This window comes from Janthinobacterium sp. TB1-E2 (genome assembly GCF_036885605.1).
Taxonomy (GTDB): Bacteria; Pseudomonadota; Gammaproteobacteria; order Burkholderiales; family Burkholderiaceae_D; genus Janthinobacterium; species Janthinobacterium aestuarii.
Genome location: NZ_CP142523.1, coordinates 802,641 through 860,311, shown reverse-complemented (window position 1 = coordinate 860,311; position 57,671 = coordinate 802,641). Strand labels below are relative to the sequence as shown.

At 63.0% G+C, this 57,671-nt stretch carries 48 protein-coding genes, 1 tRNA gene and 1 pseudogene (2 of these 50 cut by a window edge); 11 read left to right on the top strand and 39 right to left on the bottom strand.

Annotated features, from left to right (window positions below; translation table 11 throughout):
- On the bottom strand, positions 1 to 327 hold the 5' end (the start) of the coding sequence (locus OPV09_RS03850; RefSeq protein ID WP_034753309.1) for an MOSC domain-containing protein. Its footprint begins 525 nt before the window's first position; only the first 327 of its 852 coding nucleotides appear in the window; it begins with the start codon at positions 325 to 327; its stop codon lies beyond the left edge, outside the window.
- Between the two features lie 122 nt (positions 328 to 449).
- Entirely contained in the window at positions 450 to 1,544 is a 1,095-nt protein-coding gene (locus OPV09_RS03845) for a type II asparaginase (RefSeq protein ID WP_034753307.1), read from the bottom strand.
- 133 nt (positions 1,545 to 1,677) lie between these two features.
- On the opposite strand from OPV09_RS03845, the gene OPV09_RS03840 reads away from it, so the two are divergent.
- Together OPV09_RS03840 and OPV09_RS03835 are read left to right on the top strand one after the other, a co-directional pair.
- Positions 1,678 to 2,070, top strand: a complete 393-nt coding sequence (locus OPV09_RS03840; RefSeq protein ID WP_152546479.1) for a hypothetical protein — start codon at positions 1,678 to 1,680, stop codon at positions 2,068 to 2,070.
- The gene (locus tag OPV09_RS03835; protein WP_338680602.1) at positions 2,067 to 2,903 is read left to right on the top strand and encodes a MipA/OmpV family protein; all 837 of its coding nucleotides are present in this window, start codon (positions 2,067 to 2,069) and stop codon (positions 2,901 to 2,903) included. The genes OPV09_RS03840 and OPV09_RS03835 overlap by 4 nt, the downstream gene beginning before the upstream one ends.
- 12 nt (positions 2,904 to 2,915) lie before the next feature.
- Here the strand turns inward: OPV09_RS03835 and OPV09_RS03830 are convergent, their stop codons facing one another.
- The 12 genes from OPV09_RS03830 to OPV09_RS03775 form a co-directional block, all read right to left on the bottom strand.
- Entirely contained in the window at positions 2,916 to 5,369 is a 2,454-nt protein-coding gene (locus tag OPV09_RS03830; RefSeq protein WP_338680601.1) for a TonB-dependent receptor, read from the bottom strand.
- Between the two features lie 99 nt (positions 5,370 to 5,468).
- The gene (locus OPV09_RS03825) at positions 5,469 to 6,452 is read right to left on the bottom strand and encodes a siderophore ABC transporter substrate-binding protein (protein ID WP_338680600.1); all 984 of its coding nucleotides are present in this window, start codon (positions 6,450 to 6,452) and stop codon (positions 5,469 to 5,471) included.
- Position 6,453: 1 nt separating this feature from the next.
- A complete protein-coding gene (locus tag OPV09_RS03820) occupies positions 6,454 to 7,224 on the bottom strand; it encodes an ABC transporter ATP-binding protein (protein ID WP_338680599.1) in 771 nt (256 codons plus the stop codon).
- A complete protein-coding gene (locus OPV09_RS03815; protein ID WP_338680598.1) occupies positions 7,221 to 8,171 on the bottom strand; it encodes an iron chelate uptake ABC transporter family permease subunit in 951 nt (316 codons plus the stop codon). The genes OPV09_RS03820 and OPV09_RS03815 overlap by 4 nt, the downstream gene beginning before the upstream one ends.
- On the bottom strand, positions 8,168 to 9,124 hold the full coding sequence (locus tag OPV09_RS03810; RefSeq protein WP_338680597.1) for an ABC transporter permease: 957 nt from the start codon (positions 9,122 to 9,124) through the stop codon (positions 8,168 to 8,170). The genes OPV09_RS03815 and OPV09_RS03810 overlap by 4 nt, the downstream gene beginning before the upstream one ends.
- Positions 9,121 to 10,899 (bottom strand): ABC transporter ATP-binding protein, encoded by a 1,779-nt coding sequence (locus OPV09_RS03805; RefSeq protein WP_338680596.1) that lies wholly within the window; start codon positions 10,897 to 10,899, stop codon positions 9,121 to 9,123. The genes OPV09_RS03810 and OPV09_RS03805 overlap by 4 nt, the downstream gene beginning before the upstream one ends.
- A complete protein-coding gene (locus OPV09_RS03800) occupies positions 10,893 to 12,659 on the bottom strand; it encodes an ABC transporter ATP-binding protein (protein WP_338680595.1) in 1,767 nt (588 codons plus the stop codon). The genes OPV09_RS03805 and OPV09_RS03800 overlap by 7 nt, the downstream gene beginning before the upstream one ends.
- A gap of 103 nt (positions 12,660 to 12,762) precedes the next feature.
- Positions 12,763 to 13,731, bottom strand: coding sequence for a FecR domain-containing protein (locus tag OPV09_RS03795; RefSeq protein ID WP_338680594.1), 969 nt, complete (start codon positions 13,729 to 13,731; stop codon positions 12,763 to 12,765).
- 3 nt (positions 13,732 to 13,734) lie between these two features.
- Positions 13,735 to 14,253: a sigma-70 family RNA polymerase sigma factor gene (locus tag OPV09_RS03790; protein WP_319992161.1), complete on the bottom strand. Its 519-nt coding sequence runs from the start codon at positions 14,251 to 14,253 to the stop codon at positions 13,735 to 13,737.
- A 195-nt stretch (positions 14,254 to 14,448) separates the two neighbouring features.
- Positions 14,449 to 15,540 carry a redox-regulated ATPase YchF gene (gene ychF, locus OPV09_RS03785; RefSeq protein WP_034753282.1) on the bottom strand — a complete coding sequence of 364 codons (1,092 nt, stop codon included), beginning with the start codon at positions 15,538 to 15,540 and terminating at the stop codon, positions 14,449 to 14,451.
- Positions 15,541 to 15,694: 154 nt separating this feature from the next.
- A complete protein-coding gene (locus OPV09_RS03780) occupies positions 15,695 to 15,928 on the bottom strand; it encodes a helix-turn-helix domain-containing protein (RefSeq protein ID WP_034753279.1) in 234 nt (77 codons plus the stop codon).
- Positions 15,928 to 16,503 (bottom strand): hypothetical protein, encoded by a 576-nt coding sequence (locus tag OPV09_RS03775; RefSeq protein WP_338680591.1) that lies wholly within the window; start codon positions 16,501 to 16,503, stop codon positions 15,928 to 15,930. The genes OPV09_RS03780 and OPV09_RS03775 overlap by 1 nt, the downstream gene beginning before the upstream one ends.
- Positions 16,504 to 16,626: 123 nt before the next feature.
- Here OPV09_RS03775 and OPV09_RS03770 point away from each other — a divergent pair, with 123 nt between their 5' ends.
- Positions 16,627 to 17,724: a serine hydrolase domain-containing protein gene (locus OPV09_RS03770; protein WP_338680589.1), complete on the top strand. Its 1,098-nt coding sequence runs from the start codon at positions 16,627 to 16,629 to the stop codon at positions 17,722 to 17,724.
- On the opposite strand, the gene pth is transcribed toward OPV09_RS03770, so the two are convergent.
- The 7 genes from pth to OPV09_RS03735 all read right to left on the bottom strand — a co-directional run bounded on the left by pth (position 17,725) and on the right by OPV09_RS03735 (position 23,821).
- Positions 17,725 to 18,309, bottom strand: a complete 585-nt coding sequence (gene pth, locus OPV09_RS03765; RefSeq protein WP_034753275.1) for an aminoacyl-tRNA hydrolase — start codon at positions 18,307 to 18,309, stop codon at positions 17,725 to 17,727.
- 115 nt (positions 18,310 to 18,424) lie between these two features.
- On the bottom strand, positions 18,425 to 19,033 hold the full coding sequence (locus OPV09_RS03760) for a 50S ribosomal protein L25/general stress protein Ctc (RefSeq protein WP_035824067.1): 609 nt from the start codon (positions 19,031 to 19,033) through the stop codon (positions 18,425 to 18,427).
- Positions 19,034 to 19,199: 166 nt separating this feature from the next.
- Entirely contained in the window at positions 19,200 to 20,150 is a 951-nt protein-coding gene (locus OPV09_RS03755; protein WP_034753270.1) for a ribose-phosphate pyrophosphokinase, read from the bottom strand.
- A 149-nt stretch (positions 20,151 to 20,299) separates the two neighbouring features.
- A tRNA-Gln gene (locus OPV09_RS03750) sits at positions 20,300 to 20,376 on the bottom strand.
- Positions 20,377 to 20,454: 78 nt separating this feature from the next.
- Positions 20,455 to 21,339 (bottom strand): 4-(cytidine 5'-diphospho)-2-C-methyl-D-erythritol kinase, encoded by an 885-nt coding sequence (ispE, locus tag OPV09_RS03745; protein ID WP_338680588.1) that lies wholly within the window; start codon positions 21,337 to 21,339, stop codon positions 20,455 to 20,457.
- The gene (locus OPV09_RS03740; RefSeq protein ID WP_338680587.1) at positions 21,336 to 21,971 is read right to left on the bottom strand and encodes an outer membrane lipoprotein LolB; all 636 of its coding nucleotides are present in this window, start codon (positions 21,969 to 21,971) and stop codon (positions 21,336 to 21,338) included. Before OPV09_RS03740 ends, ispE begins: the two co-directional genes overlap by 4 nt.
- 59 nt (positions 21,972 to 22,030) lie before the next feature.
- Positions 22,031 to 23,821, bottom strand: a complete 1,791-nt coding sequence (locus OPV09_RS03735; RefSeq protein ID WP_338680586.1) for a tetratricopeptide repeat protein — start codon at positions 23,819 to 23,821, stop codon at positions 22,031 to 22,033.
- A 168-nt stretch (positions 23,822 to 23,989) separates the two neighbouring features.
- Here OPV09_RS03735 and mutM point away from each other — a divergent pair, with 168 nt between their 5' ends.
- From mutM to OPV09_RS03710, 5 genes are read left to right on the top strand one after another with little or no spacing between them, the layout of a single operon-like run.
- The gene (gene mutM, locus OPV09_RS03730) at positions 23,990 to 24,826 is read left to right on the top strand and encodes a bifunctional DNA-formamidopyrimidine glycosylase/DNA-(apurinic or apyrimidinic site) lyase (RefSeq protein ID WP_219330174.1); all 837 of its coding nucleotides are present in this window, start codon (positions 23,990 to 23,992) and stop codon (positions 24,824 to 24,826) included.
- Positions 24,827 to 24,847: 21 nt separating this feature from the next.
- Positions 24,848 to 26,749: a dynamin family protein gene (locus tag OPV09_RS03725; RefSeq protein ID WP_338680584.1), complete on the top strand. Its 1,902-nt coding sequence runs from the start codon at positions 24,848 to 24,850 to the stop codon at positions 26,747 to 26,749.
- A gap of 23 nt (positions 26,750 to 26,772) precedes the next feature.
- Positions 26,773 to 27,936: an A/G-specific adenine glycosylase gene (gene mutY / locus OPV09_RS03720; protein ID WP_425324021.1), complete on the top strand. Its 1,164-nt coding sequence runs from the start codon at positions 26,773 to 26,775 to the stop codon at positions 27,934 to 27,936.
- Positions 27,936 to 29,738 carry a sensor histidine kinase gene (locus OPV09_RS03715; RefSeq protein WP_338680583.1) on the top strand — a complete coding sequence of 601 codons (1,803 nt, stop codon included), beginning with the start codon at positions 27,936 to 27,938 and terminating at the stop codon, positions 29,736 to 29,738. Before mutY ends, OPV09_RS03715 begins: the two co-directional genes overlap by 1 nt.
- Positions 29,735 to 30,349, top strand: coding sequence for a response regulator transcription factor (locus OPV09_RS03710; protein ID WP_338680582.1), 615 nt, complete (start codon positions 29,735 to 29,737; stop codon positions 30,347 to 30,349). The genes OPV09_RS03715 and OPV09_RS03710 overlap by 4 nt, the downstream gene beginning before the upstream one ends.
- Before the next feature lie 69 nt (positions 30,350 to 30,418).
- Here OPV09_RS03710 and OPV09_RS03705 read toward each other — a convergent pair whose 3' ends face one another.
- The 10 genes and pseudogenes from OPV09_RS03705 to pilM all read right to left on the bottom strand — a co-directional run bounded on the left by OPV09_RS03705 (position 30,419) and on the right by pilM (position 44,402).
- On the bottom strand, positions 30,419 to 33,625 hold the full coding sequence (locus OPV09_RS03705; RefSeq protein WP_338680581.1) for a molybdopterin dinucleotide binding domain-containing protein: 3,207 nt from the start codon (positions 33,623 to 33,625) through the stop codon (positions 30,419 to 30,421).
- 10 nt (positions 33,626 to 33,635) lie between these two features.
- The gene (gene nrfD, locus OPV09_RS03700) at positions 33,636 to 34,742 is read right to left on the bottom strand and encodes an NrfD/PsrC family molybdoenzyme membrane anchor subunit (protein ID WP_338680580.1); all 1,107 of its coding nucleotides are present in this window, start codon (positions 34,740 to 34,742) and stop codon (positions 33,636 to 33,638) included.
- Between the two features lie 3 nt (positions 34,743 to 34,745).
- Positions 34,746 to 35,456: a sulfate reduction electron transfer complex DsrMKJOP subunit DsrO gene (gene dsrO / locus OPV09_RS03695; protein WP_051991383.1), complete on the bottom strand. Its 711-nt coding sequence runs from the start codon at positions 35,454 to 35,456 to the stop codon at positions 34,746 to 34,748.
- A 204-nt stretch (positions 35,457 to 35,660) separates the two neighbouring features.
- On the bottom strand, positions 35,661 to 36,797 hold the full coding sequence (locus OPV09_RS03690; protein WP_070305297.1) for a deoxyguanosinetriphosphate triphosphohydrolase: 1,137 nt from the start codon (positions 36,795 to 36,797) through the stop codon (positions 35,661 to 35,663).
- A gap of 1 nt (position 36,798) precedes the next feature.
- Entirely contained in the window at positions 36,799 to 38,418 is a 1,620-nt protein-coding gene (gene aroKB / locus OPV09_RS03685; protein WP_166446223.1) for a bifunctional shikimate kinase/3-dehydroquinate synthase AroKB, read from the bottom strand.
- Positions 38,419 to 38,457: 39 nt separating this feature from the next.
- Positions 38,458 to 40,692 (bottom strand): Ig-like domain-containing protein, encoded by a 2,235-nt coding sequence (locus OPV09_RS03680; RefSeq protein WP_338680577.1) that lies wholly within the window; start codon positions 40,690 to 40,692, stop codon positions 38,458 to 38,460.
- Between the two features lie 55 nt (positions 40,693 to 40,747).
- A pseudogene (locus tag OPV09_RS03675) lies at positions 40,748 to 42,073 on the bottom strand (type IV pilus secretin PilQ); the annotation flags it as partial.
- Between the two features lie 92 nt (positions 42,074 to 42,165).
- On the bottom strand, positions 42,166 to 43,197 hold the full coding sequence (locus OPV09_RS03670; protein ID WP_338680576.1) for a pilus assembly protein PilP: 1,032 nt from the start codon (positions 43,195 to 43,197) through the stop codon (positions 42,166 to 42,168).
- A gap of 15 nt (positions 43,198 to 43,212) precedes the next feature.
- Positions 43,213 to 43,773, bottom strand: coding sequence for a PilN domain-containing protein (locus OPV09_RS03665; RefSeq protein WP_319992145.1), 561 nt, complete (start codon positions 43,771 to 43,773; stop codon positions 43,213 to 43,215).
- On the bottom strand, positions 43,770 to 44,402 hold the full coding sequence (gene pilM / locus OPV09_RS03660) for a pilus assembly protein PilM (RefSeq protein ID WP_338680575.1): 633 nt from the start codon (positions 44,400 to 44,402) through the stop codon (positions 43,770 to 43,772). The genes OPV09_RS03665 and pilM overlap by 4 nt, the downstream gene beginning before the upstream one ends.
- A gap of 303 nt (positions 44,403 to 44,705) precedes the next feature.
- On the opposite strand from pilM, the gene OPV09_RS03655 reads away from it, so the two are divergent.
- Positions 44,706 to 47,051: a penicillin-binding protein 1A gene (locus tag OPV09_RS03655; RefSeq protein ID WP_034753639.1), complete on the top strand. Its 2,346-nt coding sequence runs from the start codon at positions 44,706 to 44,708 to the stop codon at positions 47,049 to 47,051.
- Positions 47,052 to 47,117: 66 nt separating this feature from the next.
- Here OPV09_RS03655 and cyaY read toward each other — a convergent pair whose 3' ends face one another.
- Complete coding sequence (gene cyaY / locus OPV09_RS03650) at positions 47,118 to 47,447, bottom strand: iron donor protein CyaY (RefSeq protein WP_034753246.1); 330 nt, start codon at positions 47,445 to 47,447, stop codon at positions 47,118 to 47,120.
- Between the two features lie 40 nt (positions 47,448 to 47,487).
- On the opposite strand from cyaY, the gene lptM reads away from it, so the two are divergent.
- On the top strand, positions 47,488 to 47,670 hold the full coding sequence (gene lptM / locus OPV09_RS03645; protein WP_338680574.1) for an LPS translocon maturation chaperone LptM: 183 nt from the start codon (positions 47,488 to 47,490) through the stop codon (positions 47,668 to 47,670).
- Here the strand turns inward: lptM and OPV09_RS03640 are convergent.
- From OPV09_RS03640 to OPV09_RS03620, 5 genes are all read right to left on the bottom strand, one after another.
- Entirely contained in the window at positions 47,667 to 48,320 is a 654-nt protein-coding gene (locus OPV09_RS03640) for a protein-methionine-sulfoxide reductase heme-binding subunit MsrQ (RefSeq protein ID WP_338680573.1), read from the bottom strand. The genes lptM and OPV09_RS03640 overlap by 4 nt on opposite strands.
- 9 nt (positions 48,321 to 48,329) lie before the next feature.
- Positions 48,330 to 49,307 carry a protein-methionine-sulfoxide reductase catalytic subunit MsrP gene (gene msrP / locus OPV09_RS03635; protein WP_034753241.1) on the bottom strand — a complete coding sequence of 326 codons (978 nt, stop codon included), beginning with the start codon at positions 49,305 to 49,307 and terminating at the stop codon, positions 48,330 to 48,332.
- 72 nt (positions 49,308 to 49,379) lie between these two features.
- The gene (gene ccsB / locus OPV09_RS03630; RefSeq protein ID WP_034753239.1) at positions 49,380 to 50,531 is read right to left on the bottom strand and encodes a c-type cytochrome biogenesis protein CcsB; all 1,152 of its coding nucleotides are present in this window, start codon (positions 50,529 to 50,531) and stop codon (positions 49,380 to 49,382) included.
- A 64-nt stretch (positions 50,532 to 50,595) separates the two neighbouring features.
- Complete coding sequence (locus OPV09_RS03625) at positions 50,596 to 52,692, bottom strand: cytochrome c biogenesis protein ResB (protein WP_338680571.1); 2,097 nt, start codon at positions 52,690 to 52,692, stop codon at positions 50,596 to 50,598.
- A 185-nt stretch (positions 52,693 to 52,877) separates the two neighbouring features.
- Positions 52,878 to 53,549 carry a c-type cytochrome gene (locus OPV09_RS03620; RefSeq protein WP_338680570.1) on the bottom strand — a complete coding sequence of 224 codons (672 nt, stop codon included), beginning with the start codon at positions 53,547 to 53,549 and terminating at the stop codon, positions 52,878 to 52,880.
- A 186-nt stretch (positions 53,550 to 53,735) separates the two neighbouring features.
- On the opposite strand from OPV09_RS03620, the gene yihA reads away from it, so the two are divergent.
- Complete coding sequence (gene yihA / locus OPV09_RS03615) at positions 53,736 to 54,479, top strand: ribosome biogenesis GTP-binding protein YihA/YsxC (protein WP_034753234.1); 744 nt, start codon at positions 53,736 to 53,738, stop codon at positions 54,477 to 54,479.
- A gap of 76 nt (positions 54,480 to 54,555) precedes the next feature.
- Here yihA and OPV09_RS03610 read toward each other — a convergent pair whose 3' ends face one another.
- Together OPV09_RS03610 and OPV09_RS03605 are read right to left on the bottom strand one after the other, a co-directional pair.
- Positions 54,556 to 55,452 (bottom strand): hypothetical protein, encoded by an 897-nt coding sequence (locus OPV09_RS03610; RefSeq protein ID WP_338680569.1) that lies wholly within the window; start codon positions 55,450 to 55,452, stop codon positions 54,556 to 54,558.
- A 259-nt stretch (positions 55,453 to 55,711) separates the two neighbouring features.
- On the bottom strand, positions 55,712 to 57,671 hold the 3' portion of the coding sequence (locus tag OPV09_RS03605) for an efflux RND transporter permease subunit (RefSeq protein WP_034753227.1). The gene runs 1,151 nt beyond the window's last position; 1,960 of the gene's 3,111 nt are visible here — the last part of the coding sequence; its start codon lies beyond the right edge, outside the window; it ends in the stop codon at positions 55,712 to 55,714.

Sequence of the window (57,671 nt, the reverse complement as noted above, 5' to 3'; positions counted from 1 at the left end):
GCAATCGTAGGCGCGCACGCAATCGTCCCACACTTGCACGTCGAGCATGGGCGAGTGTTGCGGATGCGGCAATCCCAGCTCGATTTCCAGGCGCAGCATGCCCGGCGCGCGCAATTCCAGGGTGGTGGCCTTGATGGACGGCACGATCAGCGCCATGCGCGGATGTTCGCGCTGGGTCAGGAAGCGGCCCTGCTCATCGACCACCATCCATTCCCGGTCGAACACGTGCTCGCTCATCAGCCCTGAACGCGTCAGGACCGCCTCGCGCAAATGGATGCCGGCGCACGATTTGATGGGATACAGAATGATGTCGGACAGGATGGCCATGAACCGGAGACAGTGTTGCAGCTTCTGTCAGGAAATTATTCAGAAGCGAAGTATGGCAGCAAAGCGGGCAAGCGTAAATCAGCCACACTGAGCCAATAAGGCTGAGTGTGGCGTAGCAGTGATTAATACGTGTAGAAAATACGCTGGATTTCTTGCGTGCTGTTCGTTTTGGTCAGGGCCAGCATCAGCAGGATGCGGGCTTTTTGCGGGTTCAGGGTGTCGGAGACGACACTGTCGAGTTCATCGTCGTTGGCTTCGCCATTGCGCGCCACGATGCCCTGGCCGACTCTGCTCGAACGCACGATCAGCACGCCCTTCTGGCGCGCTTCCACCAGGGCCGGCTTCATTTGCGCGGCCACACTGCCATCGCCCACGCCAGCGTGGATGATGCCCTTGGCGCCAGCGGCGATGAAGGCGTCCATGCCGACACGGTTCATGTTGGCGTAGCCGTAGACGATGTCCACTTGCGGCAAGGCATCGAGCTTGCTGATGTCAAATTCCGATTCCAAGGTGTGCTTGCGCGTCGACTGGCGGTAGAAGAAAGGCTTGCTGCCCTGGATGTAGCCAAGCATGCCCAGTTCCGGCGACTTGAAGGTATCGGTCGTCGAGGTGTTGGTTTTGCTCACTTCGCGCGCGGCGTTGATCTGGTCGTTCAAGGCCACCAGGACGCCCTTGCCCACGGCTTCCTTGCTACCGGCCAGCAACACGGCGTTGTACAGGTTGATCGGGCCGTCAGCCGAGATGGCCGTCGACGGACGCATGGCGCCCACGACCACGACCGGCTTGTGGCTTTTCACGGTCAGGTTCAGGAAATACGCGGTTTCCTCGATGGTGTCGGTGCCGTGCGTGACGACCACGCCATCGACATCGTTCGAGGCCAGCAGCACATTGATGCGCTTGGCCAGGGTCAGCCAGTGGCTGTTGCCCATGCTTTCACTGGCGATCTGGAATACTTGCTCGCCTTTTACGTTTGCCACTTTCTTCAGTTCCGGCACGGCCGCGATCAGGCGTTCGACGCCCACGGTGGCCGAGGTGTAGCCGACGGTGGTGGTGCTGTCGGCGCCGCTGCCGGCGATGGTGCCGCCCGTTGCCAGGATCACCACGTTCGGCAATTTGACGGCCGCCTGCTGCGCACGCGCAGGCGAGGCCGCGACAAAGCCCATCAGCAAGGTAGCCAGCATCAGCTGTGCACAAGAATGAAATTTACGTGAAAACATGGTGCTCCTGTTCGGTGATGTGTCAAAGATAACAAAGTCGTGTGCAAATTATATGTCATCAGTGCTACAAAAAAGCCCAGATTCACGCGTTCAGCGCAAACGTGCGCCCCTTCCCATGCGCTACAGTGGCGCCATGTCCACACTCATGTCCTTCCGCACTTGCCTCGTCCTGCCGTTCGTCCTGATGGCCCTGGGCGCCTGCGCCACGCAAATCGAACTGCGCACGGCGGCGCAGCAGGAGCAGTTCGCGCGGGAAGCGGCCAGCCAGGGCGACTGGGCGCAAGCGATGCGCAACTACGCGGACGCCGCTGGCAATGCCGAACTGGGCCATGGCGATTTCGCTTGGCAGGCGCGGCTGCACCACGAAGCCGGGCGCGCCGCCAGCGCCGCCTGCCGCGACGACGCGGCCGCCTTTCATTTCAGCCGCGCCATCGCGCTGGCAAAGAAAAGCGGTCAATCGAGCGCCCTCAGCGACAAGGCGCTGGAATCGCTACAGGCCGGCAAACCTTGCGGATTTCCTCGATGAACACCGCCCGCACCTTGCTGGCCGCCTGCGCCTTCTTCGCCGCCATGGCGCCGGCGCAAGCCGCCGAAGCACCGCTGCCCTTATGGGAAGCGGGCGTATTTGGCGGCTCGGCCGTCACGCCCGCCTATCCGGGCGCCAGCGAACGCTCGACGCGCAGCCTGGCCCTGCCCTATCTGATTTATCGCGGGAAAGTGTTGCGCGTCGACCGCTCGGGCGTGGGCGCGCGCCTGCTCGATACGGACCGCCTCGACTTCGATATCGGTTTTGCCCTGTCCTTGCCTGCCCGCTCCAGCGACGTGCCGGCCCGGCGCGGCATGCCCGACCTGGGCACCTTGGTGGAATTTGGCCCGCGTCTGAAAATCAAGCTGGCCGAGCCGACGCAGCACAGCCGCCTGGGCCTGGAACTGCCGTTGCGCGCCGTCATCGAAGCGCGCGGCGGCCTGCGCCGCCAGGGCGCCACGTTCGAGCCGCGCCTCGTGTATGCGCTGCAAGGCGAGCAGCAGGCATGGCATGTCGACGCCAGCCTGGGCGCCGTGCTGGGCAATGCCGCCATCAACGATTATTTTTATGGCGTCAACCCCGCGTTTGCCACGGCGCAGCGCCCTGCGTATGCGGCAAAAAGCGGGCTGATGCTCACGCGGCTGGGCCTCGGCGGTTCGTACCGGCTGCACCGGGACTGGCGCGCCTTTGCTTTTTTACGCTACGACAACTACTCAGGCGCCGCCAACCGCGCCAGCCCCCTGCTGCGCCAGAACAGCGGCACCTCGGCCGGCATCGGGCTGATGTGGACGTGGCGGCGCTCGGACAGCCTGGCGCGGGGCGCGGACGAATAGCAACAAGACAGATTAAAACTCCGTTGTGGCCGACAGCATGACCGTGCGCGGCGCGCCCAGGCCCAGGCTGGTCCATTGCGGCAGCGCCCAGTACGCCTTGTTGCCGACGTTCGTCACGCTGGCGCGTACGGTCAACGGCCGGCCCGCCGCCTTCGTCGCATAGCGGGCGCCCAGATCAAACACGGTACGGCCCGGCACGGACATCGAATTGTCGGCATTGATGTATTGCTTCGATGCCGCCGTCGCATTCGCCGTCAGGGTCACGCCGGGGATGGCGGGTGTATCCCATTCGACACCGAGCTTGGCTTGCAGTTTGGGCACGCCCGCTGCCTGCTTGCCCTGGTTGGCGCCGCCCGGCGTCTTGCTCAAGACCGGGTCGACATACGCCACGCCGCCCATCAGGCGCACGTCGCGCAGGGGCGAACCGAAGAAGCCCCAGTCGATGCCGCGGTTGCGCTGTTCGCCGCCAAAGGAAAAGATATTGCTGACGGGATCGACATAGCTGCTGGGCCGCTTGATTTCATACACGCTGACCGTATGCGCGAACTCGCCCAGGTCGACCTTGAAGCCAAGCTCCGCCTGCTTCGACTTGTACGGCGCAAAGACCTCGCCCGAGTTGGCCGCCGTCAACGGCGCCGTGGCGCCCTGGCTCAAGCCTTCAATGTAATTGCCATACAGGGAAATCGTCTGGCTCGCCTTGACCAGCAGGGTGACGGCCGGCGTGGTGGCGCCTTCGTCATAGCGCGAGGTGCGCGCGCCCGTCTTGATGTTGAAGTTATCGCTGAGCACTTCCTGGCGGCGCAAGCCCACCGTCAGCTGCACCTTGTCTTGCGCAAAAGAAAGCGTGTCGACCAGGCCGATACTGGCCAGGCGGAGTTCCGCCTTGGAAATTTGCGGCGCCTCGAAGCGCGTCGCCGGACCCCAGACGGGGTTATAGATGTTCGTGATCCAGTCTTTTTCCAGGGTATTTCTGCGTCCGTACTGCTTGTCCGTGTGGTGATAATACGTGGCGTTGACGGCCCATTGATGGCCGATATCGCCCGTGCGCAGCTTGCCCCGCAAGCCTGCTTCCGCCGACTGCTTTTCCACATCAAAACCCAGGTCGGCAAGATTGGTGCGGTAGTCGCCAGCCGTGTTGAACACCTGGATCAGGTACGCGCCCGTCGACTGGTAGTCGGCCCGGCTGGCGCCCACGGCGGCATACGCCATCACTTGCTCGTTCAGGTCCAGCTCGCCGCGCAACATGGCGCCCTTGTCCTTGGTATCGTAGAACGCCCAGCTGGGATTCAACAAGGTTTCCGCTTTCGGCGGGCGCGGCACGGGCAAGCCGGGGGCCAGGTTGACGCCCCGGTTCAAGCCATCGGCGCGGTCCTCGCTGTGGTACAGGTCGGCGGACAGGCGCGCACCGTTGCCACGCCAGTCCAGGCCCACGGAGACGAGCTTGGTCTTCTTTTTCTGATGGTCGATGGCGCCCTCGCCATCGCGGTAGACGCCGTTGACGCGGATGCCGAATTGTTTATGCTCGCCGAACCGCTGTCCCAGGTCCACATGTCCGCCCCATTGCGCGTCCGACATGTACGATGCCGTCATGCGCGCCAGCGGCGTATCGCCCGCACGCTTGGGCACGAGGTTGATGCTGCCGCCTACCGAGCCGCCCGGTGGCATGCCATTGAGCAATGCTGACGGTCCCTTCAGCACCTCGATGCGCTCGAACATTTCAGGCGAGGTGCGGTAGTAGGGCGAGATGCCGTACAGGCCGCCAAACGCGACGTCGCCGATATTCGAGCTGAAGCCCCGTATCGAATAATTCTCGCCAATGATGCCCGTCATGCCGCTGCTGAAGACGGTGGGGTCGGTGGCGGAAATCACATCGGTGATGTCGCGCGCCTGCCGGTCTTCGATGAATTTATCCGTATAGCTGATGGTGTTGAACGGGGTTTCCATGAAATCCTTGTCGCCCAGGAATCCCACGCGGCCGCCGGACGCTACTTGCCCACCGGCATAGGCATCCGTCACCATGTTGCCCTTGCCCCACACCGTCACGGCCGGCATGGTGGCGGCTGCCTCGGCGGCGGCGCTGTGCGCCGCTTCGCGGCGTACCGTATAGCTGCCATTGCCCTCGCGCACGGCTTGCAAGCCGTGGCCGCGCAGCAATTCGTAAAAACCCTCGGGCACGCTGTAGCTGCCGGACAGGCCGGCGCTGTTCTTGCCTTGCAGCAGGCTAGCCTCGACCGTCAATTCCACGCCCGCCTCGGCGGCGAAAATGTTGAGCGCCGAGCCCAGCGCACCGGCCGGCACGCTGAATGCTTGCCGGGCCGGGCCCGCCCCCGCTTGCGCAAAGGCCGGCGGGGCCGCCACGCCCAGCGCCCCCACGGTCAAGCCCGTGATGAGCGCCAGTTGCACGGCGGTGGCGATGCGGCTCAGATTCAAGGCGGGAAGGTGGCGCGTTGCCATGCGGTGTGTCATACAGTAAATCCTTTCAGATGGGATGATTGCTTGTTCTCACCCTATCTCCCGAACGAAAAGGCAAAACCCTCAATCTAAATACGAATCATTACGAAAATATCATTGATAACCTTTGAGCACATCGTCGATCACCCGTTTCAGCGACGTCACGCTGGCCGCCGTGATGTACCAAGCATCCGCATCGACGAAGACGACGCGGCCGTTCTTCCAGGCCTTGGTCTGGCGCAGCAGCGGATTGGCCATCTGTTCGGCCGTCATGACGGGACGGTGTTCCATCACGGCCGTACGGTCGACAACATAGATGATGTCGGGGTTGGCTTGCTGAATGAATTCGCTGGAAATGGGCTGGCCATGCAGGCCCGCTTCGATGGCCGAACTGGCGGGTTTCACGCCCAGCGCATCAAAGACAAAACCGTAGCGCGACTGCACGCCGAATGAGCTGAAGGCACCATTGTTATGCAGCACGATCAGCGCTTTCTCGGGACGGTCCAGGGTCACCTTGCGCGCGTCCGCCACCTTGGCGTCGAGTTCGGCGGCTTTCAGGTTGGCGACGTCTTCCTTGCCGAAGATACGCCCCAGCGTCAGCAAGTGCTGCTTGACCACCTCGATATGCTTGCTCTCGCTGTTCTGGTAGTCCACGTCGAAATGCAAGGTGGGCGCGATCTGGCTCAGTTCCTTGTAATGGTTGGCCTGGATCGACGTCATCAGCACCAGATCGGGCTGGAGCGCGTGGATATGCTCGAGATTGGGCTGCACGATGGCGCCCAGGTCGCGGATGGCCTGGTCATCCTTGTAGCGCGTGAGGAAATGCGGCACGTAATCCTTCACCATGCCGGCCACGGGCACGCCCAGCTGGTCGAGGAAATCGACTTCGTTCATGTCGAGCACGGCCACGCGCTGCGGACGATGTTGGATCACCGTCGTGCCCAGCTTGTGCACGATGGTGACGGGAGTAAATGCCTGCTCCGACGCGGAAGCGGCAGGCGCCCGCGGCGCCGTGGCCACCTTGTCGGTGCAGCCTTGCAGGGCGGCCATGGCGGCGAGCAGCACGGCGATTGCCAGACGGGGGGTGTTGCAGATCATCTCAAGCTCCTGTGGGTGTAAAGTAATTGCAGACGCAGCCGCGCTCATTGCGCACGATGTGAAAATCGATGCCGTACAGTGACCGCAAGCGTGCCTCGGTGACGACCTCGTCGGCAGGACCGGAAAAGCGCACGGCGCCCCCCTGCATGGCAACGATGTGGTCGGAATAATTGGCGGCGAAATTGATGTCGTGGATCACCAGGATCACGGTGCGGCCCTGCTCGTCGCACAGGCGGCGCAACGCGCGCATGATCTGCACGGCGTGTTGCATGTCGAGATTGTTGAGCGGCTCGTCGAGCAGCAAAATATCGGTCTGCTGGGCGATCGTCATGGCCAGGAAGGCCATCTGGCGCTGGCCGCCGCTCAGCTCATCGACGTAGGCCAGACGCAGATTGTCCAGCGACAAAAAGGCGATGGCCGCGTCGATCGCTTGCCGATCCTGCCGCGTCAAGTTACCCCGGCTGTAGGGAAAGCGGCCAAAGGCGACCAGCTCTTCCACCGTCAGGCGCAAATGAAAATCGGGAGACTGGCGCAGGGTGGCCACCAGTCTCGCATAGTCCTGGATCTTGATCGCCGCGATGCTGCGCCCGTCTATCGCAATCTCGCCGCCATTCGCTTGCTGCAAGCGCGCGATGAGCATCAGCAAGGTGGTCTTGCCGGCGCCATTCGGGCCGATCAAGGACGTCACTTTTCCCTTGGGAAACTGCACGCTGACGTTGTCCAGCACACGCCTGGCGCCGTAGTTTTTTTCGATCTGGTTGATGTGGATCATGCGGTGCCCCGGGTGCGGACCATGAGCGCGAGGAAATACGCGCCACATACAAGGTTGACGAGGATGCCAACCGTGGTCCGGTAGTTGAAAACGTGCTCGACCAGCAGCTGGGCGGCCAGGAAGATGGCGATGGCAATGGCGCAGCCCAGCGGCAAGGTGGCGCGGTGACGCCCCGTGCGGGCCAGGGCATACGTGGTGTTCGCCACAAAGATACCCATGAAGGCCGTGGGGCCCAGCAGACTGGTCGACACGGCCACCAGCACGGCGATCAGCGCCAGCTGCAGCCGCACCATGCGCCGGTAATCGATGCCGAGCGAGATCGCCTGTTCGCGCCCCAGCGCCAGCACGTCGAGCGCCGGCAAAGTTTTCACGACAGCCACGCAGGCGGCGCCCGCCAGCAGGGCCGAGTACAGCAATTGCACCGGCTGCGCCTTGTTGAACGAAGCCTGGCTGAAGCCTTGCAAGATGGCAAATTCACCGGGGCTGATGCGCAGCTGGATGAACTGGGTCAACGTGCCGATCACCATCGTCAGCACAAAACCCAGCAGCAGCAGAAAATACACGTTGTTCTTGCCATCACGAAACAGCCAAGAGTGGATGGCCCAGGAATACGCGAGCATCAGCGCAATCGACACGACAAAATTGCCGTTCTGTCCCAGCAGCACCACGCTGTGCATGCCCATCGCGAGGATCAGCAGCGATTGCAGCAGCAAGTACACGGCTTCATAACCCATGACGGCCGGCGTCAGTATCCGGTTGCCGGCAATGGTCTGGAACACAATCGACGACACGGCTACACAGACGCCGCCGATGGCGATGGCGGCCAGCCGCGACAGGCGTTTGGGAATGACGTAATCGAAGTCGAGATTGGCGCCGAGGAAGAGGAAAGCGAGCGCCAAAGCAAACACGGCCAGCCACAGCGTCCGCTGGTTCAAACTGCGCCTCATCGCCGCCCCCGGATGATCAGGATGAGGAACAGCAGGCCGCCCACGCCACCGGCCGTCAGGCCGATCGGCACCTCGAATGGGTAGATCAGCAATCGCCCGGCGATGTCGCAGGCCAGCAGCAGCGACGCGCCGCACAGCGCGACGATGGGCAGGGTGCGCTCCAGCTTGTCGCCGTAGCGCAAGGCTACCAAGTTGGGGATGGCCAGCCCGACAAACGGGATCGCCCCCACCGTGATCACCGTGGCCGCCACCGTGACGGCCACCAGCATCAGGCCCAGCGCCACCGTGCCCGCATAATTCAGGCCCAGGCTGGTAGCCATGCCCTCGCCCATGCCCAGCACGGTAAAACGCTGCGCGTACACATACGTGAAAGCAACGATGGGCAGGATCAGATAAATGATTTCATAGTTGCCCTGCACGATGCGCGAAAAATCGCCGAGCAGCCAGCCCTGCATGCTTTGCAGGATATTGTTGCGGTAGGCATAAAACTCGGCCACGGCGCTGAGCACGCCGCCATACACGAGGCCGATCACGGGGAGGAGTATCGTGTTCTTGAAGCGGATGCGGCGGATCAGGGCCACGTACAGTACGCTGGCGGCAAGGCAGAAGGCCAGCGCGAACGCCATCTTGCCGGCCGTGCCCGCTGCCGGCGCCACGGTCAGCGCAACGAGGATGCCCAGCTTGGCCGCGTCGAGGCCACCCGACGTGGCCGGCTCGACGAATTTGTTGCGCACGATGTGCTGCAGGATGACGCCGCACACGGACAGGCCCACGCCCGTCAGCACCAGCGCCGCCAGGCGCGGCAGACGGCTGGCCGTCAGGGTCAGCCAAGCATCGGCAGACAGCGCGCCGGACGATGACAACAGTTGTGCCCACTCCATCTGCCTGGCGCCAACCAGCAAGGAGGCGCAGCACAGCAGCACGAAAAGGAAAAGCAGACGCGCGTGTGTCAAATGCCGGACTCCGTTCCAGGCTGGCGCGCAGGCGCGGCGATGCGCCAGCCCTTGGCCGCCTGGCGCTGGGCCAGGAAGTGTGCATACAGGCCGCCCTGCGCGCGCAAGATGGCTGGCGCGCCTTGCTCGCCCAGGGTGCCGCCATCGAGCACGACAATCTGGTCGGCCATGGCCACCGTCGACAATTGGTGCGCGATGACGATCACCGTGCGCTTGCCGCGCAGCCGCGCCAGCGCTTCGGCGATGGCGGCCTGGTTTTCCGCGTCGAGCGCGGCCGTCGCCTCGTCGACCAGCAGAATCGGTGCATCCTTGACCAGCGCGCGCGCGATGCCGATGCGCTGGCGTTCGCCGCCGGACAGGCGCGCGCCGCCCTCGCCCACCGGCGTCGCAAGCCCCTGCGGCAGGCGGGCGATGATCTCGGCCACGCCTGCCTGGCGCGCCGCTTCCAGCACCTCGGCATCGGTAGCCTCCGGATTGCCGATGCGGATGTTGTCGCCGATGCTGCCCTGGAACAGATAACTGTCCTGGAAGATCTGGCTGATCTGGCCGGCCAATTGCTCGCTGGACATGTCGCGTACATCGACACCGCCCACCAGCACCGCGCCTGCACTGGCGTCAAAGAAGCGCGCAATCAGGCGTACCAGGGTCGTCTTGCCTGAACCGGAGGCGCCGATCAGTGCCGTCATGCTGCCCGGCGCAATCTGCAGATTGAGGTCCGTCAAGACGTCGGGCTGATCCGGCGCATAGCGGAAGTGCACGCCACACAATTCGACCGAAGCATCGCGCGGCGCTTGCGGCTTGTGTGCTTCCGGCAAGGGCTGTACGGCGAAAATATCGCGCGCAGCGTCCAGCGGGCCGCGCGCGCCGCGCAGCACTTCGCCATAGCTGGCCACTTCCTGCAGCGGGTCGACAAAGCGCACCACCAGCAGCAATGCCACGATGACGGCGATGGCGTCTGCCACCGCTACCGTACCGAGCAGGCTCGCGGCAACGGCCAGCAAGACGGCGAAGATGGCTTGCACGGTCCAGGCGTTCAGCACCGAGGACAGCGCCGACAGGTATATGAGCCGCGTGCCCGCGTGGCGCTGTGTGTCGATGGCTTGCTGCAGGAAACGCGTGCCGCCCTCAGCTGCGCCACCGCCGTTACCATTGAAGGCGCGCAGCACCGACTGCGCTTGCGCAAACTCCACAAGGCGCTGGCTGGTCTGGGCAAAATGATGGTGGTAGGCATCGTCGGCGCGCTGGCCCAGGTGCGCCGTGAGCCGCAAGGCACCGCCCAGCAGGGGCAGCGCCAGCAGCGCGACCACGCCCAGCTGCCAATGCAGCGCAAACAGCGCGGCCAGCAATACCACGGGCGTGACGGCGCCGCAAATCACGGGCGTGAGCACGTGGGCCGGCAGTTGCGCGACGTTCATCATGCCTTGCGTGATGACGTGGCCCAGCTTCGCCGTATTCTCCGGCGTAAACCAGCCGACGGGCAGGCGCGCCACGTGGTCGCCCAAGCGCTGTCGCGCCCCTTGCAAGACCGTCACGCCCACGCGCACGCCCGCTTTCTCCACCTGGCGCCGCCAGGCCCAGCAAGCGACCAGCCCGGCCAGCAGCACGATCAGCCACAGGGCCGCGCCGCCCGTATCGCCGGCCAGCAGCCGGCCCAGGGCCAATACCAGCGCCGTGATCGTCAGCCCGCTCAGCACACCATATGCGAGCGCCATGGCGCAATAGCGGCGGAACACGGGCACATCATCGCCCAGCAGTTGAATAAACGTTTTCAGCATGGGAGCACCGCATCTTCCTGGGAATCCTGATAGCCGCCCAGCGCCCATAGTTGCGCATAGCGGCCCTGGTGGGCGAGCAAGCCGGCATGGCTGCCCTGCTCGGCGATGGCGCCGTTCTCGACGACGACGATGTTGTCGGTATGCATGACCGTGTCGAGCCGGTGCGCGATCACCAGCAGGGTGCGGCCTTGGGCAAAGCGCGACAGCGCATCCTGGATCGCCACTTCGTTTTCCGCGTCGGCCGCGGCCGTCGCTTCATCGAGCACCAGCACGGATGGATCGAGCAGCACGGCGCGGGCGATGCTCACGCGCTGCAGCTCGCCGCCGGACAGCTGCGCATCCTCGCCGATAACGGAATCGTAGCCGCGCGGCAAGGCCAGGATGCGCTCGTGGATGTTCGCCAGGCGCGCCGCCGCTTCGATCTCGTGCGTGCTGGCCGATGGGCGGCCCAACGCAATGTTCTCGCGCACGCTGGCGTGGATCAGCCGCACTTCCTGCAGCACGAAACCGATTCGCCGGTACAACTCGGGCGTGGCGATGTGCCGCAGGTCGACGCCGCCGAGCGTGATGCGCCCTTCTGTCGGGTCGAAAAAGCGCAGCAGCAGCCGCGCCAGGGTCGACTTGCCGGAACCGGAAGCGCCGACGATGGCCGTCACCGTGCCGGGCTGCAAAGTCAGCGTGATGTCCGACAGCACCTTGTTGTGCCCATCGTAGGCATAGCCCACATTTTCCATGCGAATCTCGGTACCGACTGGCACCTGCTGCTGGCCTGGCGCCGGCTGCGCCAGTACGGGCGTGTCGAGCAAGGCTTGCACGCGCTGGGCCGCGCCTGTGGCGTTGTTGAGGTCATGCGTGAGGTAGTGCAGCAGCAGCATCGGTGCGGAAATGCCGGGCGCCACGAGGGCGAACGGCAGAATATCGATGGGCGCCATCGCCTCCAGCGCCACGAAGACGGTGCCGGCGAGCACCACCACGCCCAGCACGGCGACGGGCGCGATCAGCGCATTGGCATTCGCCATGGAGCCGACCAGGGGGCGCGTAAACGCGGCAAACGCCTCGGCAAACGCATCGACGGCGGCGCGGTAGCTGCCGTGCGCACGTCCCGTGGCGCCAAAGGCCTTGACCACGGGGATGCCGTTGACGAATTCCACCACGGCATTGTTGATGCGCCCCATGCCGGCGACAAATTGCTCCATATTGCCGCCACTGGCCTTCATGGCGCGGCCGAAGAACAGGAAGAAGCCGGGAAATGGCAGGATGGCGACGAGGGCCAGGCGCCAGTCCATGGCGAACAAGTAAATGACGGAGATGGCGATGGCGCCCACGGCGCGTCCCGTCGTCGTATAAAAGTGCGCGGTGAGGCTGTGCAGGGTATTGATATCGTCCTGCATCGCCTGCTTGACCTCGCCCGAGGCACGGCTGGTGAACCAGCCCAGCGGCACCTGCCCCAGGCGCTGCATGGCTTGCAGGCGCAATTGATGGGTGAGGCGGTTGTCGGCCAGATGCGCGGCCAGCTCGCCCAGCGTGATCAGGGCCATGCCGGCAAACAGGCAGGCGACGCTGGCGAGAATGGTGGGCCAGATGCCAAGCTGCGTGGCCGCAGGGGCCAGGGCGATGCTGGCGATGTGCGCGATGCCGGCCAGCGGCACCAGGGTCAGCATGGAACCCATACCGGCCAGCACGGCGGCGGCGATCAGGCGCCCGCGGATGGGCTGCAGTATCCGGCTGATCGGGCCGGCTTGGCGGCTTGGGCTACTCATGGGAAAAACGGGAAAAAGCGTGCATAAGTTCAATGGATAAAGGTGGCTCTCACCCTATATCCCGAACGAGAATGCAAAACCCTCAATCGGGTCCGCGAAATTGTCAGGCAGCGGCCTGGACGGTCACCCAGTAGCGCGTGCGCGCAACGATTTGCACGGGCAAGGCCAGCGCCAGGTTGTGCAGCGCGCGGTCCGTATCGCGCAAGGAAAACACGCCGTTGACGGTGAGGCTGGCCACGGCCGGGTCGCAGCGCAGCAGGCCGGGACGGTAGCGGGCCAGTTCCGCAAGCAGCTCATCGAGGCGCATGTTGTCGGCCACCAGCACCCCTTTGGCCCAGGCCGCGGCGCTGGCGGACGCGGGTGCGCCAGACTGCACGATGTCGGCCGAGTAGACGGCGCCCTGGCCCGTGTCGATGCGCACGGGACGGCCCGGCGCATGCGCGAGACGCACCTCGACGGCGCCCTCGAAGACGGCCACGCGCGACGTGTATTCGTCTTGGCGTAAAGTAAAACGCGTGCCCAGCGCCTGCACCGTGCCATGGCGGCCCTGCACGCGGAAAGGCCGCTGGGCCGGATCGGGATCGTGCGCCGTCGTGACGAGGATTTCGCCGCTGCGCAGTATCAGCAAGCGCTCGCTGGCGCTGAAGCGCACGTCGATGGAGGAGGCGGAAGCGAGCATCACGCGCGTGCCGTCCGGCAAGGTAATCTCGCGGATCTCGCCCGTGGCCGTGCCATGCCCTGCCGTAGCCACTTGCCAGGCATCCGTGCCGCGCAGCATGTACGCCATGCCGCCTACGGGCAGCAGCACGGCCAGCAGTTTCAGGGCCCGGCGGCGGTTCAGGTTGGCGGCCGGGGCCGGTTCGCGCAGCGCATGGCGGGCCGCGTCGCGCGGCACGCTGTGCAGCTTGCCCTCGAACGCCTGCAAACGCTGCCAGGCGATGGCGTGGTGCGGATGGGCGGCGCACCAGCGTGCACAGGCAGCCCGGTCTTCGTCGCTGGCGTCATCGGACCACAGGCGCGCCATCCATTGGGCCGCCTGCTGCACGATGGCCGGTGCAATCACCACATCCATGGTTCAGGCGCCTTGGGTGTGCATGGCCTGGTAGCAGGCCAGCAGGCCGGCGGCGATGTATTTTTCGACGGACGAGACGGACACCTGCAATTCGGTGGCAATGTCGCGGTAGCTCAGGCCATCGAGTTTGCACAGCAACAAGGCCTTGCGTGCCTTGGCGGGCAGCTGGTGCAGCACGGCATCGATTTCCGTCAGCGCCTCGATCACCAGCGCGCGCTCTTCCTCGGACGGCGCCAGCGCTTCGGGCACCAGGGCCAGCACTTCCAGGTAGGCCGTTTCGATCTGGCGGCGGCGGTACAGGTCGATGACCATGCCGTTGGCGATCTGCGTCAGATGGCGGCGCGACTCCCCGGCCGGCGGCACCCTGCCCGTCTTCATCAGGTGCAGGTACACGTCGTGCGCCAGGTCGGCCGCATCGAAGGCATTGCCGAGTTTACGGCGCAGCAAGCCACGCAGCCAGTGATGGTGGTCGGTGTACAGACTGCTGACTTGCTGCTGAAGCGCTAACTCGGCGGTGCTCACGATACCCTTCCTGTCGCCAACGGCCGGCAAGAACAGGCGCATCGGATTATAAATGAGAATTATTCTCATAATATAGTAAAAAACAGGACAGCCGCAACCATATCCCGCGCCCGCTGGGCCATCCGGGCAATAAAAAACCCTGCAAATCAATGACTTGCAGGGTTCGTGGCGGCTCCGTACGGGAGCGGGTCGGGATTAGACGTTGAACAGGAAGTTCAGCACGTCGCCATCCTTGACCACGTATTCCTTGCCCTCGGCGCGCATCTTACCCGCTTCCTTGGCGCCCGCTTCGCCCTTGTAGGCGATGAAGTCGTCATAGGCGATGGTTTGCGCGCGGATGAAGCCGCGTTCGAAGTCGGTGTGGATCACGCCGGCCGCTTGCGGCGCCGTGGCGCCCACGGGGACGGTCCACGCGCGCACTTCCTTCACGCCTGCCGTGAAGTAGGTTTGCAGGCCCAGCAGCTTGTAGCCGGCGCGGATCAGACGGTCCAGGCCTGGCTCTTCCATGCCCATGTCGGCCAAGAAAGCGCCCTTGTCGGCGTCGTCCAGATCGGCGATTTCCGCTTCCAGCGCGGCGCAGATGGCGACGATGGGGGCGTTTTGCGATTGCGCATAGGCCGTCAGCTGGTCCAGCAGCGGGTTGTCCGTGAAGCCCGAATCGGACACGTTGGCCACAAACATGGCGGGCTTGGCCGTGATCAGGCACAGCGGCTTGATCAGTTCCATTTCGTCCGCGTCCAGGCCCATGGCGCGCACGGGCTTGGCGTCGTTCAGGTAAGGCATCATGCGTTCCATGATGGCCAGCAGCTTGGCCGCATCCTTGTCGCCCGAGCGGGCTTTCTTGTTTTCGCGGTGGATGGCTTTTTCCACGGTGCCCATGTCGGCCAGCGCCAGTTCGGTCTGGATGACTTCGATATCGTCGAGCGGGTTGATCTTGCCAGCCACGTGGATGACGTTGTCATCTTCGAAGCAGCGCACGACGTTGACGATGGCGTCCGTTTCGCGGATGTGCGACAGGAACTGGTTGCCCAGGCCCTCGCCCTTCGATGCACCAGCCACCAGGCCGGCGATGTCGACGAATTCCACAATGGCGTTGACCATGCGTTCCGGCTTGACGATGGCAGCCAGCGCATCCATGCGCGGATCCGGCACTTCGACAACGCCGACGTTCGGCTCGATGGTGCAGAACGGATAGTTTTCAGCCGGGATGCCGGCTTTCGTCAGTGCATTGAACAGGGTGGACTTGCCGACGTTCGGCAAGCCGACGATACCGCATTGGAGACTCATGGAAAACCTTTAATTAATCAATTTTGCCGGCAAGCGGCTGGTGCAAAAACGGCCTGTACCGGCGTTTTCTGGATAATCTTGCTGTATTAATGCTCGTAAGGGTCAATTGTACCTCTATGCACCCAACTCTTCAAAAAAACCGCCCTCTGTGCCGCTAACTGCCGCCATCCCCGTCGTCCGGCTGCGACGCATCGAATTCCAGGATGTCGCCGGGCTGGCATTCGAGCATTTCGCAAATCTTCGACAGGGTATCGAAACGCACGCCGCGCACCTTGCCCGATTTCAAGAGAGACAAATTCTGTTCCGTGATGCCGATGAAGGCGGCCAGTTCCTTCGATTTCACTTTTTTCCTGGCCAGTACCAGGTCGAGGCGCACGACGATACCCATCAGATGAACCCGCTGTTTTCATCGGCCAATCGCTGGCCTTCATGGAGGATTTGCGCCAGCGCAAAGAAAACGGAACACAGCAGCAAGGTCCACAGGTCGCCGCCCGTGATGTCGATGACCAGACGCAACTGGCTCGTCCCCTCTTCCAGCAAGCCGAACAGCATGCCGCGCACGGTCGGTTCCAGCAAAGTCAGCACCGTCCCCAGCAGCAAGCCGCCGGCGAAACGGCGAAAGTGCCGCGCTACCTGCGGCGTAAAAAACACGCCCTGCTCGAACTGGCGCAAGACCGCGGCCAGCTGGCGCACGGCGTCACCCAGCACGCACAAGGCCGGCAAGGCCAGCGCCAGGCCCAGTCCCCGCTGCCACAAGGGCATGGCGGCCAGGCGCTCGAATGTCTGGCTCTGCAATTGCAGCAACAGCTCATACATGCCGGCGTTGCCGACGGCTCCCTGCACGGCCGGCGCGGGCGCCAGCCAGCCCAGCACCGTCAGCAGCAGGTACAAGACAAAGAATCCCGAAACGCCGTAGCGCACGCGCCGGCTCAGCGCCGCGGGCGCCGTCTGATTTTTTTTCATAGTTAAAAGAAAAGTATACGAAAGCGGCTAGTGCCGTTAGAATAAATTATCGTAAAACAATAATTAGATCATGTTTTGCGACCATTTTAACATGTTCGCCCACCCCTATCGACTGGAGACACCATGAAAACCCTGCTTGCCTCGCTCGTTTGCAGCACCGCCTTTTTGCTCAGCGGCGCCGCCCGCGCCCATGACGTGAACGCCATGTTGCAGCAGGCGCTGGCCGACAAGAGCGTGCCGGCCATGGCCATACTCGTGATCCGCGACGGCAAGATCGATGCGCAGGCGCAAGCTGGCGTGCGCGCCAATGATGGCCACGATGCCGTGCGCGCCGATGATGTGTGGAATATCGGCTCGGACGGCAAGGCCATGACGGTGACCCTGATCGCGCGGCTGGTGGAACGGGGCGTGCTGTCATGGGACGCGCCGCTGTCGCGCATGCTGCCCGCGCTGGCTGGCGGCATGCGCGCCGAGTACCGCGACGTCAACCTGATGGATCTGCTGTCGCACCGCGCCGGCCTGCCGCCCAATCCCGACGAGGCGTGGATCAATTCCACCTACGCGGACACGCGCCCCTTGCCGCTGCTGCGCCAGGAGTACGCGCAGCGCGCGCTGGCCGACGCGCCAGTGGCCGCGCCGCGCGGCGAATCGCACTACTCGAACAGCGGCGCCATGATCGCCGCCGCCATCGCGGAACAGGCCACGGGCAAGACGTATGAGGAATTGATGCAGGCCGAAGTGTTCGGCCCGCTGGGCATGCGGGCCGCGTTCGGCCCCACCGTGCGCGGACAGAATCTGGGGCATAAGGAAGGCAAGCCGATCGCCGGCTTGATGGCCAGCAATCCGCTGATGATGGCGCCCGATGGGGAGATTCACCTGAGCATGCAAGACTGGGCCAAGTTTGCGCTTGATCAACTGCACGGCGAACAAGGCAAGGGCAAGCTGCTGAAACGGGAAACGTATGTGTTGCTGCACACGGCGCAGGGCGACACGAATGCGGCCCTGGGCTGGGGCGTGATGCATTTTCCACCGCAAGCGCCGCAGCGTGTGCTCACCCACCTTGGCTCGAACGGCTACTGGCACGCGCTGATCGCGCTGGCGCCCGGCAGCGGCGACGGCTTGTTGATCGCCGCCAACGCGGGCGAAGGCAGCAGCGCCCAGGCCAGCCAGCAGCAGATGGCGAAAACCATCATGGCCGGCTTCGGCCAGGCAGGAAAATAACTAGGCCGTATGCAGTTTCATCGTCGCGGCTTCGAACTTGCCTTCGACGATCTGCGGCATCACCTGCAAGGATTTGTCGATCGCTTGCTCGATCAGTTCCTGGTCTTCGCGGCGCGGGCGGTGCAGCACGAAGTCGGCCACTTGCTGCTGCAGGCTCAAGGTGCGCGGATGGCCGATGCCCAGGCGCAAACGCCAGTAATCCTGCGTGCCCAGCGCGGCCGTGATGTCTTTCAAGCCATTGTGGCCGCCCGCCGAGCCGCCCTTTTTCAGGCGCGCGATACCGGGCATCAAATCGAGTTCGTCATGCACGACCAGCACTTCATCGGCGGCGATCTTGAAGAAGCGCGCCAGCGCGCCCACGGACTGGCCCGAGCGGTTCATGAAGGTCAGCGGTTCGAGCAGCCAGACTTCGTTGCCGCCGATGGAGGTCTTGGCCAGCATGGCGTTGTAGCGCGAATCGCGCTGCAAGCGCGTGCCGGGCAAGCTGTTGGCAAGATTGTCCACCAGCCAGAAGCCGGCATTGTGGCGGGTTTGTTCGTATTCGGGTCCCGGGTTGCCGAGGCCGACGATCAGGCGTATGGGCATGGCTGTGTCTGCAGTGTAAAAGAAAGCATTATCGGTGAAAACAGGCAGAAAAAAACCCGCGCGGCGAACCTGGCGGGTTTTTCCTTGCGACTACCGCATTGCTGCGGCGGCAAAATTACTTCTTGTCAGCAACAACTTCAGCAGCAGCGGCTTCAGCAGCAACGTGGCCAGCCGGTACCGAAGCAGTAGCGATGGTCAGGTTGGCGCCGTGGGTGACAGCGGTCACGCCAGCTGGCAGGACCAGGTCGCCAACGTGCAGCGAGTGGCCGACGTCGATGTTCGACAGGTCAACGTTGATGAATTCTGGCAGTTTGCCTGGCAGGCAAGCTACTTCGATTTCATTGGCAACGTGGCTGATGGTCGCGCCGTGCAGTTTGACTGCTGGGGAAACGTCAGCGTTGATGAAGTGCAGAGCCACTTTCACGTGGATAGGCTGCGATGCGTCAACGCGCTGGAAGTCAGCGTGCAGAACCAGTTGTTTGTATGCGTGGACTTGGAAGTCGCGCAACAGAACTTGCTGGGAAACGCCGTCGATTTCCAGGTCCAGGATCGACGAGTGGAACACTTCTTTTTTCAACGCGTGGTACAGGGCGTTGTGATCCAGCGAGATCAGCACAGGGGCTTCAGCGCCGCCGTAGACGATACCAGGGGTTTGGCCGGAAATGCGCAGGCGGCGGCTCGCTCCGGAACCTTGCAATTCGCGTTTAAATGCGATAACTTTCATGTGAAACTCCAAGAAGAACAAGGCTTGCGCCTTGTGTTATGAGGATGCCCGCGACCAGGAATCCTCGGAAATGGGGTGCAAAACACCCCGAAAATTAAAACACTGCGGCGCAACAGGCAAAAAGCCGGTCGCGCCGCAGGCATTACGTCTGTTACTGCTGATCGAATCAGTCGATGAACAGCGAGATGACGGAGTCACCCTTGATGATGCGTTTGAACGTCTCGGCCAGCAGCGGCGCGCACGTCAATTGACGGATCTTGCCGCAGGCCAGGGCCGCTTCGGACAGTGGGATCGTATCGGTCACGACCAGCTCATCGAGTGGCGAGGCCGAAATACGGTCGATCGCCGGGCCCGACAGCACCGCGTGCGTGCAATACGCCACGACTTTTTTCGCGCCGCGCTCTTTGAGCACTTCGGCAGCCTTGGTCAAGGTGCCTGCCGTGTCGACCATGTCATCCATGATCACGCAGTTGCGGCCTTCGACTTCACCGATGATGTTCATCACTTCGGACACGTTCGCTTTTGGACGACGCTTGTCGATGATGGCCAGGTCGCAGCCCAGGCGTTTTGCCAGGGCGCGCGCACGTACCACACCGCCGACGTCCGGCGACACCACCAGCAGATCTTGGTAGTTTTTCTTTTGCAGGTCACCCAGCAAAATTGGCGAAGCGTAAATATTGTCGACTGGGATATCGAAGAAACCTTGAATCTGGTCGGCGTGCAAGTCCATGATCAGGACGCGCTCGACACCGGCTTCTTCCAGCATGTTCGCCACCACCTTGGCCGAAATCGCCACACGCGCGGAGCGTGGACGACGGTCTTGGCGGGCGTAGCCGAAGTAAGGAATAGCGGCGGTGATGCGGCCAGCGGAAGCACGTTTCAAGGCATCAACCATCAGCATGATTTCCATCAGGCTGTCGTTGGTTGGAGCACAGGTGGATTGCAAAACAAAAACATCCTTGCCGCGTACGTTTTCGTTAATCTCGACCATTACTTCGCCGTCGGAGAATTTCGAAACGTTTGCTTTACCGAGAGGGATGCCGAGGTTTTTTGCGACCCCCTCTGCCAACGCTGGATTCGCGTTGCCGGTAAAAACCATCAGGTTTTCGTAAGCCATGGGAGTCCCAAGAGGTGATATAGAAGTCTTGAAAAGCACTAACCGGGCATAGGCCCGGTCAGTCATGTTTAGAATATGCCGCGTGGCGGCACATCTGCTTTTTCCCGTACTGGACGCCAACTTCGCATCGACAGACTACGGTGAAATGGTGGCAGGGGAAGAAGGATTCGAACCTTCGCATGCTGGAATCAAAATCCAGTGCCTTAACCAGCTTGGCGATTCCCCTACGTTACTGACTGCTTGCCGTCATGTTGGCCAGTATTATACCGACTATTTGACGCTAAGCAAAATCTTTTTTTGCTCTCTACAACATGGTGAGCATCGGGTGGCGATTCAGCGCTTTTGCCTTCCAGGCGATCCAGACTGGTGGCACATTGCTGAGCACCGCATCCGCTTCTTCCTGACTGCCAAACGCACTAAACACACAAGCACCGGAACCAGTCATCCTGGCCTCACCGTAAGCACCCAGCCATTCTACCGCATCTGCTACCGGCTTGAAAAGACTGCATGCTACTTGCTGTAAATCATTCTTACCAAATCCGCCCGCATCGTTTCCTTCTGCGAGGTGCCTGGAAAAGTCCGCTATTGTGACGGGTTCGGTATTTCTCGTCAAGCCTTCCGCGCAAAAAATTGCGGCGGTCGGCACTTGTACGCCAGGCTCGATCACGACATACCAGCACTCGGGCGTGGCAACGGGCTGCAAGGCTTCGCCCACGCCTTCGGCAAAGGCATTCTCGCCAAAGATGAAAAACGGGATATCGGCGCCCAGCGGCAAGCCCAGCGCCATCAATTCCTCGCGCGTCAAACCTGCCTGCCACAGGCGGTTCAAGGCCATCAGGGCCGTCGCAGCGTCGGACGAACCACCACCCAAGCCGCCGCCCATGGGCAGCACCTTGTCGATGGCGATATCGACGCCGCGCGGCAAGGCGCCCGTGCGGCGCAGCACTTCGGCCTGCAGCAGTGTCGCGGCGCGGATGATCAGGTCTTGCTCCTCCGGCACGCCGGCGAGCGCCGTCACGCGGCGGATCGCCGTGTCGTCGCGCAGCGTGAAGTGCAGGGTGTCGCCATGGTCGAGCAACTGGAACACCGTCTGCAGCAGATGGTAGCCATCGGCGCGGCGGCCGTTGACGTGCAAAAAGAGGTTCAGCTTGGCCGGGGCCGGGCAGTTATTCAGGGTAGTCAACGTCATTGTGCTTGAGCAGATGGGGCATCGAGCACGATGCGCAGCGAGACGGCATCGGCCTGCGCGCTGGCATTGCGTTCGGCATCGATACGCCGCGGTTGGGGCAAGGCGCCCGGTGTATTGTCAGACGCATCTTGCCACGACACATAGCGCAAGCGCCAGCCGTCTTTCGTGGTGACGCTGTCGTTGGCCGGCGAAGCGACGAAGCGCTTGCCGTCGGCACCCACGGCATGGCCTTGCAGCCAGTCGCGCAAGCCCGACACGGGCAAGGACCAGCCCAGCAGCTGCGCGCTCAGGGCATCGACATCGGGCGCGCTGCGCGGCGCCTTGCCGCTTTGCGTCAACACGGCTTGCTGCGGCGTGACGGCAATCGTCGCCAGGGTGCTGCCGACGGGCGAATACAGGGTCACGTCCGTGCGCTGCGCCGTCTGCTGCCAGTTGAAATTGACGGTGGCCGATTCGGGCTTGTCATCCTTCTGGTACACGACGTTCAGGCGGCCCGTCAGCTCGACCTGTTCGCGGTAGGGCGCGACGGTTTGAGCGGATGGCGCGGCGCCGGACGAGAATGGGGAAGTCAGGGTCGAGCAGGCCGAGAGGGACAGGCAGACGAGCGTGAGAGGGAGGAGTTTTTTCAACATGGGCACAAGGAAAAACCAGCGCCATGGCGCTGGTTTTATAGTTTAGTTAATCGATTCAATCACAAACTGACATTCAAGCGCGCCAGCGTACTTTTCAGCGCATCGTTTTTCGGGTCCTTGCTTTGCGCCTCGCGCCACAGTTTTTGCGCTTCGGCCTTGTCGCCCTTCTGCCACAGCACTTCGCCCAGATGGACGGCGATTTCCGGATCGCTGCGCACGGCATAGGCGCGGCGCAGCGCATTTTCCGCCGCGGCCAGGTTACCCATGCGGAACTGCACCCAGCCCATGCTGTCCATGATGAACGGGTCGCCGGGCGCCATCTGCAGCGCTTTTTCGATCAGCACATGGGCCTCTTCCAGGCGCAGGCCCCGTTCGGCCAGCGAATAACCGAGCGCGTTGTACGCGTGCTGGTTGTCGGGCGCCAGCGCCATCACGCGGCGCAGGCTCGCTTCCATCAGCTCGAATTTATCCAGGCGCTCGGCCAGCAAGGCGTAGTCGTACAGCAGTTCCGGATTGTCGGGGAAACGCAGCAAGGCGTTTTCCATCACCGTGTACGCGCTTTGCACGTAGCCGGCGTCGCGCAGGAATTGCGCGTCGACCAGCAGCACCTGCGCCTGGCTGGCAGGATCGTCCGTTTCGATTTCCGTCAGCGCCTTGCGCGCCGCATCGAGATTGCCGCCGCGGGCGATCAGCTGGGCGCGGCGCAAGCGCGCCTCGACATAGCCGGCCGACGCGCTGTTGTCGACCTTGTCGAGCCAGGCGATGGCGCCGGCCGTGTCGCCGCGCGTCTCGGCGATCTGCGACAGTATCATCAGGGCCTTGAACGGATCGCGCGTATCGCCAGGATTTTTTTCCAGCACGGCCAGGAAGCGCTTGAAGTACTGCTCCGCGCCCTTGGTGTCTTCCAGCTGCAGCGCCACGATGCCGAGCGCATACAGGGCGCCCACGTTATCGGGCTGGCTTTTCAGCAGCAGCAGGAACTGCTCGCGCGCCGGCTCCAGCTGCTTTTGCTCGACCAGCAGGCGCGCATACGCGCCGCGCACTTCGACGGCGTCCGGATTCTTTTGCAGGAACGTGGCCAGCACCTTGTTTGCCGCCTCGGGTTCGCCCGTCACCTGCGCCAGGGTCAGCGCGGCCAGTTCGGAGTTCGGCTTGATGGCCAGCGCCTTGTTCGCTTCACGGATGGCGCGGTCACGCTCGCCAAGCGACAAGGCGCCCTGCGCCAGCACCAGATGCGCTTCGAACATGTCCAGGTAAGGCTGCACCAGGCGCGTCATCATCGAATAGGCATACAGCTTGTCATTCGAGCGCGACAAAATCTGCTGCATCTGGAACAGGGCCACGCCACGCGCGCCACCAGGCGCATTGGCCAGGCGTTCGGCGAAGATCGGTTCCGCTTCCTCGATCTTGTCGGTCAGGACGACGAAGCCGAGGAAGAATTGCGTTGCCTCGTCCGAGTCGGGCGCCAGCTCGCGCCACAGGCGGATGGCCGCCAGCGCTTCGCTGCCCTGCTTGGCGGCCAGCGCCATTTCGGACGCGCGGCGCGCCAGGCGCGGATCGCGCGTCTGCTGCGCCGCCACCATCATCGTCACGTACGGCCCTTGCCACTGCCCGCTCTTGAACTCCATTTCCGCGCGGGTCAGCTTGTACAGCAAGTCGCTGCTCAATTCGACCTTGGGCAAGCCATCCGCCTTGGCGTCCACCTTGGACTCGGCGCCCTCTTCCTGCGGCGCGGCGGGCGCGGACGCAGCGGGGCTGGCCGCGGCATCGGCAGGGGCGACAGGCGTCTGTGCCATGGCATGCGTGGCCATCAGGGCGGACAAGGTTACAATGGCGAAAGCGTTTTTCAAAGGCTGATCCTGGCTAAACGGCAAAGTTTGATTCTACGCCCAACGCGACTATCGCGTACTTCACGTATGTAACGAAATATATACGTCGTGGCGGCGTAGCCTGCCAGGGCCAGCCCTCGGCCGGCAAGCCGCCTGTTTTTTTACCCGGTTTTCAACCATTCGAGCCCTATGCCAGAATTGCCAGAAGTCGAAGTCACACGGCGCGGTGTCGCGCCCCACCTCGAAGGGCGCGCCGTGCGCTCCGTCGTGCTGCGCCGCGACGGCTTGCGCTGGCCCTTCCCCCCTGCCCTGGGCGAACAATTATCGGGGCAAACCATCGGCCTGACGGGTCGGCGCGGCAAATACCTGCTGATCCACTTCCGCCACGGCACCCTGATCATCCACCTGGGCATGTCGGGCCATTTGCGCGTGCTGCCGACGGGGACGGAAGCGCAAAAGCATGACCATTTCGACCTCGTCGTGGAAGACGCGGACGGCGGCAGCCAGGTGCTGCGCATGACGGATCCGCGCCGCTTCGGCGCCGTGCTGTGGCACGACGAGGCCGACGGCCCGCTGGACGGCCACGCGCTGCTGCGCGGCCTGGGCACGGAACCGCTGGAAGGCGGCTTCACGGGCCAGCTGCTGTTCGAAAAAACGCGCAACAAGGGCACCAACATCAAGCAGGTGCTGATGGCGGGCGACATCGTCGTCGGCGTGGGCAATATCTATTGTTCCGAAAGCCTGTTCCGCGCGGGGATCAACCCGAAGACGCCAGCGCGGCGCATCGGTCTGGCGCGCTACGAAAAACTGGCGCAGGCGATCCGCGACGTGCTGGCCGAAGCCATCGTGCAGGGCGGCAGCACCCTGCGCGACTTCATCGGCGTGAATGGCCAGTCCGGCTACTTCCAGCAGACGTATTTCACGTACAACCGCGCGGGCAAGCCCTGCCGCGTGTGCGGCGCGACTATCCGCCAGATCGTGCAGGGACAGCGTTCCACGTTCTACTGCGTGAACTGTCAAAAGTAAGTTATAGGTAAAGGGGAGCAGATGGTCAGAGACCTGGAACAATACAGCGCCTGGCGGCAGGACGTGCAGGCCGCCTTGCAGGCATACCGGCAAGCCGCCAGCGCGGCAGGCCTGGTCGACGGCGCCTCCGCGCTGCGCCTGGCTCGCTGTGGTTCCCGCCTGCTCGACGACCGTTTATCCGTCGCCTTCGTGGCGGAATTCTCGCGCGGCAAATCCGAGCTGATCAACGCCATCTTCTTTGCCGGCTACGGCCAGCGCATCCTGCCATCGGGCGCGGGCCGCACCACCATGTGCCCCACCGAGCTGCTGTACGACGCGGCCTGGCCGCCATCGATCCGGCTGCTGCCCATCGAGACGCGCGCGCAGAACCTGTCGACCAGCGACTACCGCGACCTGCCCGCCGCCTGGACCATCCTGCCCCTGAACATCGAGGCGGGCGGAGACATGCAGGAAGCGATCCGCCAGGTCAGCCTGACGAAAAAAGTCAGCGTCGAGGAAGCGGCGCGCTACGGCCTGTACGACGCCGACGACGCGGATGCTCCCGCCATGCTCGACGAGGACGGCCAGGTGGAAATCTCCATGTGGCGCCACGCCATCATCAACTTCCCCCATCCGCTGCTGAAACAGGGCCTGGTCATCCTCGACACGCCGGGCCTGAACGCCATCGGCACGGAACCGGAACTGACCCTGAACCTGATCCCGAATGCGCACGCGGTGCTGTTCATCCTGGCGGCCGACACGGGCGTCACACGCAGCGATATCGAGGTATGGCGCAACCATATCGGCGCCGGCGCGGGGCGCCTGGTGGTGCTCAACAAGATCGACAGCATGTGGGACGAATTGCGCGGCGATGCCGAGGTGGCGCAAGCGATCGAACGCCAGCAGGCCAGCGTGGCGCATCTGTTGACGCTGGACGCGAGTCAGGTGTTTCCCGTCTCGGCGCAAAAGGCCCTGGTGGGCAAGATCAACGGCGATGCGGCGCTTTTGGAAAAGAGCCGCCTGCTGCCGCTGGAGACGGCCCTGTTCGAGGAGCTGATCCCCGCGCGCAAGGACATCATCCGGCGCCAGCTGGCGTTCGACCTGGACGCCATCGAAGCGGCGCAGCAGGTGCAGGCGGCGGCCCGCGCGCGCGGCATCGCCGAGCAACTGCACGAGCTGCACAGCCTGCGCGGCAAGAACCAGAGCGTGATCGCGCACATGATGCGGCGCATCGATATCGAGAAAAAGGAATTCGACAGCAGCCTGTTCAAGCTGCAGGCGACGCGCGCCGTGTTTACCCGCCTGTCGACGGAGCTGTACACGAGCCTGGGCATGGACATCGTGCGCGACGATATCGACGGCGTGCGCGCCGCCATGCAGCGCAGCCGCTTTTTCACGGGCCTGCGCGAAGCCGTGCGCCAGTATTTCGAGCGCATCGCCAGCAACCTGGACCGTTCGGAAGGCAAGACGGCCGAGATCACGGAAATGATGAACGTGATGTACCGCAAATTCGCTTCCGAACATGGCTTGGCGCTGGCCTTGCCGATGCCGTTTTCGCTGGCCCGCTACCGCCAGGAAATCGCCGACATCGAAGCCGTCTACCATAAGCAGTTCGGCACGGCGACCCTGCTCACCACCAGCCGCGTCGTGCTGATGGAAAAATTCTTCGACACCATCGCCTCGCGCGTGCGCCGCAGTTTCACCAACGCCAATGACGACGCCAGCGCCTGGCTGAAAGTCATCATGGCGCCCCTGGAAGCGCAGATCGTCGAGTACAAGGAACAGCTGAAACTGCGCTTTGCCTCGATCCAGCGCATCCACGACGCGACGGGCAGCCTGGAACAGAAAATCGCCGGCTTCGAGGCGAGCCTGGCGGCGCTCGAACGCGACAAGGCGCAGCTGGCGCAATTGCTGGCCACTTTGCGCGCGGCCAGCGCAACATAGACAACAGAACACTGGAACCCTGCATGAAACGTTTGCTGCACCCGCTCTCGCCCGCCACGGGCATGGCACCTTTTGAAGATTATGTCGACCCGACTTTTTCCGCCACCGTCATCGCCTGGCAAAAGCAGCATGGCCGCCACGCGCTGCCCTGGCAAAACACGCGCGACGCCTACCTGATCTGGCTGTCCGAAATCATGCTGCAGCAAACGCAGGTCACCGCCGTCCTCGGCTACTACGCGCGCTTCCTCGAACGTTTCCCCACCCTGCGCGACCTCGCTAGCGCGCCCGTCGAAGACGTGATGGCGCAGTGGAGCGGCCTTGGCTACTACACGCGGGCGCGCAACCTGCACAAGTGCGCGCAGCGCGTAGTGGCCGAATACGACGGCGTGTTCCCCAGCGCCCCGGCCCTGCTGGCCGACCTGCCCGGCATCGGCCGCTCGACGGCCGCCGCCATCTCCGCGTTTTCCAGCGGCACGCGCGCTGCCATCATGGATGGCAACGTCAAGCGCGTGTTCGCGCGCACCTTCGGCATCGACGCCTATCCCGGCGAAAAGCGGGTCGAGGAAGCCATGTGGCGCCGCGCCGAAGCGCTGCTGCCTGAAACCGGCATCGAAGCCTACACGCAGGGCCTGATGGACTTCGGCGCCACCCTGTGCACGCGCAGCAGCCCCGATTGCGGCCGCTGCCCCTTGCAGCCGCGCTGCGTGGCCTACGCCACCGATCGGGTTAAAGACTTACCTGTGCGCAAACCGAAGAAAACCAGTCCGGAAAAACACGCCGTCATGCTCGTCATCATCGACGACGGGCAGGTGCTGCTGGAACAGCGTCCCGGCTCGGGCATCTGGGGCGGCTTGCTGTCGCTACCCGAACTCGATGGCCACGTGCTGGCCGGCGAGGACTGTCCGCGTGACATCGACCAGGATGCGCTGGCGCGCGCCGTGGCGCCGTTCGGCGAAATCGAATCGCAGGAACGGCTGCTGCCCATCGTCCACGTCTTCACCCACTACAAGCTGCACATCGTCCCCTGCCGTATCACCGTGGCGCGCCGTCTGGCGCTGGCAGGAGAAGCGACGCACGTCTGGTACGACGGCGCGAAAATCGCCGATGCGCCGCTGCCCGCACCGATCAAGAAACTGCTGCTGGACCTGTTCGGCGATGCGCGTTCGGCGCAGCGCAGCATGTTTTAGTGCGCAGGCTTGCCGTACTGGCGCTGGCGATCCTGTTCTCGCCAGTGCATGCGGACACGGCGCTGCCGGAAGTGAGAATAGGCGTACTCGCCTACAAGGGCGGCGACGCCGTGCAGCAGGACTGGTCGTACGTGACGCGCCACCTGCAGGCCAGTATTCCCGGCATCCGTTTCATCCTGGCCGACTACGACCAGGCGGGCCTGACGCGCGCCGTGCAGTCGCAAGCGATCGCCTTCGCCATCACCAGCAGCGGCCATTACGTGGCGCTCGAACACAGCGACGGCGCCAGCCGCATCGCCACCCTGGAATCGCCATGGACGGACTCGCCGCGCCAGGCCATCGGTTCGGCCATCGTCGTGCGCAGCGCGTCGCCCTTGCATGACCTGGCCGATCTGGCGGGCAAGAACGTGATGGCCGTGGCGCCCGATGCCTTTGGCGGCTACCAGATCGCCGCGCGCGAACTGCGCGAAGCGGGCATCGATCCCACGCACGATTTTGCCAGCCTGCGCTACAGCGGCTTTCCCTCGCAGCAGATCGTCGACGCCGTAAGGTCCGGGCACATGGATGCGGGCATCGTGCGCACCTGCCTGCTGGAACAGATGGTGGCGCGCGGCGAAGTGCGGGCCGAGGAACTGCGCGTGATCACGACGCGCCCGATACCCGGCTTTCGCTGCGCCAGCTCGTCGCGGCTGTATCCGGACTGGCCCTTCGTGGCCCTGCGCCAGACGCCGCCCGCGCTGGCAAAAAAAGTGGCGCAAGCCCTGCTGGCCATGCCGCGCACCAGCGAAGGCTACAGCTGGACGGTGCCCAGCGATTACCAGATCGTCGATGAACTGTTCCGCGACTTGCACATCGGCCCCTACGCCTACCTGGACAAGCTGACGTTCGAGACGGCGCTGCGCCGCTACTGGGGCTGGATGCTGCTGGTGCTGGCCCTACTTATTGCCTGGGCCGTGCACACGGTGCGCGTGGAATACCTGGTCAGCCGACGCACGGAGCAATTGCGCGCGGCCCAGCACCAGCAGCGCGCGCTGGAAGAGCAGGCGCGCCAGCGCCAGGCCACGCTCGACCACACGGCGCGCCTGGCGATTCTGGGCGAAATGGCCAGCGCCATCGCGCACGAATTGAACCAGCCGCTGGCGGCCATCGGCAATTTCGCGCGCGGCATGGCGCGCCGCATCGCGGCCGGCCGGCTCGACGCGGCGCCCCTGCTCGACGGCGCGCAGGAGATCGCCACGCAAAGCGAACGCGCGGGCGCCATCATCCGTCACATCCGCGCGATGGCGCAAAAGCGTCCCGCGCACAGCACGGCTTTCGCCCTGGCCGGCGCCGTCGAGCAAGCCGTATCGCTGTTCCGCGCCGCACATCCGCACGCCCATATCAGCTGGAACCACGAAGGCTGCAATCTTGAGCTGCGCGTGCTGGCCGACCCGCAGCAAGTGCAGCAGGTGCTACTCAATCTGCTGAAAAACGCGCTCGATGCGCAGGTGGAAAACGGCAATCCGCAGCATCCGATCGGCGTGCTGCTGCACCGCGAAAACGGCGCCTGCACGGTAGCCGTGCGCGACGCGGGATGCGGCCTGCCGGCAGCGCAGATGGCGCGATTGTTCGAACCGTTCTTTACCACCAAAGCCGAAGGACTGGGACTGGGCATGTCACTCAGCAAAAGCATCATCGAATCGTTCGGCGGCAGCCTGTCGGCGCACGCCAACGCTGATGCGCCAGGCTTGACGGTCTGGTTCCGGCTCCCTGAAGATACGCATATGGAAGCGCACAAGGAAATGCAAGAGGAAACACCATGAATGAAAGCGATGCCATCATCTTTGTCGTCGATGACGATGCCGCCATGCGCCGCTCGCTGGCCTATCTGTTCGATTCGGCTGGCTGGAAAGTGGCAACGTTCGAATCGGCGCGCGATTTCCTGCAGCGCTACGCGGGCCATGCGCCCGGCTGCTTGCTGCTCGACGTGCGCATGCCTTTGATGAGCGGGTTGGAATTGCAGCAGGAACTATCACGCCACGCGATTGCGCTACCCGTGATTTTCCTCAGCGGCCACGGCGACCTGGCCATGGCCGTGCAGACGATGAAGGCAGGCGCCTGCGATTTTCTGGAAAAACCATGCAAGGACCAGGTGCTGCTGGACGCCGTCTCGCGCGCCGTGGCCCGTAGCGTGGACGAAAGCCGCAGCGCCGCCAGCACCAATACGGCACAGGCAGCATTGGCGACATTGACGGCGCGCGAGCGCGAAGTGGCGCTGCTGATGGCCGAAGGCAAAGCGTCGAAAGTCATCGCCCGCGAACTGGGCATCAGCGACAAGACGGTGCAGGTGCACCGCCATAACACGATGGAAAAACTGGGCCTGCATTCAGCAGCCGAGGTAGCCCGGCTGCTGATGGCGGGTGGAGAGATTTAGCCGGGGTCAGACCCGCCGGGTCTGACCCCGGCCGTTACGACCTTGGGGTAAAAGGTTCGAGCCTGCTTCTCAACGAATAATCCGCGCCGGCAGTCCCTGCCGCACAGCCGTGCCCGAAACGGGATCGACAAACACGTTCTTGTCGCCGCGGCTCGGATCCGTCAAGCCCAGGTCGTTCAAGTTGATGCCCGCGCCGATGGCCGGTTCATCGGGCTGGCGCGACTTGCCGATGCGGTGGGCGCGCGCGCCGTGCTCCTTGTGGCCGAAACCGTGCTCGATGGCGATCACGCCGCGCTGCACGCCGTGGCGCAGCATCACCGTCGCCCTGGCCTTGCCGCCCGGCGTTTCCAGGTAAATCACGTCGCCATTTTGCAGCTTCAAGCGGGCCGCGTCGTCGGGGTGCACGGCGACGGGGTTGTCCGGATGGATGCCGCGCAAGCGCCGCGCACCGATGCTGTACGAGTTTTGCAGCGCCGATTTAAAACTGATCAGTTCGAACGGCCATTCGCTAGCCGGATAGGCTTTGCGTACCGGCGTGCCGTCGGCAAACGCCGCCACCCGCCACGCGGGCGTACCGGGGAAACGCTTGCCGCTCAAGCTGTTCTTGCTCACGCCCAGGCCCTCGTTGTACAGCATCATCGGTTTCAGATAACGGTGCGTGGACCAGTCCTGCGGATACGGCGATTCGTCGGTCACGGGTGCAGGTACTGGCGGCGTCTTGGCATTCGCGGGCGGCGGCAGGCGCAGGCCGAACATCTCGCCATAGCTCTGGTAGCGCCCTCCCCGCGCCAGCATGAAGGCCACCTTGCGCCATTCTTCCGGCTTCAGGGTACGTTCCAGCTCGGGGCGGATGCGCGCCACGCCGGACAGGTCGATGTCGTCATCGCTCGCATCAGGCACGGACGTTTTTCCCTGCCAGGCGATATTGGCGCCACCGCGCAGATACCAGTCTTCCGCGCGCTGCAGGGGATAGCGCTGGCCATCCATATCCTGCAAGGCGTCCGGGCCGAAGCCAGGCAAGGCCATCGTTTTTGCCAGCGCGATGAAGAACGATTCCATGCAGATGGTCTGGCCGTCCGGCGTCTTTTGCACGCGCGGCTCGACCACGGGCCAGCGCGCCGTGCTCATTTTGACGGGCATGCCGCCCCAGGCGCCGGCCCAGCCCCAGCTTTCATACAGCAAGGTATCGGGCAGCAGGTAGTCGGCAAACGCCGAGCTTTCATTGATGAAGGGGTCGATGGCGACGATCAGGGGAATCTTCTTCGGATCGGCCAGCTCCTTGCCGATCTGCGCGCGCAAGCCCGTGATGCCGTAGACGGGATTGCAGCTCCACAGTATCAGCGCCTTCAAGGTGTACGGATAGCCGTTCATGGCGCTGGTGAGCCATTCGGTCGCCAGCGCGGGCGCGTTCGGATACCACGGCGCCCGGGCCGGATATGCCTTGCCCGCTTCTTTCTTCAGCTTGAATTCCGAGGTTTTTTCATACGGCACATTGCGCCCGATCGGCATGCCGGCCGCCTTGATCTCGCCGTCGAAACTCTCGAGGTTATAGCGCGGGCCGGGTCCCGCATCCTTGAAGCTGCCGCCATTGACGAGGGTGCCGCCCTTGCGGTTCAAATTGCCGATCAGGGTATTGAGCATGACCAGTGCATACGCGTTGTAAAAGCCGGCGCCCGACATCATGCCGCCGTGCGCATTGACGGCCGCGCGCTTGCCGTGGCTGGTCAGTTCCTGCGCCAGGCCTTCGATGATGTCGCGCGCGATGCCGCAGGCGGTCGCGTAGTCATCCATGCTGTGGCGCTGCGCTTCTTCATTGAGCATCGTCATCGCTGTCTTCAGGTGCAGCGGCGCGCCGGCCACGTCCAGCGGGCCATCGAAAAACAGGCGCGCCTCGCCCTTGGCTGCGTTGTGCGGCACGATGGCTTGCGTGGCGGCGTCGATCACGCAGAAGGCGTCGCCATCCTTGTAGCGCTCTTCTTCCGCCAGATCCACCGCACCGATGTCCGACGCGCGCAGGTAGCGGCCATCGCGCGGATGGCCCTTTTCGTTGATGATCAGATGCGTGGCGTTGCACCAGGCGGCCTCGCCCGCCGCTTCCGCCACCTTCAGGTTCGGCTGCACGAGGAAGTTGCGGTCATAGCGTTCGTGCTCGATGATCCAGCGGATCATGGCCATGGCCAGCGCGCCGTCCGTGCCCGGCTTGATCGGCACCCAGCGGCTGCGGTCGCCCGCGGCCAGGCTGTCCGCATTCGTCAGCACGGGGTCGACGACGACGTAGCTGAATTCACGCTTGCCCGAACGGGCCTTGGCGATCAGGGTGCCCTGGCGCTTGAACGGATTGCCCGCATTGCCCGGCGCCGTACCGACGAAAATGCAGAACTCCGTGTTTTCCAGGTCCACTTTCGCATGCGGCATTTTCTTCATGTCGCCGAACATGGCGCCCGAACCGCTGCGGTAGGCGCCGCCGCAATACGAGCCGTGGTTGACCAGGTTCAGGCTGCCGTACGACTGCTTGAAAAAGCGCGTGCCGAACGCCAGCCGGCCATCGTCTGTGCTGCACATCAGGCCCACCTGGTTCACTTGCGGACCCAGTTCCGGCTGCGCCGGATCGATCGGCTTTTCCAGCTCGCGCAAGGCGCGCAAGCCTTGTACGTGGCCTTCGCCAAACAGGTCGCCGCCTTCCGTCACTTCCTTGACCAGTTGATCGAAAGCGATCGGTTCCCACTGGCCGCCGCCGCGCGGGCCCACGCGCTTCATGGGCGCCAGCACGCGGAACGGCGACTCCATCTGTTCCAGCACGCCGTTGCCCCGGCCGCAAGCCGTCGAGCGGCCTTTCAAGCCCTTTTCCTGGAAGCGCGACAGCGACACGAAGCTGTCGCGTATCGACGTTTGATATGGCAGCGCCGGATCGGCCGACAGGGGGCTGTACGGATTACCGGCCACGCGCAAGACCTTGCCGCTTTTTTTATCGAGGCGCACGCGCACGCCGCAAAACGTGGTGCAGCCCATGCACATGGTGTAGCTGACCTGCTGGTCCGGATTGACGGTCAGCTTGCCTGTGGCCGTGTCGACGGAAAACTCGGGCTGCAGGGAATTGCCGTGCAATTTCTGCACAGGTTTATCTTTGCCCAGCGCGTGGTCGACCATGCGGCCGGCCGTGGTGGAAAAGCTGGCGGCAAACGCGGCCAGGCCACCGCCGATGGCGCCATAGCGCAGCAGCTTGCGACGTTTTTCGTTCTCGTCTTCAGGGACGTCGTTGTTTATTTGATCGTTCATTTCTAACTCCTCAGTGCATGGCCATGGCGGGACGGTTGCGCAGCATGCGTCCGGCCCATGGCAAAAATTCCAGCATCAGCAACAGCAGCGCGATCCACAGGCCGGCCGTGCCGATAAGCCCCATCAAGCCATCGTTCCCCATCGGCAGGTGGTAGTCGTACAGGCCCGCGCCCGTTTTCGGGATCGTCTGGCCGCCGATGAAGATCGTCCAGCGCATCATCCAGGCGCTATGCAGCGCGATCAGGCCGTTGACCAGGCCACTCGTGGCGGGGCGCCAGATGGCCAGGGCCATCGGCACGATGGCCGACAGCACGGCCCAGACAGCCGTGAACTGCCATTGCGGCATGCCGGCCACCTGGGTGAACGCCATGCTGTGGCTGGCGCTCACGCCAGAGAGACTCACGAACAGCCAGCCGCCGCCCAGGGCCAGCACCAGCGCCAGCGACAGGGCCAGCGCGCGGTTCAGCGATACTTCCAGCGCCTGCTCGCGGCCCGGCAGGAAGCGGTTGAACAGCAGCGCCAGGCCCACGGCGCCAACAAAGGCCGTGGCCGCAAATTGCGCCGGCAGGAAGGGCGTGAACCACAGCGGACGGGCACGCACCACCATCACTTCCATCCCCGTGTACAGGCCCACCACGAAGGCGGCCAGCAAGGTGCAAACGGCGGCGATGCGGATGGCGCGCAGAGAAGCGGCGCCACCACGCCCCAGCAGGCGATAGGCAAAGGCCAGACGGTCCTGGCCCTGCCCCCGCGTGGCGAAGTCCACGCGCAGCGCCAGCCACGCGTACAGCATCAGACAACCCAGATACAGGGGGATAAAGAACGAGCCCCACGACATCCACGACTGCGGCTGGAAGTAGATATAGAAATGGTAGAAGCGGCCCGGCCCGTGCAGGTCGGCCAGCAGCGCCACGGGCGCCGTCATGCCGCACACGAGGGACGCCAGCAGCGCGATGCGCCCCAGGCGTTCATACGCCTTGCGGCCGAAGACGAAGTACGGCAAGGTCAGCATGAAGCTGCCGTAACTGAGGCCGATGAGGAAAAAATACTGCACCGCCCACGGCAGCCATGCCGCTTCGCGCGTGACGTTGACAATTTCGGTGATGTGGCTGTCCATGGTTTATTTCCCGTGTTTGCTCGGTTGCCAAAGAGTCGCTTCGCCTTCGACGTGGCCGGCGAAGCGCGTGTCCAGTCCCAAATAAAATACGTGGGGCTGGGTGCCCTGCTCGGGTTTCAGTACCTTCACCTTGTTCTCGGTGAGCAGCTGGTGCACCAGGCTTTCCGGGTCATTGAGGTCGCCGAAGATGCGCGCGCCGCCCACGCAGGTTTCCACGCAGGCCGGCAGCAAACCTTCGTCGACGCGGTGCGCGCAGAACGTGCATTTGTCAGCCTTGCCCGTTTCGTGGTTGATGAAGCGCGCGTCGTACGGACACGCTTGCACGCAGTAGGCGCAGCCCACGCAGCGGTCGCCATCGACGACGACGACGCCATCCTTGCGCTGGAAGGTGGCGCCCACGGGACAGACGGGAATGCAGGGGGGATTGGCGCAGTGGTTGCACAGGCGCGGCAGCATGTAGGTACCACAACGGTTCTCTTCCTTGACTTCATAGGTGGAGACGACGGTGCGGAAGCTGTTTTCCGGTACGGCGTTTTCCATGATGCAGGAGACCGTGCAAGCCTGGCAGCCGATGCACTTCTGCACATCGACCACCATCGCCCAGCGCTGGCCACCTTCGCCCTTGGTGGCCGCCTTGCTCGGCAGCGGCGCGATGGCCGCCCCGATGGTTACGGCTGGCAAGGCGCGCAAGAAACTGCGGCGCGATTCAATCATGACACTCTCCTTGACTATGGGCGGCAAGCCCTTGTTGACTTGCTGCCATGATAGAAAAGAAGATACTGCGGGGGTATTGGGGTGATAGTGCGGGGACCTAGATGATCATGCCAATTGACAGAGGATGTCGGATGGGTGTACGCGCTTATAACCCAACGGCAAATGCTGGGGTCAGACCCGGCGGGTCTGACCCCAAAATGACGGTTACAACTCGTCGAGCGAATACAGCCTGCGATGCTCGCGGATCGCGTAGCGGTCCGTCATGCCGGCGATGTAGTCGGCGATCTTGCGCGCCTGCTGCGTGACGTCGCCATCCTTGAGCTGGTAGTCGGGCGGCAGCAGGGCCGGTTCGGCCATGAAGCTGTCGTACAGTTCGCGCACGATGCGGCTGGCCTTTACGCGCATGCGGTTGACCTGATAGTGGCGATACAGGTTCGCCCGTAAAAAGCGTTTCAGGTCCGTCGCGTCCTTGCGCATGGCGTCCGAAAAACGGATCAGCGGGGCACTGGCGCGCACTTCGTTCACATCACGCGGCGCGGCATCGGCAATCAGGCCGGTCGAGGTGACGATCAGATCGTCGGCCAGGGCCGTGATCAGGCGGCGCAGGGTTTCATAGATGGCGCGCCGGCCCGACAGACCGGGGAACGCCTGCTGCACGTCGCGCCACAGGCGGCCGAAGAATTCCACCTCTTCCAGCTGGGCGATGGTGATCAGGCCGGAGCGCAGACCGTCGTCGATATCGTGGCTGTTGTAGGCGATTTCATCGGCCAGGTTGGTCAGCTGCGCTTCCAGGGTCGGTTGCGTGCGGTCGATGAAGCGCTGCGCCACCGGACCCAGTTCGCGCGCATGCGTCAGCGAGCAGTGTTTCAGGATGCCTTCGCGCGTCTCGAACATCAGGTTCAAGCCATCGAAGGCGCCGTAGTGCTCTTCCAGCGTGTCGACCACGCGCAGGCTTTGCAGGTTGTGCTCGAAGCCGCCATGCTCCTGCATGCATTCATTGAGCACGTCCTGGCCCACGTGGCCGAACGGCGTGTGGCCCAGGTCATGCGCGAGCGCGATGGCTTCCACCAGGTCTTCATTGAGGCGCAGGTTGCGCGCGATCGAGCGCCCGACCTGCGCCACTTCCAGGCTGTGCGTCAGGCGCGTGCGGAACAGGTCTCCCTCGTGGTTGAGGAAGACCTGCGTCTTGTATTCGAGGCGGCGGAAGGCCGAGGAGTGGATGATGCGGTCGCGGTCGCGCTGGAACTGGCTGCGCGAGGCGTGCGGCGCCTCGGCAAAACGACGTCCCTGGCCCTGTGCCGAGTGGGCCGCATAAGGGGCAAGGAAGTCTTCCGGCAGCACGTTATTGCACTCCGGCGGCCAGGGTGGCCAGCACCAGTTCGTGGGGCGCGGACGTGATGTTCGGGCTGCCCAGCGGTTGCAAGAGGATGAACTTGATGGCGCCGCCCTCGTTCTTCTTGTCGACCTCCATCAATTCCAGCCAGCGCTCGACGCCGAGGTCCGGCGCCTTGACCGGCAAGCCGGCGGCGGCGACGAGTTTGCGCACACGCTCGACGGCAGCCTGGTCGATATAGCCCATGCGGCACGACAGGTCGGCCGCCATCACCATGCCGCAGCCGACGGCTTCGCCGTGCAGCCAATGGCCGTAGCCCAGGCCCGCCTCGATGGCGTGGCCGAAGGTGTGGCCGAAGTTCAGGATGGCGCGCAAGCCGCCTTCGCGTTCGTCCTGGCGCACCACGTCGGCCTTGATTTCGCACGAGCGGGCGATCGCGTAGGCCAAGGCGCCCTTGTCGCGCGCCATCAGCTTGGCCATGTTCGCCTCGATCCAGTCGAAAAACGCGGCGTCGATGATGGCGCCATGCTTGATCACTTCGGCCAGGCCCGCCGACAGCTCGCGCGCCGGCAGGGTTTCCAGGGTCGAGGTATCGGCGATCACGGCGCGCGGCTGGTAGAAGGCGCCGATCATGTTCTTGCCCAGCGGGTGGTTGATGCCCGTCTTGCCGCCGACGGAGGAATCAACCTGCGCCAGCAGGGTGGTAGGCACCTGCACGAAGCCGATGCCGCGCATGTAGCTCGCTGCCGCATAGCCGGTCAGGTCGCCGATCACGCCGCCGCCCAGCGCCACCAGGGTGGTCTTGCGGTCGCATTTATTGGCCAGCAGCGCGTCGAAGATCTGCATCAGGCTGGCCCAGTTTTTATATTCTTCGCCGTCCGGCAGGACGATGCTGATCACTTCGCGGCCATCGCTGGCCAGCGCCGCCTGCAGGCGGCCCAGGTACAGCGGCGCGACGGTGGTATTGGTGACGATGGCCACCTTGTGGCCGCTGATATGGCGCAGCAGCGCGTCGGCGTCGGCCAGCAGGCCAGGACCGATGGCGATCGGATAACTGCGTTCGTCGAGGTCTACGCTCAACAACATTTTGGATTGCTCGTTCATCGAAGGCTCTGCATGAATGACGCAGTTGGGCGAGGCCTCGCATTCGAGGCTGGCCAGCTGCATCAGGATGGTCTGAACCATCGATTGTACGTTAGGACGGCCCGTGTCGATCACAATGTCGGCCACTTCCATGTAATGGGGCTCGCGCTGCGCCGTCAATTCTTCGAGCTTCCGGCGCGGGTCGGCCGTCTGCAGCAGGGGACGGTTCTTGTCGTGGCTGGTGCGCGCGAGGATGTTGCTGACGCTGGCGCGCAGGTAGACGACCGTGCCCCGTTCCTTCAGGTAGGCGCGGCTGTCGGCGTTGAGGATGGCCCCGCCGCCGGTGGCCATGACGATGCCTTCCTGGGCGCTCAGGTCGCGGATGACCTCGGCCTCGCGCCGGCGAAAGCTGGCCTCGCCCTCGATTTCAAAGATCCACGGGATGGTCGCTCCCGTGCGTGCTTCGATTTCGTGGTCGGAATCGACAAAGCGCAAGCCCAGCTTGCGGGCCAGGATGCGCCCGATCGTGGTTTTGCCTGCGCCCATGAGGCCTACTAAAAACAGATTTTGCATGTGCTGCGACAGTTAATTTGGATTGCGACAATCAGTGGCTTGCCCATACGGACTAATTACGCCTGGCGGTGAAATATCCACGCGGTTAAAGTCCGTGGCCAGCCCCGGAAGCAAAGTGTAACCGACATAAGTTGCCTCCGTCCCGGAACTATTGCCGCGAATCGTCAATTCGACGTCCAGCCAGTGGGCCCTGTCACGCGGATAAGTCAGGGTGACGAGCGCCGTTCCCGAGCTGTCGGTCTTGCCGCCGGTCGACAGATTGAGCGGAATGCCCGGGTCCAGACGGCCATTCAGATTGAGGTCGTTATTCGGATTGAAGGTGCCGCTGCGGTCCCGGTCTTCATTGTCGCACTTCAACGCGGCTGCCACCACCCACGACTGGGCAGCCTGGGAGTATTGCAGATAACCCTTGTAATAATAGCGTGGCCAGGCGGCTGCCGTGATGATCACGTCCGGCACGGGGTTGCCGGCGGCGTCCGTCACAAACACGCTATACGTCTTGCGGTAGGTGCTGCTGTCGGAAGCGTCCAGCGCGTTGCCGCTGCCGGCGCTGATGAACAGCGATTTTTTCGTCACCGTCAGCTTGACCGTGGCCGCATTGCTCGACACACCCTGCAGTTGCGCTTTGACAACGACGCCATCGACACCGGTGGTGCCCTGCCCCGCGATGTAGCTGACCGTGGCCACACCATCGCTGTCGGTGGAGACCAGCGAAGGCGAACTCAGGGAACCATTGCTGGCGTCGGTCTGGATCGAGAAGCTCACCTGTGCGTTCTTGACCAGGTTGTTTTCCGCCGTGCCATCGTGCACGATGGCGCGCAAGGCGCTGCGCTGCGCCGTGCTGCCGGCCGTATTGGCGCCGATGACCGCCGGGTCGGCTTGCAGGCTGATCGTGGCCTGGGCCGTCAGTGGCGCAACGAACTCCACTTCCGACTGTACCGAGGCGCCGCTGTCTTCGTACTTCGCCGTGAGGGCGGTCAGGCCGGCGCCGCTGGCCTGTACGTAAGCGATGGCATTGCCGCCCACCAGCGCCAGCGGCGCCTGCAATGGCGTGCCGCAGGCGGCGTCCTGGTAGATGGCGCCGCGCGACGTGCTGAAACGCACATTGCCCGTTTGTGGCACGCCAGCCACATCGCTATGCACCGTCACCGCATAGCAGGTGTTCGTGTTCAGGGTGGTCAAGGCAACATTGCCGCCCGACACGGCATTGATTGTGAAGTTCGATGCATTGATTGCAATTGGCAAGACGACGCTGTCACCCTGCGCCTTGACGCTGATGCTGTCGCTGCTGCCCGCCTGGGCGTTGTAGCTCAACACCAGCTGGCCGTTGTTGTCCGTCAGCGCGGGACTGGCGCCGCCGCCCTTGACCGTGATGGCATTGCTGCGGGCGCTGAATGTCACCGGTTTGCCAACGAGGGGATTGCCGCTCGAATCGACCAGCTTGACCACCATGTCGGTGCTCGTCTTCAGGTTCACTGTCGAAAAGGCACTGATGACCAGCCGGGTGCCGCTGACGCCGATGTCCGTGCTGGCCGTCTGCGCGCCTGCGCTGGCCGTGACCTTGATCGTGCGCAAGCTGGCGTCGCCCCCCGTATTCAGGCTGACTAGCGCCTGTCCCTGCGCATTGGTATTGACCTTTGTCGCACCCAGCGCGCCCGAATCGGCACTGAATGTCACGCTGGCATTGGGCACGACGGCATTGTTGGCGTCTTTGACAAAGGCGATCATGTTGACGGCGGTACCGCCCGACGACGCCAGGGTGCCGCCGGAAGAGGTCAGCAGCAAGCTGGCAATACCCGAGGTGACGGGCACCACTTTTACCACCACGGGGGCCGACTCGACGCCGCCGCTGCTGGCCTTGATGGTAATGTCGCGCAAACTCGCATCGCCCTTCACGCTGAGTTTTTCCGTCACCGTGCCATTGGCATCTGTCACGCGGTTGGTGTTGCTGATGGTGCCGGAACTGGCGGTGAAGGTCACCGTCTGGCCAGTCATGGCATTATTGCCGGGATTTTTCACCACTGCCGTCAGCACGACTTCCGTACCGTCCGCGCCCGATGCCACAATCGTTGTTGCGCCAGCCACCAGTACCACGCTGCCGACACCGGCATTCGCGCCATCCTTGACACCCAGCGTCGGGTCGCCGCCACCGCCGCCACACGCGGCCAGCAAGGCGCCCAGCGCCAGCAAGATCAGCCAATTCGATACCCGACTCCAATAAGTGTTGCCCCAAGATACATTCCGCATAGTCGCCATCAGTCCGCTTTCGTTTGCATTGTTACTTAAACGTAAAGATGTGACATTAACGTGTTGCTGGCTGATCTGCCACTATTTTCGGCGTAATAAACACCATTAGTTCCGTTTTTTCTTGACTGCGGCCCGTGCTGCGGAAAAAAACACCGAGTACGGGAATGTCGCCAAGAATCGGCACCTTGCTGTCCGTGCCCCGTTCGGATTGCTGATAAATACCGCCCAGCACCACCGTGCCGCCGTCTTCCACCATCACTTGCGTGCGCACATGCTTGGTGTCGATGGCGAAGCCGGAACGGGTTTCCTGGCCCACGCTATCCTTGTTGACGTCCACTTCCAGCACCACGTTGCCATCCGGCGTGATCTGTGGCGTCACTTCCAGGCGCAAATTCGCCTTGCGGAACGTGATCGACGTGGCGCCGCTGCTGGTGGCCACCTGGTACGGCAGCTCAATGCCCTGCTCGATCAGCGCCAGCACCTTGTCGGCCGTCACCACGCGGGGGCTGGAAATGATCTTGCCCCGGCCGTCCGCTTCCAGCGCGGACAATTCCAGGTTCAGGAAGCGGTTGGCGGCCGCCGAAAACAGGCTCAGGGCGAAGCTGGCCGGCTGCAAGCCATTGATGCTGGCGGCCGGCAAGTTGACGAATTGCGTGTTCGGCACGAAGGCGCCGCTGCCGGCCACCGTCTGCCCCGTCGCCTCGCCCACGCCCTGGTAGCTGCCGCCGACAGCCGCGCGGCGTCCGCTGCCGCCCAGGGAAAAGCCTGGCAGCTGGCCTGCCGCCAGGCGCTGGTCCGTAAAACCCAGGCGCGCGCCCAGGTTGCGGCTGAAACTGTCGTTCGCCTCGACGATGCGCGCCTCGATCATCACTTGTCGCGTTGCAATATCCGTCTTGGCGATCAGCTGGCGGATCTGTTCCAGGCGCGCCGGCACGTCGGTAACGAACAGCTGATTCGTGCGCGGCTCGATCAGCACGCTGCCACGGCGCGACAGCAGCCGGCTGCGCCCTTCCCCCGCGTCCAGGCCGAACACGGTGCGGAACGCTTCGGCCTTCTGGTAATTGAGCTGGAAGATGGCTGACTGCAACGGTTCAAGTTCCGCGATCTGCGCGCGCTGTTCCAGTTCCAGCTTTTCGCGCGCAAGGATTTCCTCGCGCGGCGCGATCCACAGCACGTTGCCGTTGCGCCGCATGTCCAGGCCCTTGGCCTGCAGCAGCACGTCGAGCGCCTGGTCCCACGGCAAGTCGCGCAAGCGCACGGTCACATTGCCCGCCACGCTGTCGCTGGCGATGATGTTTTGCCCCGACGCATCGGCCAGGATGTGCAGGGCCGCGCGCACGCCCACGTTCTGGAAATCGACGGAGATTTTGTCGCCCGCATACAGGCGCGGCGCCGTCACTTGCACCACGGCTTCCTGGGCAAGGCCGCCGGCATGCAGGCACAGCATCACGGCCAGGAGCATGCGGTGCGGCCTCATGGCGCCGCCTCGGGCAGGCTGGCCTTCGGAGCAGCCCCCGCCACCTGCAAGGCCAGGCTGCCGCGCCGCTCGCGCCATCCGCCTCCCCCGTCCTGCAGCAGCTCCTTGTATTGCAGCGCCTGTTCACTGATTTGCGTGACCTGGCCGTGGTCCGGTCCCAGATATTGCCCCACCGCCACCCGGTACACGCGCTGGCCCGCCAGCAGCAATGCGCACAGGCGCCCATCCTGTTGCACGCTGCCAACCATGCTGATGGCCGGCAAGGCCACGCTTTCCAGCGGTTCGCGCATTCGCCGCGGGTCCGGCCCCGCCACGCCACCCTGCTGACTGGGCGCGGGCGGCAAGGCGTTAAAAGGATCAGCCAGGGCGGCGGCCTCGTAGGGATGCGGCGCGACAGCGGCAAGCGGACGCCAAGTTGGTATCGCTGCGGGCGCGCCCGCCTTGGGTGCCAATACCGCTTGCGCCGCCAGCTCCCCCGCTTCGGGCAAGCGATACGCCTGCAGCACGGCATCGAGGGTCAGCAAGCGGTCCTTGCCGAGGGTCAGGGCCAGCGCATGCACGGTGACGATGCGCGGCAGGCGCGCCAGGTCCGCCAGCAGCGCGCCCATGGCGTGATAGCCGCCGCGCAACTGTATGGCGATCGGCAAGGCGACATACGGCGCTTGCGGCCGGGCAACACCCGGCTTGAACAGTGAAAATTGCAATCCACGCGCCTGGCCGGCGGCGTTAATGTCCGTCAACAGCGCCGCCATTGCTTGCTGATCCGGCAATTGCTGTTCCAGCAGGGCCAGTTCGGCGCCGGCCTGGCGCTGCTCTGCACGCCACTGCGGCAACTGCTTCGCCCTGGCCTGCGCCGCCAGATAATCGGTGCGCAAGCGGCCCTCCTCGCCTTGCGCCGCCTGCACGGCGGCCATCAGTCCAGCCAGCCACACGACGTGCAGCAGCGCGGCCACCAGCGTACCGGCCAGGGCGGCGCAAGCGAGGCGCGCCGGTAGCGGCCACAGCGACGCGGTCTTCAAGCTCAGCATGATCAACCTCCACGACTAAGATTGCCCAGCGGGTGCCAAAGCCAGCCGTATCGTCCATTCCACGGCGCCATCGGCCACGCCGCGCACCTCCAGCACTTCCGGGCGGGACCAGGGCGCGGCCTGCTCCAGCGCCAACAGCAATGCCGCGACCTTGTCCTGCGACACGGCCTGCCCTTGCAGGCGCACCATCGCCGTTTCCTGACGCACACTGTGCAAGGCCACGCCAGCCGGCATCGCCTGGGCCAGAGCCGCCAGCATGCGCACCCAGGCATTGCGCTGCTCTTGCAGACTGGCAATGGCCTGCTGGCGCAGCAGCAGCGCCGCCGTCTCGCCCTGCACCCGCTTGCCCGCGGCGAGGACGGCATTGACTTGCTGCATGCGATGGCGCCAACCGTCCTGCCGGCGCAGCTGCGCGTCGAGCTGCTGCTGCAGCCAGGCGCCCGCCGCCAGAGCCAGCAGCAATCCCAGCAACGCCCCGCCGGCCAGTTGCCACAGCAGCCACTGAATGCGCTTGCGGCGTGCCGCCTGGCGATATGGCAAAAGGTTGATACACGGCACTTTCGCCACAGTCTTCATCGGGCGTACCGGTGCATGGCCAGCCCCCAGGCCAACTGGTACGCCACGCCACCATCGGACAAGGCTTGCCAGCCACCCTGCGCGAGCGCCGCCTGCAAGGCCAGCGCCTCGCTATCCATGATGACCGGCGTCAACCCGGCCGCCTTGGCCGCATCGAGACGGTGCTGCACGCTGGCGCGCCGCGCCGCCACCAGCAGCACGTCGATCTCGCTGCCGGTCTGGCCGGCAAGCGGCGGCGCGGGGCCGAGCATGACAAAATCCAGGCTGGCGTCTTCCAGCGGAAACGGCATGTATTGCGCCGCTTCCAGTTCCACGAGGATTTCCAGCTGCTCCTCCGGCAATCCGGCAGGCAGGCGGATCGCATGCGTGATCAGGGCCGTGGCCGGCATGGCCAGCGCCACGCGGGTGCAGCCGCTGCCACTGTCGCGATAAGCCTGGCGCACGGCATCGGCCAGGCCCTGCAGATCTTCGATATTGCCTTCAAACATCACTCCTGCGGCCAGCGCAGAACTGCCGTAATGCCGGCACGACAGTTTCCCCCGCCGGCGCCTCAACTCGACCACGCGCACGGAATCGTCCGCCATGTCGACGCCCAGCAAGCCGGTGCCAAGAAAACTGCTGATGGACATGTTTTTCATAGAGAAAAGTCAGCGTGGAAGGGAATCCTGCCACCCGAAAGCCTAGTCCCGGCAGCGCTGGCTTGTAAATGGATTTCACGCTGGAGTCTGCGGCGCGCGGCGCCTATCTGGCAGGGCCGTGATCTGGCGCAGGATAATTGTTACCAAATCCTGGTTGCCAGCGGGCCAATACACGCTTATATAGAGTATCGGCAAGTTTCGACTGTCTCCCCCGGCAAGCGCCACAGCGCGCTGCCACCCCGGCAAGCTCGCTTATAATTGACCGGCATAAATTTACTGAAAGACATGACACGCATGACATCTTCAAAATCCGCTGGCAACGCTGGCTCGAAACCGCCCCAGAAGGGCAGCAAACCCAAACGCTTTTTGCTGATGGCCCTGGTATCGTTCCTGGGCCTGGGCGTCGTCGGCGTGCTGCTGGTGGTATTCGGCCTGGCCATGGCGTATCCGAACCTGCCGGCGCTCGATACCCTGACCGATTACAAGCCGAAAATGCCGCTGCGCATTTTCACCTCCGACAGCGTGCTGATCGGCGAGTTCGGCGAAGAGCGGCGCAACATGGTGCACATCAAGGATATTCCCGATGTCATGAAGAAAGCCGTGCTGGCCATCGAAGATGACCGCTTCTATGAACATGGCGGCGTCGATTACCTGGGCATCACGCGCGCGGCCCTGCACAACCTGACGGGCGGCGCCAAGCAAGGCGCCTCGACCATCACGCAGCAGGTGGCGCGCAATTTCTTCCTGTCCAGCGAACAGACCTTGAAACGCAAGGCGTATGAAGTCTTGCTGGCCTGGAAGATCGAGAAAAACCTCAGCAAGGACCAGATCCTCGAAGTGTATATGAACCAGATTTATCTGGGTCAGCGCGCCTACGGCTTCGCCTCGGCCGCGCAAATCTATTTCGGCAAGAATATCCAGGACCTGACCGTGGCCGAAGCGGCCATGCTGGCCGGCTTGCCGAAGGCGCCGTCGGCCTACAACCCCGTCGTCAATCCGAAACGCGCGCGCATGCGCCAGCAATACATTCTGCAGCGCATGGCGCAGCTGGGCTACATCACGCCAGAGCAATACACGGAAGCCAAGAATGAAGAGCTGAAAGTGAAAACCGACAGCAGCGCCTTTGGCGTGCATGCAGAATACGTGTCGGAAATGGCGCGCCAGCTCGTCTACGAGCAATTCAAGGAAGACACCTATACGCGCGGCCTGAACGTCTACACCACCATTACCAAGGCCGACCAGGACGCCGCCTACATCGCCTTGCGCAAGGGTGTGATGGATTACGAGAAACGCCACGGCTACCGCGGCCCGGAAGCCTATATCGAAATTCCGAAAACCAAGGCCGAAGCGGATGATGCGATCGAAACGGAACTGGCCGACCACCCGGACAGCGACGACATCATCGCCGCCATGGTGCTGCAGGCCTCGCCAAAATCGCTGCAGGCAGTCACCTCGGCCGGCGAGGAAATCACCATTACCGGCCCCGGCCTGACCTTCGGCGCGGCCTGGCTGTCGGAAAAAGCGGCGCCGAACCGCCGCATCAAGCGCGGCGCCGTGATCCGCGTCATGCAAGAAGGCAATGCCTGGGTCTTGACGCAGATGCCGGAAGTGCAATCGGCGTTCGTCTCGGCCAGCACCACCGACGGTGCCATCCGCGCCATGGTGGGCGGCTTCGATTACAACCGCAACAAGTTCAACCACGTCACGCAGGCGTGGCGCCAGCCCGGTTCGGCCTTCAAGCCCTTCATCTATTCCGCTTCGCTGGAGCGGGGCCTGTCGCCGGCCACCATCATCAACGATGCGCCGATCTCGTTCGACGCGGGCCAGACGGGCGGCCAGGCGTGGGAACCGAAGAACTACGACAGCAAATACGATGGCCCGATGACCATGCGCAAGGGCTTGATGAAATCGAAAAACATGATTTCCATCCGCATCCTGCACAAGATCGGCGCCAAGTATGGCCAGGAATACGCGACGCGCTTCGGCTTTGACGCGGACAAGAACCCGCCATACCTGACCCTGGCCCTGGGCGCCGGCAACGTGACGCCGTTGCAGATGGCGGGCGCCTATGCCGTGTTCGCCAATGGCGGCTACAAGGTCAACCCGTACCTGATCGCCAAGGTCACCGATAGCGATGGCAATGTCTTGTCGCAAGCCAAGCCGGACCTGGCGGGCGAGGAAGCCAACCGGGTCATCGACGAGCGCAATGCCTTCATGATGAACAGCATGCTCAACGACGTCGTGCGCTTCGGCACGGCCAATAAAGCCATGGCCCTGAAGCGTCCCGACCTGGCCGGCAAGACGGGCACGACCAACGATTCCATCGATGCGTGGTTTGCCGGCTACCAGGCCAAGCTGGTCGGTATCGCCTGGATCGGCTACGACCAGCCGCGCAACCTGGGCAACCGCGAAACGGGCGGCGGCCTGGCCTTGCCGATCTGGATCAGCTACATGGCGAAAGCTCTGAAAAGCATTCCCGTCGAGGAACGCGCCGTGCCGGAAGGCCTGATCCACGTGGGCGACGAGTACTACTATGCGGAAAATCCACCGGGCACGGGCGTAGGCAGCCTTGAAGGCGCGGCGCGCGGCACGCCGGAGGAAGAGAAAGCGAAAGAAGCCGTGAAGAACGAGTTGTTTTAAACGGTAATCATGCAAAAAGGGCAGCCTGCAAAGGCTGCCCTTTTTTTATTGCCACGGCAGTCAGAATTACTTCAGGACCACCGGCGCGCCCGCCTGCTCGCTGGCCATGGCCGACAGGGCCGCGAACAGTTCGGAGCTGTCGCGCGTGTTGATCCACTCGTCGCCCACGCGCTTGTAGTGGAAACCGCCGGAACGGGCGGCCACCCACATTTCGCGCATGGGGGCCTGGCTGTTGACGATGATTTTCGTGCCGTTATCGATGAACTCGATTTCCAGCACATTGCCGCTACGGCTGCATTCGACGTCGAGCACGTCTTCATCGTTCAGCCGGTCCAGCGCCGCCTCGATCTGGGTCAGGGTGGCTTCGGCCAGGGCCAGGAATTCCGATTCGCTCATGCTACACTCCAAAGATCTTAATCAAACCGTGATTCTAATCGTGAAGTCATCCTCAGCGTTTTATATCGGCACCGCCATTGTGGTTTCTAGCGTCCTGGCCGGCTGCGGCCAGACCGGCCCCCTGTACCTGCCCAAGCCACCCGCGGCCAAAGGCGCGCCAGCCAAAGGCTCCGTCGAACCGGCGCCCGTGCCGCCGCCACCGGTGATCGTGCCGGCAACCTAGGTCGAGCGTGCCGGGGTGGCAGCCTTGGCCGCCCTGGCGCTTTTCTCCCGCTTGCTCCAGGCGAAATAAACGCGGATTAACAGCAGTAGCGCGACGATGCTGCCGAACAGGATCGGTTGCGCGAAATTATTCTTGCCCGCCTTCATCCACCAGAAGTGCAAGATGCCCAGCGGCGCGATGATGTAGATCAGCCGGTGCAACCACTGCCAGCGCTTGCCACCCAGTCGTTTGACCATGCCGTTCGTGCTCGTCACGGCCAGCGGAATGAGCAGCACGAAAGCGATAAAGCCTACCGTGATGAACGGACGCTTGAGCACGTCCTTCCACATTTCCTGCACATCGAAAAAGTGATCGAACCATAAAAACGTGGTGAAGTGCAGCGCCGCGTAGAAAAAGGCGAACAGGCCCAGCATGCGCCGCAGCTTGATCAGCCAATTCCACTGCGTGAAGCGGCGCAAGGGCGTCACCGCCAGGCTGATGCACAGGAAATACAGGGTCCAGTCGCCCGTGCCGCGCGTGATGAATTCCAGCGGCTCCACCAGCTGCCCCGTGTACGTCAGCCAGACCATGCGTGCAAACGGCAGCAGCGCCAGCAAAAAGATCAGGCTTTTCAGCAGCGACAACTGCCTGGCTGTGGGATTGAGGGCCATGGTCTTTCCTTAAAAGAACTTCTTCAGATCCATGCCCGCGTACAGGGAAGCGACATCGTTGTAGCCGTTGAACATCAGGGTCTTGCGCTTGCGCGCGAGAAAACCGTCTTCGCCGATGCGCCGCTCGGAAGCTTGCGACCAGCGCGGATGATCGACGTTGGGGTTCACGTTCGAGTAAAACCCGTATTCGGACGGCGCCGACAGGTTCCAGGACGTGCGCGGCTGTTCCTTGACGAAACGGATCTTGACGATGGATTTGGCTGACTTGAAACCATATTTCCACGGCAAGACCATGCGCACGGGCGCGCCGTTCTGGTTCGGCAAGGTTTCGCCATACATGCCCAAGGTCAGCAGCGCCAGCGGATGGTTCGCTTCATCGATGCGCAAGCCTTCCGTATAGGGCCACTGCAGCACGCGGCTGCCCACGCCCGGCATCTGTTTCTTGTCGGCCAGGGTGATGAATTCCACGTATTTGGCATTGCCCGTCGGCTCGACCTTCTTGATGATTTCCGAGAAGGAGTAACCGACCCAAGGGATCACCATCGACCAGCCTTCCACGCAGCGCAGCCGGTAGACGCGCTCTTCCAGCGGCGCCAGCTTCAGCAGCGCGTCGAGGTCCAGGGTCATCGGCTTCTTGACTTCGCCTTCGATGCTGACCGTCCACGGCCGCGTGCGCAGGGTGCCCGCGTTTTGCGCCGGATCGCTCTTGTCCGTGCCGAATTCGTAGAAATTGTTGTAACTGGTGGCATCTTTATAGGCCGTCTGCTTGTCCAGCGCCGAATAGGCGGGATTGAGCTTGGCAGCCAGCTTGGGATTGGTGCCTTGCGCGAACGCTTCGCGGCTGGCCATTTCCAGCAAGGCCGCGCTGGACACGGAGCCCAGCGCCACTTGCTTGATGAAGCTGCGGCGCGATTCGAATACGGCGCGCGGCGTAATTTCGGAAGAATACGGCAACTCAATGCCGTTGGGACTGCGCTTGATCAACATGGCGGCTCCGGAAAAAGGTGATTGGATATACCTTACACCAGTTTTTCCGGGCCGTTCATGACGCTTCTGTCATTAAAGTTTGCCGTAAGAATGCAGGCCAGAGAGGAACATGTTGACGCCCAAGAACGCGAAGGTCGTCACCAGCAAGCCCACAAGCGCCCACCACGAGGCGACGCGGCCGCGCAAGCCCGTCATCAACCGCATGTGCAGCCAGGCTGCATAATTGAGCCAGACGATCAGCGCCCACGTTTCTTTCGGATCCCACGACCAGTAGCCGCCCCATGCTTCGGCCGCCCACAGGGCGCCCAGGATGGTGGCTACCGTAAAGAAAGCGAAACCGACGGAAATAGCCTTGTACATGACGTCGTCGAGCACTTCCAACGACGGCAAACGGTCAACCAGATAGCCGCTCGACTTGAGCAGATAGGCCGCAGCCACCATGGCCGACAGGGCGAAGGTGCCGTAGCCGATGAAGTTGGCCGGCACGTGGATCTTCATCCACCAGCTTTGCAGGGCCGGCACCAGCGGCTGGATTTCTGCCGCGTCGCGCGTGACCGTGTACCACATCAGGAACACGACGGCCGCCGAAATGACCAGCATGACGAAGGCGCCCAGCTGGCGCGTCGCGTAATGCTGCTCGTAGTACAGGTAGAACATGGCCGTGATCAGGGAAAACAGGATGAACACTTCATACAGGTTCGATACGGGGATGTGGCCCACGTCGGCGCCGATCAGGTAAGACTCGTACCAGCGCACCAGCATGCCCGTCAGGCCCAGCACGACGCCGGCCCAGCACAGCAGGGAACCGACGGACGAGCCGAATTCCGAGCGCGCCACCAGGCCGATCCAGTAGAACAGGGTCGACAGCACGAAAAGCGTGCCCATCCACAGGATGGCGGACTGGCTCGACAAGATGTATTTCAGGAAGAATTTCTGGTTCGCCATCTCCAGGTGGCCCGCATACAGCTCGATGGCGAACAGCGACAGCACGGCCGCCACGGGGATCAGCCAGCGCACGGGCTTCCAGTACCACCCCAGCCACGCGAACGTGGGCGCCGCGGCCAGCAGGATGGCTTTTTCATAGATATCCATGAAGGCGCCAAAACGCATCAGGCCGAACAGGGAGGCGGCCAGCAAGCCGGCGCCATACAGCCAATCGATCAGGCTCAGGCGCTTGAAAAATCCTGGTTCCTGCGTATATATTTGCTTGTTTGCCAATTCCATCATTTTCTCCATTCCCGGCGGCGCTGCAGCGTCCCGAAACTCAGCCAATCCAACTCAGCGCAGCTTACGCCGATTGCGGCAGCTTTGCCTTCAAGTTCTCAAATTCTTTTTCAAAATCCAGGGTCTTGCGTTGCGTGCTCATGGCCATCAAGGCCTCGCTGCCGCCCTCGCCATCCTTGATCCACACCCACAGGCGGCGCTCGCGGATATAGAACATGGAAAATACGCCGATCACGAGGAACAGACAACCGAGGTAGACGACGCTCTTGCCCGGCGAACGCGTCACTTGCAGCACGGATGCCTTGATTTCCGTGAAGTCGTCGAGTTGCAGATACACGGGCGCGCCATAGAAGAAGCTGTCGGACAGCGCATTCGTCGCCAGTTGCAGGAAGCGGCCATGCTTGTCATCGGCCTCGATGGCTTTCAAGCCATCCTGGGCACGCGCCGCCTGCCACAAGTCCCACAGGCTGCCATTCAAGATTTTCATGAAGATATCGGCCGCTTTTTCTTGCTCGGCGGCAGGAATTTTCTCCAGGAAACGCGAAATGGCGAGGAAACCGCCCTCTTGCCCATTGCCGGCAAAGATACCCAGGCTTTTCGCGGCCGATTCCTGCAACTGGCCGCGCAAGGCTTCCGCGTTCGCCTGCGGCATGGCGCGCGCCGCATAGCGCGTGGCCGCCTGCTGGCGCAGCGCCGGATCTTGCAGCGCGGCACGCAAGCGCATCCATTCGTTCACGCTGTAATTGTCATCGGCGGGAATGCGCAGATAGCTGAACGGGTCGCTGGGGTTGACGCGCATGCCGGCCAGGAACACCGTCGTGCCATCGACCGTGACGGGCTGCATGTAGTTCTGGTACTCGCGCGCCTGGCCTGTCTTGTCGCGCAATTTGTATTGCACCGAAGGACCGACGTTCTTGAGATCCTTGTTGTTCGCGTTCTTCGCGGCTGAACCGAGGCGCTTGTCCAGGCCGACCGAGAACTTCTCGTTGAAACTTTCCGCCTTGCTGACGGCGCCCACATCCTGGCCCGCGCTGAGGTTTTCCACGTTGAACGGACGGAAACCCGACCATTCCACTGTGTAGGAATTGCCATCGCTGCGCTCGAGCGGCGTGCTGCCGCCCACTTCGCCGCCGATATCGAAGCGTTTCGTCGTCTTGCCCGTCATGGGAAAGCCCGTCAACTTGAGCTTGCTGCCGCCATCCTCAAAGCTGGACTGGTACAGGGCCAGGCCCTTGTACAGCAGCGGCTGGTTGACTTTGATGGTCGCTGGGAAGCTTTTCCCTGTTTCATGATCGGTCACCACGACATCGCTGGCGAACAGCTTCGGCATGCCCGTGCTGTAGAAATCGATATGGAATTTTTTCAGCAGGATGGTGATGGGCAGATCCTGGATCAGCACGCCATCGGCCTGAGGAATGATGGCCGTGTTGCTCGACGAACCTTCCGGAATCATGGTGTTGCCGCGGAACGTAGGATTCGACAGGCTCAAACGGTGCTGGGCGGGAATGTCGGCGATCACGCCGCTGCCGGCAAATGGCGTCTTGCCGAAGAACCACTGTTGCACACGGATCGGCATTTCCGAGTCGAGCAAGCCGCCCACGCAGATGATGACGATGGCGCCGTGGGCAAAGATATAGCCCCATTTATTGGCCGCGCCCCGCTTGGCGGCGACCAAGGTGGCGTTGTCCTTCTCGACCACCTTGGCCGCATAGCCGGCGTCTTTCAGGCGCATCACCATCTGCTGCGCCAGCACGGCGCGTGGCAGCGGCGCCTGCCATTCCAGCTTGTGGTGGAAATTGCGCAACGATTGCTCGCGCACGGTTTCGCGCCAGCTGCGCATGTCCTTGAGCATCTTCGGCGCATTGCGCACGATGCACAGCGAGGTCGAGGCGACGAGGAAACCCATGATGACGAGGAACCACCAGGCCGAATACACGGAATACAGGCTCAGCTTGTCGAAAACGGCGAACCAGAACGGACCGAACTGGTTGACATAATTGGGCATGGGCTCGTTTTGCTTGAGCACGGTGCCAATGATCGATGCGACGGCGATCAGGGTCAGCAGGCTGATCGCAAAGCGCATCGACGAGACCAGCTCGACGAATTCAGCCAGGCTGCGGCGTTGGGTCTTTAACTCGATTCCGGTCGTGCCTGTGCTCATACGTGGATACTCATACGGGATATGCAATCTTCAAGAAAATGTAGGCATGGAGCAGAGTGTTTCTCCGCGCAAGGCGGCAGCATACTCCTGTTTGGCCCCTGCCATGAAAAAGGGCAGCCCGTTGAGACGGCCGCCCTTGTTCACGCGCGCTGCTGCGCCTGGCAATCTCTTGCCACTATGAAAACTTACTTCAGGCCGGCGATATAATCGGCCACGGCGGCGATCTCGTCATCCGACATGCGGGCGGCGATGGTGTGCATTTCCGCGCTGTTCTTGCGGGCATCGGCCTTGGTGCTGCGGAACATCGTCAACTGGGCCACCGTGTAATCCTGATGCTGGCCGGCGATGCGCGGATACTGGACGGGAATGCCATTGCCCATCGCGCCATGACAGCTGGCGCAGGCTGCAACTTGCTTGGAAGCAATGCCACCACGGTAGATTTTCTTGCCCAGGTCGATCGTATCCTTGTTTTTCGCGGCACCCGGCTTGGACAGCTGCGTGCCCAGGTAGGCAGCGATATTCTTCTTGTCGGCGTCGCTGAGCATCTTCGCGTACGTCGTCATGACGGGCTGGTTGCGCTGCGGCGTCGTGAAGTCGACCAATTGCTTGTAGATATAGCTTTCGTGCTGACCGGCCAGCTTCGGATTGACCGTGATGGTCGAATTGCCGGCCGCGCCATGGCAGGAGACGCAGGCAGGCAGACCGCGCGCCGCATCGCCATCGGCGTACAGGGTAGCGCCCTTGGCAGCGTCAGCCTTGACGGCCGGTTTCGGTGCTTCGACCGCAGAGGCAGTTGCCGATACAGCCAGCAAAGCGAGCAGCATGGATTTGAACAACGGTGAAAACGCACGATTCATTCAGGCACCCTGAGACAGTGAGAAATTAGTGGTGGACATTGCCGCGCCCTGTGGATTTTTGCTTTATTTTCAGGGCCGCAAGCCGCATCGCTGCTACGCCGGCAACAATAAACAACCCCTTATTGTACAATAGCTTCTTGGCGTTATCGCTCCCTTATCGCTCCCTTTTGTTGCTTTACTACTCCCATGTCAAAACTCTGGCAAGCCCGCTTCTTTACGACCGTCAACCAATTGCGTGACCTGCCCGATACCACGGTGCCGGAAATCGCCTTTGCCGGCCGCTCCAATGCCGGTAAATCGACCGCCATCAACATCTTGTGTAATCAGAAAGGCTTGGCGTTCGCCTCCAAGACACCTGGCCGTACCCAGCACATCAACTACTTCTCCATCGGCGGCGCCCATGTGGCGCAGCACCGCAAGGATGCCACCATCGTCGAAGAGATCGAATGCCTGTTGGTCGACTTGCCGGGCTACGGCTATGCGGAAGTATCGGGCTCGGCCAAATTGCACTGGCAGCGCCTGCTGGGCGACTACGTGCAGCGCCGCGAACAATTGGCCGGCTTGATCCTGATCATGGATTCGCGCCGCCCGTTCACCGACCTGGACATCCAGATGCTGGAATGGTTCGCCCCGACGGGCAAACCGATCCACTGCATCCTGACGAAAGTCGATAAGCTGAACCGCAACGAATCCGTGAATGCCTTGCGCCAGGCGAAAGCCAAGCTCGACAGCTACGTGGATGAAGACGGCGTTGGCTTCCCGTTCACTGTGCAACTGTTCTCGGCTCTGAAAAGAGTCGGCATCGACGAAGCCAATGACAAGATCATGGAACTGGCCGGCATCAGCGAAGACGGCGCGGCCCAGATGGTCGAACTGATCGAGATGGAAGACGACGTCGAGCCGGAAGCGGGAACCGACAAACCGGCTTGATCGAGATCAACGCTGCGTAAAAAAGGCTGCCCGTTCACACGACGCAGCCTTTTTTTATTGCAGCGCGTCCTGGCGCCTAGCGCCGTCCCGGCCCAGAGCGCTTCTCGGAAAAGAATTCCTGGCGCAGGAACGCCGTCAGCTCGGCCGTGTCTTCCACCCTGGCGCTGAGGTTGACGTTACGCCCCAGGCGCCGCGATTCCCACACGAAATCACCAGGTTTTTCGGCACGGATCAGCTGAATCATCTTCTTGATGATGGCCGATTCGATATCGGGTTCATTGCCCAGTTCGACTTTTTCCTGCTTCAGCCAATTGCGCTTGAAGTTGCCATTCCAGCCCTTGAACTTGACTTCCGCGCTGAACGAGGTCTGGTTGACGATGGAAAACACGCCGCCCGAATCCTCGCGGTCGCTGCCGGAATTGCGTCCCTGGGCACCGGCGATATTCGCCTTGGCCACGCGCATGGCGCGGTCGTTTTCGCTTTCCTCGGCCGGCGGCGTGGGGTTTTGCGCCTCGCGCTGCTTGCGGCGCTGCTCGATCATCGAGCTCATGTCTTCAGCCGGCGGCGGCGGCAACGGCACTTTCGACACCAGCGGCGGCGTGTAGGTTTCCAGTTTCGGCTTGTCGCGCGGCACGTCTTTTGTCACCACGCGCTTGCTCGGGGCCGGCGGCGGTTTCACCTTGGCCACTTTCGTGTCCTTCGGTTTCGGTGTGGGCTTCGGTTGCGGCTTGTCTTTCAGCGGCGCGATGTAGACCATCGCGCTTTCCTTCTTCGGCGGCGGAATCTTTTCGATCGTGTCGCTGCGCAACAGGACATACGCCGCCAGCAGCACGTGCAGCAAGACGGACACGCCGAGCGCCACCTTGCGCGTCGTGCTGGTCCTGGACCCGTAGGCCGGTGGTGGCTGGATCACTTGCCCGCAGGTGGGGCAAACATCGGAATCGGCAGCCAACAAATGGGTCGTGTCATGCAAAATGAATCGTGCTTTCTGTGTAGCGAAGAAATAACATTACAGGGCAGCCATAGTGCCAGAGTCCCTTGCTTTTGGGAACACTTCCTCGGCCTTTCCAACCCGAAGCGTACAGGATAGCGACATTCCTTGCAGCGCTGACCAGAGTACCCGAGCCCTCCCTTGACGGTTGTTACCGTATGTATCACTGCCCATACAAAACCGGCGCCCCATTCACGCAGGAAGGGGACGCCGGTCACGGGTCACGCAAGTGCTCACGTACTCAAGCCTTGTTGTCGAGCGCCACCAGTTGCTCGTCCGTCATCGGCCCCGTGCCGCTGTACTTGTCCAGGAACAAATAGATGACGGGAGTGATGAACAGGGTAATCACTTGCGAGAACAGCAATCCGCCGACCACGGCCAGGCCCAGCGGCTGGCGCAGCTCGGCGCCGGCGCCCAGGCCCAGGGCGATCGGCAAGGCGCCCATCAGGGCTGCCGCCGTCGTCATCATGATGGGACGGAAACGCAAAATGCACGCCTGGCGGATGGCCTCAGGTGGGCTCATGCCTTCGTTGCGCTGCGCATGCAGGGCGAAGTCGATCATCATGATGGCGTTTTTCTTGACGATACCGATCAGCATCAGGATACCGATGATGGCGATCATGGTCAGGTCCATGCCGAACAGGCGCAGGGTCAGCAGCGCGCCCACGGCCGCCGATGGCAAGCCGGCCAGGATGGTCAGCGGGTGGATATAGCTTTCATACAGCACGCCGAGCAGCACATAGATCACGACCAGCGCGGCAATGATGAGGATGATCTGACTAGCCTGCGAGCTCTGGAACACGGCCGCGTCGCCGCCATAGCGCGTGATGATGGAGGCCGGCAAGCTCATGTCCTTGGCCATCGCATCGATCTTGCCCGTGGCGATGCCCAGCGGCACGTCCGGCGCCAGGTTGAAGGCGATGGTGACGGCCTGCAACTGCCCCTGGTGGTTGACGGACGTGGGCCCGATCGTGCGTTCCACATAGGCAATACTCGACAGTTTCACCAGTTCGCCCGTCTTGCTGCGTACGGACACGCGCGTGAGCGCATCGTCATACTGGCGGTCGGCCGTGGCCGCCTCCAGGATCACGTAATAGCTGGCGGCCGATGAATAGATGGTCGACACTTGCCGCTCGCCAAAGGCGCTGTACAGGGCCGTGCGGATATCGGACATTTGCACGCCCAGCAGGTTGGCCTTGTCGCGGTCGATTCGAAGCGATGCCTGCAAGCCCTTGATCTGCGAATCGCTGGTGACGTCGCGGAAGGCGGGATCCGTACGCATGCCGGCAATAAACTTTTCCGCCCAGTCATTCAGGGCGTCGGGACTGACACTTTGCAAAGTGTACTGGTAGCGGCTCTTGCTCTGGCGCCCGCCCAGCTGCAAGTTTTGCACGGGCCGGAAATACACGGCCATGCCGGGCACGGTGCCCGCCGCGCGGCGCAGGTTTTCCAGCACCACGGGCATTTTCGGCCGCTCGCTGCGCGGCTTCAAGACCATGAACATGCGGCCCGTGTTGCCGCCGCCGACGAACGACGTCACGTCCTGCACGCTCGGGTCCGCCTTGAGCACGGCCGCCACGCGCGCTTGCAAATCCTGCAGCGCCGCAGAGGAGATGTCTTCCGACGCTTCCGTATTTACCTGGATCTGGCCCAGGTCTTCCTCGGGGAAGAATCCTTTCGGAATGGTCGCGTACAGCAGCACCGTCAGCGCAAAGGTGCACACGGCAACGAACAGCACCACGTTGCGGTGCGCCAGGGCCTTGTCGAGCAGATGCACATAGCCGTTGCGCAATGCCGTGAAACCCGCTTCGAAATGGCGGCCGATAAAGGTTTTCTCGCCATGGCTCGGGTCGCTGTCATTATGCTCGCGCGAGTCGGCAGGCAGGAAGCGGCTGGCCAGCATCGGCACCAGGGTCAGCGACACAATGGCGGACACCAGCACGGCCAGCGAGACGACGACGGCGAACTCATGGAACAGCAAGCCGATCACGCCCGGCATGAAGAAGATGGGGATGAACACGGCCACCAGCGAGACGGAAATCGAAATGATGGTAAAGCCCATCTCCTTCGCCCCTTCGAGGGCCGCGCGTATCGGTTTCTTGCCCATCTCGATATGGCGCACGATGTTTTCCAGCACCACGATGGCATCGTCGACGACGAGGCCGACGGCCAGGGTGATGCCCAGCAGGGATACGTTGTCG

Coding starts and splice junctions, on each gene's coding strand:
- OPV09_RS03705 (WP_338680581.1), bottom strand. CDS start 33,625: ATGAACGATCAAATAAACAACGACGTCCCTGAAGACGAGAACGAAAAA.
- OPV09_RS03655 (WP_034753639.1), top strand. CDS start 44,706: ATGACATCTTCAAAATCCGCTGGCAACGCTGGCTCGAAACCGCCCCAG.
- mutY (WP_425324021.1), top strand. CDS start 26,773: ATGAAACGTTTGCTGCACCCGCTCTCGCCCGCCACGGGCATGGCACCT.
- OPV09_RS03840 (WP_152546479.1), top strand. CDS start 1,678: ATGTCCACACTCATGTCCTTCCGCACTTGCCTCGTCCTGCCGTTCGTC.
- OPV09_RS03845 (WP_034753307.1), bottom strand. CDS start 1,544: ATGTTTTCACGTAAATTTCATTCTTGTGCACAGCTGATGCTGGCTACC.
- OPV09_RS03835 (WP_338680602.1), top strand. CDS start 2,067: ATGAACACCGCCCGCACCTTGCTGGCCGCCTGCGCCTTCTTCGCCGCC.
- cyaY (WP_034753246.1), bottom strand. CDS start 47,447: ATGAGCGAATCGGAATTCCTGGCCCTGGCCGAAGCCACCCTGACCCAG.
- msrP (WP_034753241.1), bottom strand. CDS start 49,307: ATGTTGATCAAGCGCAGTCCCAACGGCATTGAGTTGCCGTATTCTTCC.
- ychF (WP_034753282.1), bottom strand. CDS start 15,540: ATGAGTCTCCAATGCGGTATCGTCGGCTTGCCGAACGTCGGCAAGTCC.
- OPV09_RS03780 (WP_034753279.1), bottom strand. CDS start 15,928: ATGGGTATCGTCGTGCGCCTCGACCTGGTACTGGCCAGGAAAAAAGTG.
- aroKB (WP_166446223.1), bottom strand. CDS start 38,418: ATGGGCGCAGGCAAAACCACGATCGGGCGCATCCTGGCCCGCAAGCTG.
- dsrO (WP_051991383.1), bottom strand. CDS start 35,456: ATGATTGAATCGCGCCGCAGTTTCTTGCGCGCCTTGCCAGCCGTAACC.
- OPV09_RS03725 (WP_338680584.1), top strand. CDS start 24,848: ATGGTCAGAGACCTGGAACAATACAGCGCCTGGCGGCAGGACGTGCAG.
- pilM (WP_338680575.1), bottom strand. CDS start 44,402: ATGTCCATCAGCAGTTTTCTTGGCACCGGCTTGCTGGGCGTCGACATG.
- yihA (WP_034753234.1), top strand. CDS start 53,736: ATGTCAAAACTCTGGCAAGCCCGCTTCTTTACGACCGTCAACCAATTG.
- OPV09_RS03755 (WP_034753270.1), bottom strand. CDS start 20,150: ATGGCTTACGAAAACCTGATGGTTTTTACCGGCAACGCGAATCCAGCG.
- mutM (WP_219330174.1), top strand. CDS start 23,990: ATGCCAGAATTGCCAGAAGTCGAAGTCACACGGCGCGGTGTCGCGCCC.
- OPV09_RS03775 (WP_338680591.1), bottom strand. CDS start 16,503: ATGAAAAAAAATCAGACGGCGCCCGCGGCGCTGAGCCGGCGCGTGCGC.
- ccsB (WP_034753239.1), bottom strand. CDS start 50,531: ATGGAATTGGCAAACAAGCAAATATATACGCAGGAACCAGGATTTTTC.
- OPV09_RS03760 (WP_035824067.1), bottom strand. CDS start 19,033: ATGAAAGTTATCGCATTTAAACGCGAATTGCAAGGTTCCGGAGCGAGC.
- OPV09_RS03770 (WP_338680589.1), top strand. CDS start 16,627: ATGAAAACCCTGCTTGCCTCGCTCGTTTGCAGCACCGCCTTTTTGCTC.
- OPV09_RS03740 (WP_338680587.1), bottom strand. CDS start 21,971: ATGTTGAAAAAACTCCTCCCTCTCACGCTCGTCTGCCTGTCCCTCTCG.
- OPV09_RS03710 (WP_338680582.1), top strand. CDS start 29,735: ATGAATGAAAGCGATGCCATCATCTTTGTCGTCGATGACGATGCCGCC.
- OPV09_RS03830 (WP_338680601.1), bottom strand. CDS start 5,369: ATGACACACCGCATGGCAACGCGCCACCTTCCCGCCTTGAATCTGAGC.
- OPV09_RS03620 (WP_338680570.1), bottom strand. CDS start 53,549: ATGAATCGTGCGTTTTCACCGTTGTTCAAATCCATGCTGCTCGCTTTG.
- OPV09_RS03805 (WP_338680596.1), bottom strand. CDS start 10,899: ATGCTGAAAACGTTTATTCAACTGCTGGGCGATGATGTGCCCGTGTTC.
- OPV09_RS03670 (WP_338680576.1), bottom strand. CDS start 43,197: ATGCTGAGCTTGAAGACCGCGTCGCTGTGGCCGCTACCGGCGCGCCTC.
- OPV09_RS03640 (WP_338680573.1), bottom strand. CDS start 48,320: ATGGCCCTCAATCCCACAGCCAGGCAGTTGTCGCTGCTGAAAAGCCTG.
- pth (WP_034753275.1), bottom strand. CDS start 18,309: ATGCCCATACGCCTGATCGTCGGCCTCGGCAACCCGGGACCCGAATAC.
- OPV09_RS03800 (WP_338680595.1), bottom strand. CDS start 12,659: ATGAGTAGCCCAAGCCGCCAAGCCGGCCCGATCAGCCGGATACTGCAG.
- OPV09_RS03795 (WP_338680594.1), bottom strand. CDS start 13,731: ATGGATGTGGTGATTGCACCGGCCATCGTGCAGCAGGCGGCCCAATGG.
- OPV09_RS03815 (WP_338680598.1), bottom strand. CDS start 8,171: ATGAGGCGCAGTTTGAACCAGCGGACGCTGTGGCTGGCCGTGTTTGCT.
- OPV09_RS03820 (WP_338680599.1), bottom strand. CDS start 7,224: ATGATCCACATCAACCAGATCGAAAAAAACTACGGCGCCAGGCGTGTG.
- ispE (WP_338680588.1), bottom strand. CDS start 21,339: ATGACGTTGACTACCCTGAATAACTGCCCGGCCCCGGCCAAGCTGAAC.
- OPV09_RS03680 (WP_338680577.1), bottom strand. CDS start 40,692: ATGCGGAATGTATCTTGGGGCAACACTTATTGGAGTCGGGTATCGAAT.
- nrfD (WP_338680580.1), bottom strand. CDS start 34,742: ATGGACAGCCACATCACCGAAATTGTCAACGTCACGCGCGAAGCGGCA.
- OPV09_RS03825 (WP_338680600.1), bottom strand. CDS start 6,452: ATGATCTGCAACACCCCCCGTCTGGCAATCGCCGTGCTGCTCGCCGCC.
- OPV09_RS03625 (WP_338680571.1), bottom strand. CDS start 52,692: ATGAGCACAGGCACGACCGGAATCGAGTTAAAGACCCAACGCCGCAGC.
- OPV09_RS03665 (WP_319992145.1), bottom strand. CDS start 43,773: ATGAAGACTGTGGCGAAAGTGCCGTGTATCAACCTTTTGCCATATCGC.